This window comes from Rhizobium terricola, assembly GCF_012927355.1.
In the GTDB taxonomy this organism is placed as follows: Bacteria; Pseudomonadota; Alphaproteobacteria; order Rhizobiales; family Rhizobiaceae; genus Allorhizobium; species Allorhizobium terricola.
This window is the reverse complement of record NZ_JABBGK010000002.1, coordinates 1-52,550: the sequence shown is the minus strand read 5'-3', so window position 1 is coordinate 52,550 and position 52,550 is coordinate 1. Positions and strand designations below refer to the sequence as shown.

Here is a 52,550-nt window from a genome sequence, read left to right as displayed (position 1 = left end):
GTCGAGGCCTTCCGCAAGGGAGCGGCGGAGTTCGTCGAGGCGCTCGTCGAACCCGACGCGCTCTCCGCCATCCGGCTGACGCTGACGGTCGCGGCGATTTCGGTGCCGCTCAACCTGGTCTTCGGCGTGGCGGCCGCCTGGGCGATCGCCAAGTTCGAATTCCGCGGCAAGACCTTCCTCATTACCCTGATCGACCTGCCGTTCTCGATCTCGCCGGTCATTTCCGGCCTGGTCTACGTGCTGCTGTTCGGCGCGCAGGGGTTCCTCGGCCCGTGGCTGAAGAGCTACGGCATCGAGGTGATCTTCGCTGTACCCGGCATCGTGCTCGCGACCGTCTTCGTGACCTTCCCCTTCATTGCCCGCGAACTGATCCCGCTGATGCAGGAACAGGGCGCCGGCGACGAGGAGGCGGCGATCTCGCTCGGCGCGTCCGGCTGGCAGACCTTCTGGTATGTGACGCTGCCCAACATCAAATGGGGCCTCCTCTACGGCGTGCTGCTCTGCAACGCCCGCGCCATGGGCGAGTTCGGCGCCGTCTCCGTCGTCTCGGGCCACGTCCGCGGACTGACCGAGACCATGCCGCTGCATATCGAAGTGCTCTACAACGAATACAACTTCGTCGCCGCCTTTGCCGTGTCGACGCTTCTGGCTCTCCTTGCCCTCGTCACGCTGGCGCTCAAGACCATTCTCGAGCTGCACTACGGCGACGAAATCGCGGCAAGCCGCAAACACTGAAAGGTTCTCCCCATGGATGTCACCATTACCAATATCCGCAAGGAGTTCGGCCAGTTCCCGGCGCTGCACGACATTTCCCTGTCGATCCGCTCCGGCGAGCTCATTGCGCTGCTCGGGCCGTCCGGGTCCGGCAAGACGACGCTTCTCCGCCTGATCGCCGGCCTCGAACAGCCGACCGCCGGCCGCATCTTCTTCGGCAAGGAGGACGCCTCGGAAAAGAGCGTGCAGGAGCGCCATATCGGCTTCGTCTTCCAGCACTACGCGCTGTTCCGTCACATGACGGTCGCCGACAACATCGCCTTCGGCCTCAAGGTGCGCCCCAAGGCCACCCGTCCGCCGGCTGCGGAAATCAGGAAGCGCGTCTCGGATCTGCTCGACATGGTGCACCTGTCGGGCCTCGAGCGACGCTATCCGGCCCAGCTCTCGGGCGGCCAACGCCAGCGCGTGGCGCTCGCCCGCGCCATGGCGATCGAGCCGACCGTGCTGCTGCTCGATGAGCCATTCGGCGCGCTCGACGCCAAGGTCCGCAAGGAACTGCGCCGCTGGCTGAAGGAGTTCCACGACCGCACCGGCCACACCACCTTCTTCGTCACCCATGACCAGGAAGAGGCGCTCGAACTCGCCGACCGCGTCGTGGTCATGAGCCAGGGCAAGGTCGAGCAGGTCGGCTCGGCGGACGACGTCTACGACACGCCGAACTCGCCCTTCGTCTTCTCCTTCATCGGCGAATCCTCGCATGTCCCGGTCGCGGTCCGTGACAACACCGTGCTCTTCCAGGGCGAGCCGATCGGCATTGCCGACAAGGCGGAAGGCCCCGGCGAACTCTTCTTCCGCCCGCAGGACGTCGCCGTGACGACTGAGCGCAATTCGCTCTACGGCAAGGTCACCGCCTGCCGCCGTCTGGCCGGTACCCGCATCGCCGAGATCGACGTCGCCAACGAGGGGCACGAGCCCTACCACCTGGAAATCGAGGTTCCGCTCGATGCCCCGGTCGCCGTCGGTGCCGAAATCCGCTTCCGCCCGAGCCGCTGGAAACTGTTCTCCAACGGCTCCGCCTCGAACGGCGCGTAACGAAACGAAGGCCGGTCGCAAGACCGGCCTTTTTTCATGGGTCATGCCTCGACTGCCGCGTTTGCCGATCGGGACGACGCGAGCCCTGTCTTGCCGGTTGCATGCGTTACGCGGACGAGTTGCCGTGGTTGACGCTGTGGCGTTTCGGGCGCATCCTGCATCGCAATTGCAACGCAGGAGATGTCCGATGAAAACCGCAACGCTTCCCTCTCTCCGCGTCGACCCCGAACTGCGCGCGGCTGCCGAAAGCGTGCTGAAGGAGGGCGAAAGCCTCTCCGCCTTCGTCGAGAATTCGGTGAAGGCCCAGATCCACTACCGCAAGACCCAGGCCGAATTCATCGCCCGCGGCCTGGCGGCGCTGACGGAGTCGGAACGCACCGGTGTCTATTACACCTCGGAAGAGGTGTTGGGTGAACTCAAGGGAATGCTTGACGCCAAGCGTGCGAAAAGCGCCGCCGAATGATCTATGTGGTCAACTGGTCGGCACAGGCGCGCGAAGACGTGCGGCGGCTCTACGCCTATCTGCTCGATCGGGACGAAGAAGCGGCCGCACATGCGTATGAGGCGCTTGCGAAATCGATTACGTTCCTGGAACGCTTTCCCTTCAGTTGCAGGAAGGCATCTGGTGGAGATCCGTTCCTGCGCGAGCTCGTCGTTCCCTTTGGTTCAAGCGGTTACGTCGTTCTCTTTCGCGTCAATGATGGCGGCACGGTAACGATCGCCGCCATCCGCCACCAGCGCGAGGATGATTACCACTGAGCCTTACCGGTCGCTCGTCTCCCACCGCGGATTGATCCACGGTTCCTGGTTGGAGCGGGGCAGGGGCTGCTTGCCGAGGATGTGGTCGGAGGCCTTTTCGCCGGTCATGATCGACGGGCCGTTGAGGTTGCCGTAGGTGATGTCCGGGAAGATCGACGAATCCGCGACGCGCAGGCCCTCGACGCCGATCACGCGGCATTCCGGGTCGACCACAGCCATGGGATCGTCCTTCGAGCCCATCTTGCAGGTGCCGCACGGGTGATAGGCGCTTTCCAGATGCTCGCGCAGGAAGGCGTCGATCTCGTCATCCGTCTGCACGTGCTCGCCGGGCTGGATTTCCGAGCCGCGATAGGGGTCGAAGGCCTTCTGGCCGAAGATCTCCCGGGTGAGCCGCACGCAATGGCGGAACTTCACCCAGTCTTCCTCGGTGCTCATGTAGTTGAAGCGGATCACCGGATCGGCCATCGGATCGGAAGACCGGAGCGTCACGCTGCCGCGCGACTTGGAGTGGTTGTAGCCGACATGCACCTGGAAGCCGTGGCTGTCGGCCGCCGCCTTACCGTCATAGGAGATCGCCACCGGCAGGAAGTGATACTGGATGTCCGGCTGCTTGACGCCCGGCGCCGAACGCACGAAGGCGCAAGATTCAAACTGGTTGGAGGCGCCGAGCCCGGTGCCGGAAAACAGCCATTGCGCGCCGGCGACCCCCTGCCAGAACCAGGGAAGCCACGAATAGAGCGAGACCGGCTTGGTCGAGACCTGCTGGAAATAGAACTCCATGTGGTCCATCAGGTTGGCGCCGACGCCGGGACGGTCGAGCTTCACCTCGATGCCCATCTCCTTCAGATGTTCAGCCGGACCGATGCCGGACAGCATCAGCAGTTTGGGCGAGTTGAACGAGGAGGCGGCGACGATCACCTCGCGGTTCGCCTTGACCACCTCGATCTTTCCATTGCGCTCGATCTCCACTCCCGTCGCCCGGCCGTTCTCGATGACGATCCTGCGGGCGAAGCAGCGCACCAGTTCCACATTCGGCCGCTTCAGCGCGGGCTTCAGATAGGCATTGGCGGCGGACCAGCGGCGCGACTTCCAGATGGTCTGTTCCATCAGGCCGAAGCCTTCCTGCTTCTCGCCGTTATAGTCGTCCGTCGTCTCAAAACCGGCCTGCTTGCCGGCCTCGACGAAGGCCTTGAACAGCGGGTTCTTCACCGGCCCGCGCTGGACGTGCAGCGGCCCGTCGGTGCCGCGCCAGCCGTCCTGCCCGCCATGCGAGTTTTCCATGCGCTTGAAATAGGGCAGCACGTCCGCATAGCCCCAGCCCTTGGCGCCAGCCTCTTCCCAGCGGGTATAGTCTTCTGCCGAGCCGCGCACATAGACCATGCCGTTGATCGAGGAGGACCCGCCGATCACCTTGCCGCGTGGCGCGGTGATGCGCCGGTTGTTGAGGTTCGGCTCGGGCTCGGAGAGATAGCCCCAGTTATAGCGCTTCATGCTCATCGGCCAGGCGAGCGCCGCCGGCATCTGGATGAACGGACCAACGTCCGACCCGCCGTATTCGAGCACCATGACGGTGTGCTTGCCGTCTTCCGACAACCGATAGGCCATGGCCGAACCCGCCGAGCCGGAACCGATGATGATGTAATCTGCGTTTTGCATGGTGTTGGTCCGCTCAAGCTTTGTTAGGCATGGTTGAGGTTTGTTGCGTCGGATGACGCGTAAAGGTTGAAATTTCGGAATGTCGATACGACCTCTTTGGGGACATTCGTATCAAAGGGTGCTTGCATCGAATGGCCCGGGAAGGCTTTCAGGATAGGCTGCTGCGAAATTTGAGCGTGGTCGAAGGCGAACGGCTGGAGGCTGAAGTCGAGCGTGCGAAGATCAAGCCGCGCGCCGAAAGCACCTTGTGGAGTGACCTTCGACGTGTGCTCGCGTGGCAGGCGCAACACTTTCGCAGCCACCTTGTCTTTTGCGCCTGGATACTTGCTCCGGTGCTTGCCGCCCTGCCGGGAGGCGGAGTTTCCGGCGTATTGGTTTTGCTCTGGCTTCTCGTTTCCTGCCTCATGCTGATGTACGGCGCAGGCAGAGTTCTGTACCGTATCGGCAATGCGGCTCACGCCTTCCTCATATGGAAGAAGCCCACATAACAAGATCAGATCTGTCTGTTTCATAAGCCTAATCCCAGCCTTAGAATTCCTTGCGAAGACCCCTCCGCATAAACGGTTCAGGGCGAGATGCTTGTCGCTTGCAGATCTCCCCCCTTGAGGGGGAGATGCCCGGCAGGGCAGAGGGGGGTAACGAAAGGCACTGCGCGTGAGGGACACCCCCCTCTGTCGGCTACGCCGACATCTCCCCCTCAAGGGGGGAGATCAGCCGAAACCTCTCAATACGGCGCCTCGCACTTGCCCATGCCGACATAGACCGTCTTCAGCTCCGAATAATGCTCGAGCGCCGCCGCCGAGTTCTCGCGGCCGAAGCCGGACTGTTTCGAGCCGCCGAACGGGATCTCGACCGGGCAGAGATTGTAGGTGTTGATCCACAGCGTTCCGGCTTCGAGCTGGTCGACCACGCGGTGCGCGCGGGAAATGTCGGCGGTGAAGACGCCGCCGGCCAGGCCGAATTCGGTGGCGTTGGCGCGCGCGATCACGTCGGCCTCGTCATCGAAGTCGAGCACGCACATCACGGGCCCAAAAATCTCTTCCCGCGCGATCGTCATCTCGTCGGTGACGTCGGCGAACACCGTCGGCTGGACGAAATAGCCTTCGCCAGAGACATTGTTCGGAATGCCGCCACCGGTCAGCAGTGTGGCGCCTTCCGCCTTGCCCTTCTCGATATAGCCGAGAACCTTCTCGCGCTGCGCCCAGGAGACCATCGGTCCCATCTGCGTCGCCTCGTCCTGCGGATCGCCGATGAGGATCGCCTCGGTCCGCTCCTTGAGGCGGGCGAGGAATTTGGCCTTGACGGCGGTGTGCACGAAGACGCGCGTGCCGTTCGAGCAGACCTGGCCGGTCGAGTAGAAATTGGCGAGCATCGCGCCCGAAATCGCGCTTTCGATGTCGGCATCGTCGAACACGATCAGCGGCGACTTGCCGCCGAGCTCCATGGTGACGTGCTTGAGCAGGGACGCGGCGGCCCCCGCCACCTTGCGGCCGGTCGGCACGGAGCCGGTCAGCGACACCTTGGCGACGTCTGGATGCGATACCAGCAGCGGCCCGGTGTCGCGGTCGCCCTGAATGACGTTGTAGACGCCCTTGGGCGCCCCCGCCTCGATCAGGATCTCGGCGATCTTCAAGGCGCCGAGCGGCGTCACTTCCGACGGCTTGAACACGATCGCATTGCCGGCGGCAAGCGCCGGCGCGCCCTTCCAGCAGGCGATCTGCTGCGGGTAGTTCCAGGCGCCGATGCCGACCACCACGCCGAGCGGCACGCGCTTGGTATAGGCCCAGTCGCCCCCGAGCGGGATATGGCTGCCGTTGAGCGCGGTCGCGGCAATGCCGCCGAAGAATTCAAAACTGTCGGCGCCGGAGGTCGGATCGGCGACGATCGTCTCCTGGATCGGCTTGCCGGTGTCGAGCGTTTCCAGTTCGGAAAGCTCGCGGTTGCGCTCCCGCATGATCTCGGCGGCCTTCTTCAGCACGCGTCCACGCGCGGTCGGGCTCCAGGAGGCCCATTCCTTCTGCGCGCGCTTGGCCGACGCGATCGCCTTCTCGATGATCGCCGGCGTTGCGGCATGCAGCTTGGCGATCACCTCGCCGGTGGCCGGATAGATGCTCTCGATCAACGTGCCGGCGGTGTCCTCGACATATTCGCCATCGATGAAATGGGAGGCTTGCGGTTGGGCTTTCATCGTCATTCTCCGCGCGGATAGCGTTTGGATTCCTCGAGATTGTCGAGGTTCATGTGGTTGCGCATGTAGCGTTCGGACGCCTTTTGCAGCGGCTGGTGGTCCCAGGGGAAATAGGCGCCGTTTCTGAGTGCCTCGTAGACGATCCAGCGCCGCGCCTGGCTTTCGCGCACGGCTGCGTCGAACTCGGCCATGTTCCAGCGGGCGTCGCGCTTGGCACGGAAGCCGGCGAGAACTTCGGCATGGGCCGGATCGGTCGCGAGGTTGGTCAGTTCCTTCGGATCGGCCTCGAGATCAAAGAGCAGTTCCGGGTCGAGTTCGCAATGGACGTATTTCCAGCGGCCCTCGCGAATGCCGACCAGCGGCGCGTAGGAGGCTTCCGCTGCATATTCCATCAGCACCGGCTCGGTGCGCGGGGTGCCGTCGATCATGCCTTTGAGGCTGATCCCGTCGGTCCACGGCTTGATCTCCTCGATGTCGATGCCGGCCAGATCGCAAAGCGTCGGCGTGACGTCGAGGTTCGAGGTCGGGGTTGTGTGCAGACCCGGGGTCACGCCGGGGCCGGCCACCATCAGCGGCACACGGGCCGAGCCCTCGAAGAAGTTCATCTTGAACCACAGCCCGCGCTCGCCCAGCATGTCGCCGTGGTCGGAGCAGAAGAAGATCAGTGTGTCGTCCAGCTGGCGCGTACGCGTCAGCGTGTCGACGAGGTCGCCGACCTTGTCGTCGAGATAGCTGATATTGGCGAAATAGGCCTGGCGCGAGCGCCGGACATTCTCGTCGGTGATGTTAAAGCTGTCATAGTCGCAGGAATGCAGGATGCGCTTGGAATGCGGGTCCTGGTCGGCGAGCATGCCGACTTCCGGCATCAGGTGTTCGCAGTCGTTGTAGAGATCCCAGTACTTGCGGCGTGCGACATACGGGTCGTGCGGATGGGTGAACGACACCGTGACGCACCACGGGCGGCGGTCCTTGTCGTCGTTCTCGCGGGAAAGCTGGTAGATCTTCTGGTTCGCGAGGAAAGCGACCTCGTCGTCATATTCCATCTGATTGGTGATCTCGGCGACGCCGGCGCCCGTGACCGAACCCATGTTGTGATACCACCAGTCGATCCGCTCGCCGGGCTTGCGATAGTCCGGCGTCCAGCCGAAATCGGCCGGATAAATGTCGGTGGTCAGCCGGTCCTCGAAGCCGTGCAACTGGTCCGGGCCGACGAAATGCATCTTGCCGGAAAGCGCCGTGTAATAGCCGGCGCGACGCAGGTGATGGGCGAAGGTCGGGATCGACGAGACATATTCGGCGGCGTTGTCGTAGACGCGGGTGCGGCTCGGCAGCTGTCCCGCCATGAACGAGGCGCGGGCCGGGGCGCAGAGCGGCGAGGACGTGTAGTTGTTGGCGAACCGCGCCGAGCGGGCGGCGAGCGCCTTCATGTGCGGCGCATGCAGCCAGTCCGCCGGGCCGTCGGGAAAGAACGTCCCGTTCAGCTGGTCGACCATGATGATCAGGATGTTTGGTTTATGTGCCACTCGCGTCGTTCCCCGGTATTTTTTGCCTTGTGCCGTAGGGTGGCACCCCCCTCTGTCCTGCCGGACATCTCCCCCTCAAGGGGGGAGATCGGCAAGAGGCGCTGACCCTTGGATCCTGCCGACACACGTGTTTTCGTCACTTCAGCGTTTGCATCCATTTCATCCGGCGCAAAGCTTGCCCCTTCCGATCTCCCCCCTTGAGGGGGAGATGCCCGGTAGGGCAGAGGGGGGTATCCCGAACTCGTCGGCCTGATGTTTCATTCTCTCGCGTTCCCGGCTTTCGCTGCGGCCAGCTGCCCTTCGATATAGTCCTCGACCAGCGCCACGGAGGCGCTTGTGCTGATCGGGGCGGAGCGCAGGCTCTGGCGGATATAGAGCCCGTCGATCATCGCGGCCGCGCCCTCGGCGATGCGGCTTGCGTCATCGGCGCCGACCAGCGCCCGAAGCGCGGAAAGAAGATTGGAATCGAGCCGCCGGGCATAGATCACCAGCAGCCGGCGCGTCTCTTCCGATCGCTGCGCGTCGACGTAGAAGGCAAGCCATGCCGCCACCGTTTCCGGGGCGAACTGATCGGCGTCGAACGACACGCGAATGATCGCGGAAAGTCTTTGGCGCGGCGTCTTCGCAGCCCTCAGAGCCCCGACGGTGTCGACCTTCAGCTGGCGCAGCAGGGCCCGGATCGTTTCGGTCAGCAGGTGTTCCTTGGAGCCGAAATAGTGATGCGCCAGCGCTGCCGAAACGCCGGCCTCGCGGGCGATCTCGGACATCGTCACGGAGAGCGACCCGTGATGCCCAATGGCCCGCAGCGCAGCATCCACCAGCGCCTTCTTGCGCACGGGTTCCATTCCGACTTTTGGCATGTTCGCCCTTTCCTGACTGATGCCAATTTAGGTTTGGTTGATCCATCAATCAATAAAAATTCGCGGCGTGTACAGGACTGTCTGCGACGTGCCCGCTTATTGCGTGCCGCTGTGCAAACGTCACAAAACATTCATCCAACCGTCACGAGCGGGAAAGGTTTTCTTGACGATTTGCAACCACGCTTCGGTCGTAAAAAACAAATGAATTTGGAGAAAGTCATGATTTCGGGCGCCGCGGTGGAGACGGGCATCTTGCGCCGCTTTGCCAATGACCAGTTGCTGACCCTTGCCAAGCTTGTCGTCGAAAATGCGCTGCAGCCGATCGTCGAGGTCGGAACCGGCGCCGTGTTCGGCTATGAGAGCCTGATGCGTGGCCATGACCGGATCGGCTTCGACACGCCGCTCGACCTGCTCGACCAGGCCGCCGCCGCCGGCCAGCTCGTCGCGCTCGAACAGATGGTCACGAGCCGGGCGCTCGCCAAGTTCGCCACCCTGCCGAATTTCTCCGACACCACGCTTTTCCTCAATCTCGACGTCCGCCTGATCCCCCAGGGCGACGAACTGATCGACAGCATCCTCCAGCATCTGCGCCAGGCCAACATCCCGCCGTCCTCGATCTGCTTCGAACTGTCCGAGCGCTTCGACAACACCAGCGTGCCGGAATTCGCCGGGCTTGTTGCCCGATTGAGAAAGTCGGGTTTCAAGCTGGCGATCGACGATTTCGGCGTCGGCCACGGCGAGATGAAGTTGCTGTGCGACTATCCCGTCGACTACGTGAAGATCGACCGTCACTTCGTCGCCAACATGGACAGCAATCCGCGCAAGCGCCATCTGGTCAAGAACATCGTCAACTTCTGCCATGTGCTCGGCGTGCGCGTCATCGCCGAGGGCATCGAGACGGAGGCCGAATTCATCGCCTGCCGTGAATTCGGCGTCGATCTGGTCCAGGGCTGGTTCATCGCCCGGCCGACCACGCTGATGAACGAGCTGAAACCGTCCTTTCCCCATCTCCAGGAGATCGGCAAGGTCCGCCGCTCGACCCAGTCGCTCGACGAGATCCTCATCCGCCGCCAGATCGAGCATCTGCCGACCGTCTACGAGCACGAGAGCATCGACAGCGTCTTCGATCTCTTCCGCCGAAACCCGCGCCAGTCCTTCTTTCCGGTGCTCAACGCCAACGGCGAGCCACGCGGCATCATCAACGAGTTCCACCTCAAGGAATACATCTACCAGCCCTTCGGCCGCGATCTGCTGAAGAACAAGGTTTATGAGCGCTCCATCTCGCACTTCGTCGAGCGTGCGCCGATCGTCGGCCTCGACGCCGATGCCGAGCGGCTGATGACGATCTTCGCCAACATGGACGGTTCCGACTGCGTGATCCTCACGGAGAACATGCGTTATGCCGGCGTGGTCTCGGCCGCCTCGCTGATCCGCATCATCAACGAGAAGCAGCTGAAGACGGCGCAGGACCAGAACCCGCTGACCGGCCTGCCGGGCAATCGCGCCATCCGCGACTTCATGCAGGACAGCGGCCGCGACGGCGACGAGGATCGACATTTCTGCTACTGCGACTTCGACAACTTCAAGCCGTTCAACGATCACTACGGCTTTCAGATGGGCGACCATGCGATCAGCCTGTTTTCGGCGCTGCTCCGCCGCTACTTCTTCGCCGAAGGCGATTTCCTCGGCCATGTGGGCGGAGACGATTTCTTCATCGGCGTCAGGGACTGGACGCGCGAGGAACTGACCGAGATCCTCGATCGCCTGCTTTCGGACTTCCATGACGAAGTGGTGGAGCTCTATTCCGACGATGCGCGCGACGCAGGGCGCATTCGCGGTTTCGACCGCCTTGGCCGCGAGCGCGACTTTCCCCTGATGCGTTGTTCTATCGGCGTGCTGGAACTGCCGGAAGGCCTCGTGATCGACGATATTAACCGCGTCGGAGCCGAGATCGCCGAATTGAAGAAAGAGGCCAAGGAAAGCGAGGCCGGTCTCGTGATCCGGGCTTTCGGTCTGGTGGAGAGCTGAGGCCGCCTCCCTGCGGAGCCGATCTTTATCTCTCTTCTTTATGATGTGTCATTTTGATTGTGTTTGCGCTTGAGGGAGCACGCCAGGATTGGTAGATCTGGGGGAGAATACTTTTGATTGGATATATTCATGCTGAAATTGACATTGAAAGTCCTTTTACCCTTTCTCGCATGCGTTGTTCTTGCCGGCTGTCAGAGCAGTGCTCCGCAATCCGTCGCCGATTCCCAGGTTCCTCCGTCTCCCGCCCTGCGCCGGGCCGTCATCAAGGCCTTCGACGACGGTGTCTTCGGCGCGACCAACATTTTCGATCCGAAGATTTCCAGCGTCGTGCTGCTGGACCCTCAGACAAAGACCTACGCCTTCTGTCTGCGGATTCGGTCTGAGCGCGGCAACGATATTCCCAAGGTTCTGGGTGTCTCCTTCAAGGCCGATCGCATCGTCGGCGCCAGCACCAGCGATTTCCGTTGCCGCGACAAGAGGCTCCGCTACTACGATTTCCGTGAGCTCTACGCCCACGCATCGCGTAGCTGACAGGGCAAGCTCGAAGTCCCGGAACGGGGCTTCGAAGCTCCCCCTCGGGGTGTCTGGCGCGAGATGTCGGGGCCGGTGCAATTTGTCGCGCGCGTCAAACGGCCTCCTTTTCAGATCGCTTCGTCTGGCCTATGTCGTCGTATCCGTCGAGCGTGAGAGGAGTTCCGCGATGTCGCTTCCTGCCACCATGCGTTACGTCGATCTGCCGTCCTTCGGCGAAGCCGAAGTCATGCGCTTTGCGACAGGGCCGCTGCCGGTCCTAAAACCCGGCGAGATCCTGGTCCGGGTCGAGGCGGCGGGCGTCAACCGCCCGGATGTCGCCCAGCGCCAGGGCACCTATCCGCCGCCGAAGGATGCCAATCCGGTGCTCGGTCTCGAAGTGGCGGGCGAAGTGGTGGCGCTCGGCGCGGGCGTCGAGGAATTCGTTCTCGGCGACAGGGTCTGCGCGCTCGCCAATGGCGGCGGTTATGCCGAATATTGTGCCGTTCCCGCCGGCCAGGCCCTGCCGTTCCCGCAGGGCTATGACGCGGTGAAGGCTGCGGCCGTGCCGGAAACCTTCTTCACCGTCTGGGCCAATCTCTTCCAGATGGCGGGGCTGACCGAAGGGGAAACGGTGCTGATCCATGGCGGTACGTCCGGCATCGGAACGACGGCCATCCAGCTTGCCAAGGCCTTCGGCGCCGAGGTCTTCGCCACCGCCGGCTCGCCGGAAAAATGCAAGGCCTGTGTCGATCTCGGCGCGCGTCGCGCCATCGACTACAGGACAGAGGATTTCGCCGAGGTGGTGAAAGCCGAAACCGACCGCCGCGGGGTCGACATCGTGCTCGACATGATCGGCGCCGCCTATTTCCAGAAGAACCTTTCGGCGCTCGCCAAGGACGGCTGTCTGTCGATCATCGCCTTCCTCGGCGGTTCGGTCGCCGACAAGGTCGATCTGACGCCAATCATGGTGAAGCGCCTGACCGTCACCGGCTCCACCATGCGCCCGCGCACGGCCGACGAGAAGCGCGGCATCCGCGACGAGCTCGTTTCCGAGGTCTGGCCGCTGCTCGCCGCCGGCACCGTCGCCCCGGTCATCCACACCGTTCTGCCCTTCGACGACGTCGTCGAGGCCCACCGGCTGATGGAAAGCTCGAAGCATATCGGCAAGATCGTGCTGAAGCTGGGGTGAGGCGCAATGGTCGGCGAGGGTCCGATTTTTTCCTTTAGCCGGCGGTCGGCCTGCCGAAGGTCAGAGGCAGAGCGGCCAGCTCATGGCGGCTGGGCCGGGTCGGGTATCGGGCCAAAGCGGTCATTTCAGAAGCTTTGCCATTAGAGGGTTGGGCCGGTGAGCATCGACAATTTCCCAGCCGAGCTTGCTATAAAAACCCACTGCGTCTGGCGCTGCGTAGGTTTCTAACCTGACTACCTCTTGAGCCATTGCCAGTGTCTCGACGGCGGTCATCATGGCTCGTCCGATACCCTGCCGCTGCCGCTCCGCAACGATTGCAACCGTGCGAACCACCCCGTTTTTGTTCGCAGTCAGATCAAGACGGAGAGCTCCAACGAACTCAGCGCCATCAGTAAAAACCAGCGGAATATGTTCTGGCTTTCTGTCGTCAGGATGGTGATCGTCATATCCAGACAATCCGCGCAAATCGAACAGCACGTGCCGTCGAATCTGATGATACGCCTCCCAGTCAGGTTGGCTCGATACCCGTACCAGCTTCAGAACAGTGGCCTCTCGCTGTAGAATGAACGCAAAGTCTTGTTGCCGGGGCCATGGCCATTGTCGGCCCAAACTGTCATTGCCCGCCGCAAAAGTGGCTCAAGCAATCTGATTTTCGATCGCGGTTTTATCGATCACGGAAAACACATCGACTATTTTGCCGTCCTTCACCTCGTATAATACGTTTTCTGCGAAGGAGATGCGTCGCCCGTTTATCTCTAAACCAAGGAAGTGGCCTTTTGGTGAGCAATTGAACATCAACCTCGCCGCAATAAGGGGTGGGTCGCATACCAGACGATCTATGACGAAACGCAGGTCGGGGATGTCCTCGAAGTCCTTGATCAGCATCGAGCGGTAGCCTGACAGCCCAAGCGGTCGATCATTGTGTTTGACATCGTCGGCAACATACCGCCTCAGCTCATCCCAATCTTGTCGATTTAGGCAGCCTATGTACGCGCGATAAAACTCTTGCAGTGTCATGTGCAGATACCGTCGGATCAATCCCATTTACCGTCGTGTGAACCAAGACGAGCGGAATTCACGTTGTTCTGCGCTCGCGCCATGCGTCCCAAGGCTCACAATAGTAAGATCAGTTTCCTCGAGTTTTGCGGCAGCCGCAATGTCCGCAATTGGCGCCAACCCGCCATCGCCACCGCGTTTCAATCAGGCAGCAGCAACTCTCGTCGTCCGCCAAACTGCGCCCCATCATCCGCCAGCCGCAAAGCTGCGTCTCAGATCCCGGAGCCATCCAGCTCGGCCTCGTCCTCGCCCTCCCAGGCCGGCGGCCTCGCGGTCGCATCCGTGTCGACCCCCGGCAGTGGCATCCAGCATTTCAGCTCCGGTTCCGCATAGGAAATGATCGCCCCCGGCGTTGAATCCGAGGAGCGCCAGCCGTCGGTTCCGAAGCGGTCGCCATTCGACCAGTAGACGAGATCGACGGCGCCCGGCCCCTGTTCGGAGGCGCGGATGGTCACCAGGATACGGCTGCCGTCCCTCGGCGCGCTCTGCATGTTTCGCCAGCGGATCGGGTCTTCCATGATTGTCTCCTCCCATTGCCAAGGTAAGTGTCGCCGCGCAGGCCCGGACGGTCAACTGGTCTCGCGTGGGGTAAGGCCGTAAGCGAGCATTTGCGTGTCGCCCGCGGAAAGGTTAGCCTCATCGGTGGTTGAGGAGCCACAAAACGGGAGGATTGTTCATGAGGCGTTTCTGGCCGGAAGAGTTGAAGTCTGTCTTCGAGAACGCCGAGGAGGTGACGGTCGCGATTGCGGAGACCCCGCGTGACGGCGAAAGCCCTTCGGGTCGGCTCATAGAACGCCAGGCGCTTCGCATCCGCGTCACCGAACAGGACTACCAGCGCATCTGGCCGCTCGCCGAAAAGCGCTATCGCCTCGATGGCCGTTTTGCCGGCAAGGCGGTCACCTTGATCGTCAACAATCCCCATTACCACGCCTGGCACCCTGCGGACGGTGGAACAGTGGAGGAAAAGGCCGACAGCGGCGTGCCCTATACGATCAAATACATCACCGTCCATCTGCTGTTGGATGATGTGCGCGAGGAAGCGGTCGCCTGAGAAGGCGGAACCCGGCACAAAGCGCGCAGCCGCGAGTGAGCCCCTTCGACACTGTCGATGGGGCGCGCTTGCCTGTTGATGACGGACATTTCCCGATGGCGTTGGCGCGGTCGCCCCGGTCATCCACACCATTCTGCCCTTCGACGACGTCGTCGAGGTCCACCGGCTGGTGAAAAGCTCGATACACATCGGCAAGATCGTGCTGAAACTGGTCCAAGGACCTGCTTGCAGGCCCTGAGCGCGCGGGATTTTCCGGGAAGCGCGCCATGGCGGGGCGCGAAGCAGTGTGTTCAGGCTGGCGAATGGTAATCGATGCCGGCCATATTGCAACTCACTTATGGAGCCCGACGGTTACACAACGTGCCTTGCAGGAAGCCCGCGACGCACCTACCTTCTCCTTATCGTCAACGTATTGAAAGGAAGGTGATCCAATGTCGAGTGAGATTTCGGTCTGTGCAGCTGACATGGGAAAGGTGGCGGTCTTGACGGGGCAGCCCTCGGCCTGAACCCGCCTTCCTCCGGATCGCCCTTCGCGGTCCGGGTCTCGACACAGATCAGACCTCATGGAGGGGCCGCTTCGCGCGGCCCCTTTCCATTTTGGGGTGCCGGCTCGCGTCGCCGGCGTTCAGATGTTGCCGCGCCGTTCCGGCCAGCCGCCGGGCAGGCGATGGTCCAGATAGGCATAGACCTGGTTGAGCGCCGTCTCGCGGGAAATTCCGCCGCTGTCGAGCCCAAGCCGCAGCCATAGTCCGTCGATCAGCGTCGTCAGCGCAAGCGCCACTTCCTCGCACTCGTCCCGGGGCAGGAGGTCGGTCAGGGCCGACATCAGGTTCGAATGCATCCGGGCGTGGATGACCTTCTGGATCCGGGTAAACTGCGGCTCCCGCGGCACCTCTGCGCAGAGCGACAGCCAGGCATGGCATGTGGCCGGCTGATAGAAGCGCTCCTCGAAATTGCCCTCGACGATGGCCGAGAGCCGCTCACGCGGCGTCTTCGCCCGTCGCAGCCTTTCCGTCACCGCGTCGCGCAGCTGGCTGTTGGCCTCGCGCATCGCATGTTCGAACAGCTCCTGCTTGTTGCGGAAATAGTGCAGCACGATCCCCTTCGACGAGTTCGTGTGGGCTGCGACCTTTTCCAGCGTCGCCCCGGCAATGCCTTCCTTCTGCAGCACCTCGAAGGCCGCGAGCCTGAGTTCGCGGCGCCTGATGACGCTGATGCGGGTGAGTTTCATGTCCTGCCTCCGATCGGGCCACAGTTGACATGTTTTCCCGAAAGATCAATAGTTGTCCCATTGGTCAATTTTTTATCCAAGTGGTCAAATCAACAAGGGGAACGACATGTTCGATCGGATAAGGATGCCGGTGCTGGCGGTGGCGCTGATGGGCTATGGCGGGGCCGCGCTGGCGGCGGATGCGGAGAGCTGCAAGGCCGTCCGGCTCGCCGAGCCGGGCTGGAACGACCTCGCCTTCACCACCGGCGTCGGAATGACCCTGCTGAAGGGCCTCGGCTATGAGCCGAGCGCCAACCTGCTCGGCGTCGAGGTGATCTACAAGAGCCTCGAGAACAAGGACCTCGACATCTTCCTCGGCTACTGGGACCCGGCGATGCAGGTCTATTTCGGCAACTACAAGGAGAAGGGTTCGGTCGAGACGGTCCGCGTCAACCTGACCGGCGCCAAATACACCTTCGCCGTGCCCGACTATGTCTACGAGGCCGGTGTCCACGACTTCAAGGACCTGCAGAAATTCGCCGACCAGTTCGGTCGCAAGATGTACGGCATCGAGCCCGGCTCGAACCAGACCATGTTCGACGCCATCGCCGACAAGGATCTCGGCCTTTCCGGCTGGGAGGTCGTGGAATCGAGCGAGCAGGGCATGCTGGCGGAGGCCCAGCGCAAGGTGAAGGCCAAGGAGTTCATCGTCTTCCAGGGCTGGGCGCCGCATCCGATGAACACCGCTCTTCCGCTGCGCTACCTGACCGGCGGCGACAAGTTCTACGGTCCCGATTTCGGCGCCGCGACCGTCTCCACCCAGGTGCGCAAGGGCTATCTCTCGGAATGCCCGAACGTGGGCAAGCTTCTGTCCAACCTCGCTTTCGACATCGACTTCGAAAACAAGGGCATGGGCTACCTGATCGACGACGGCATGGACCCGGAAGCCGCAGCCGCCAAGGCGATCAAGGACGAGCCGCAGCGGCTCGAGGCATGGCTTGCGGGTGTCGAGACGCTGGACGGCAAGCCCGGCCTCGACGCGGTCAAGGCGGCACTCGGTCTATGATGCCCGTTGATCAGGCCGGCTGGTCGGGGCGCAAGCGCGTCCTCGACCTTCCGGACGGGCGGCGGCTCGCCTATGTCCGTCAATCCGGCCCGGGGCCGGCCCTTCTTCTGGTCCACGGTTTCACCGATACGAGCCGCAGCTATGCGCGGCTGATCCCGGGTCTCGCGACCTTCGACTGCGTGATCCCCGACATGCCGGGACACGGGGCGTCGACGCCGGCGCGAACCAAGGGGATCGACGGCTTTGCCGAGGATCTGCAGGCGCTCATCGATCATCTCGGCATCGATAAGGTGGCGATCCTTGGCCATTCCATGGGCGGCGCCGTCGGGATCGATCTCGCGGCCCGCCTCGGCGGAAGGGTCACGGCACTCGTCATCCTCGCAAGTTCGCTCACCCCGCGTCTGCCGGCCGACAACTCGGTCGCCCGGGCGATCCACGGGCTCTGCGACCCGATCGATCCGGCCGATCCCTTCTTCGACGAGTGGCACGGCTGCAGCCGTCCCGTGCCGGCGGATTTCCTCGACTATGCCCGGTGCGAGGCCGCCGCCATTCCCGCCGCGGTCTGGCGAGATGTGTTCGACGGTCTGTCTTCGGTCGACCTGACGGAGAAGGCCGCTTCGGTTCGCTGCCCGGTGCTGTGCGTCTCCGGCATGGAGGATCCCCTGTTCGGCCCGGCGCATCAGCGGGCGCTCGCTGCCAGCTTTGCCGATGTCACGACCGCGGCGCTGCCGGGGCAGGGGCACAATGTCCACTGGGAGGAACCGGAAGCGCTTGCCGATCTGGTCGGCGACTTTCTCGACGAGGTACTGGGTCAATAGACAAAGACCGGTCGGCAAAGACCGGATTGCCCCTCCGGCTCGTCCCCGAGCCCGCCGCTGTTGGCAAGCGCCGGGCGAAGGAGTATCAGGCGAGGCTCCGCATCCTCCAACAGAGAGAGCCGCCATGGAAAATCCCGTTACCGTCGAAGTCACCCGTGGCAAGCTGGTCGAAAGCCGTCATCGCGGCATGGCCGTGGTCGTCGACGGCGACGGCAAGGTCGTGTTTTCCGCTGGCGAGATCGAGGCCCCGACTTTTCCGCGCTCGGCCTGCAAGGCCATGCAGGCGCTGCCGCTCGTCGAAAGCGGTGCGGCCGACGCCTATGGTTTTGGAGCGAGGGAACTGGCGCTCGCCTGCTCGTCCCATTCCGGCGAGGACGAACATGCGGCCCTTGCCGCCTCGATGCTGAAGCGCGCGGGCCGTGACGAGAGCGTGCTCGAATGCGGCGCCCACTGGTCCTTCGAACAGCCGGCCCTCATCCACCAGGCCCGCACCCTCGACAAGCCGTCGGCGCTCCACAACAACTGCTCGGGCAAGCATTCGGGCTTCGTCTGCGCCTGCTGCCATTCCGGCTGGGAGCCGAAGGGCTATTCCACCTATGACCATCCGCTGCAGGCCGAGATCCGCGCCATCATGGAGGATCTGACCGGCGCGGCACTCACCCATGACAATTGCGGCACCGACGGCTGCTCGATCCCGACCTATGCCGTGCCGCTGGTCGGCCTTGCCCGCGGCTTCGCCCGGATGGCGACCGGCAAGGGCCTCGAGCCGGTCCGGGCCGCGGCCTCGAAGCGCCTGATTGAGGCCTGCATGGCCGAACCCTTCTACGTCGCCGGTACCAAGCGCTTCTGCACCCGGCTGATGGAAGTGGCGCCGGGCAGGATCTTCGCCAAGACCGGCGCCGAAGGCGTCTTCTGCGCCCTTCTGCCGCAACAGGGCCTGTCCTTTGCCGTCAAGTGCGAGGACGGCGCAAGCCGCGCCGCCGAATCGATGATCGCAGCACTCCTCGCCCGCCATTTCGACCCCGGCAGCCCCGAGCGCGAGGCCCTTCTCGCCATGGCCAACCATTCCATGCGCAACTGGAACGGCCTCCATGTCGGCGACGTGCGCGTGACGGACGTGTTGTTCAGCTGAGATTTTCCGTCGTCCGGGGGAGGGGCGGGGTTGAGTTTGAGCCGGTGCGGGTGTGATCTCCCCCCTTGAGGGGGAGATGTCACGAAGTGACAGAGGGGGGTGCTCACCCCTCACGCCACCACCCCCGCCTCGCGATAGGGCGAAAGCCGCTCCTCGTTGTGATCGCCAACGACCCTTCTAGCTCGAAATCTGCCGTTGCCGGCATCAGCCCTTTCGTGACCGCGTTTGCCTTGCCAAAACCCCTCTGCCCTGCCGCGCGGGCACGCGGACTGGCTAGGCGGGCGGCCAGTCGAGGCCGTTTGGTAGCGAGATCCAGATGACCGTCTGCGCCTCTTCGGAATGGCGTGACAGATGGCCCTTGCCATGTGTGTCTTCCACCAACACGAAGCTGCCCGCCTCAACGTGGCGCACTTCGCCGTCGCTCGTCTCGTAGTCGACCGAGCCATCCAGCCTGACGGTCAGCACAGGCTCGGGAACCGTATGCCAGGCAACCTCGCGCATGCCGGCCGGGATATGGGTAAAGCGGACACGGGATGCCGGATAACTGGCCGAAACGTCGAAGGGTACGGCGTCGGGGTGCACCGAAATCTTGGTGGTCGGCAATTCAACCTCGTCGAAATGCGACTCGCCATCCGGAGTGGCATAGATGCGCAGGCACTTCATTGTCTCTGACTCCTGCTGGTTCACCCTGTTGAAATGACGAATGCCTAGCATGAAGCAAGATGGGAGCGACACCGCTGGTTTTATGTGAGAATCCGATACGGCCCGAAATATGCGTCTGTCGACTTGTGGCCATTGTCCATGTCCGTTCCGCCGACCACCCCCTCTGCCCTGCCGGGCATCTCCCCCACAAGGGGGGATCGACTGCCGCGCCTGCCTGGTTTTCTGGGCAGCGTCTCGCAATACGGAATCTCGCCGGTCTTCACACCGCCACGAAGCCGCCATCGACATAGAGCTCCTCGCCACCCACGAAGCTGCTTTCCTCCGATGCGAGAAACAGAACAGCCTTGGCGATCTCTTCGGTCCGGGCGAGCCTGCCGAACGGAATGGTCTGCTGCATCCATTCCTCGGCGCCGGCATTGTCCCGGAGATAGGTCTGCATTGCCGGTGTCAGGACCATGCCGGGTGAAACGACGTTCACCCGGATGCCCCGGCTTTTCAGGTCTGTCGTCCATGTTCGTGCGAACGAGCGGATCGCCGCCTTCGTCGCGCTGTAGATGGACAGGTTGGCAAAGCCCTTGGCTCCCGCCCCCGATCCCGTCAGCACCACCGCACCACCGGCAGACATCAGGGGCAGGGCCTTCTGCACGGTGAACACCATGCCCTTCACGTTGATACTGAAGACGCGGTCGAAATGATCTTCTTCAATGGCGCCGATCGGGGCGGACTCGGATATGCCGGCATTGGCGAAGACCACGTCGACGCGGCCGTGATCCCGTTCTACCGCTGCAAAGAGCCGGTCGATGTCTGAAAGGTCGCTGACATCGCCTTGAACGCCGACGGCGCCGTTGCCGATCTCCTCGAGCGCCTCGTCCAGGCGCTCCTGCCGGCGTCCCGTGACATACACATGGGCACCTTCTGCGGCGAACGATTTGGCCGTGGTCAAGCCGATGCCGTCCGTTCCGCCGGTGATCACCACGACCTTGTCCTTAAATCGCTGCGTCATGTCATCGCTCGCTTTCGTGTTAAGTGGAGGATTGCTCCACTTATTATATGGAGATATCCTCCACTTACAAGACATGGCGAGGCAGATTGTTTGGCTGACGAAATTCCATTGCGCGCCGACGCGCAGCTCAACAGGGAGCGGATCCTTGCTGCAGCCGAGGACGTCTTCATGGAGCGAGGCGTCGGCGTCTCATTGGACGAGGTGGCACGGCGCGCCGGGGTAGGGATAGGCACGCTCTATCGTCGCTTCCCGAGTCGGGAAGACCTTCTGGCCGCGGCCTATAGCGCCCGCTTCCTGGCTCTGGCCGAGACGAGCCGTGCCAGAGTCGTTGATCTTGACCCGGCACGCGCCTTCAAGGCCTACATGGAAGAACTCGTCCGATATTCAAATGTCTATCGAGGATTCGCGGCGTCCCTCGGTGTGGTTCTGCGGATCGGAACGCCCGGATGTCTGGCAACCAGTGAGGAAGGGGCCCGGCTGTTGCAGGCGGCCCAGGAGGCGGGCGCAGTCCGACCGGATATCAGCTTCAACGACGTCGTCTGCGTGGCGACCGCCATATCGCTCGCCACCGAACAGGACAGCGCAGCCGAAGCGCGCATCAAGCATCTGGTCGGCGTATTCATGAATGGCATCGTTGAGCGCTGAACGCCCACGATGAGCGCCGTCGGCGAAACGGCACCCCCGTCGTGATCTCCGCCACCCCATTCCTGATCGCCGGACCACCCTCTCACGCCACCACCGTCACCCCCGCCTCGCGATAGGGCGAAAGCCGCTCCTCGTCGATCCCGGCCGGCACGATCAGCCCGGCGATCGCCTCGATCGGGGCGATGCGGCAGGGGGAGATCGCGTCGATCTTTTCTTCGGTGACGGGGACATAGGCTTCGGCGCTCGCCTGAAGGATATGCCGCTTGATCGCCGCCTCCTCGAAATCGCCGGTGGTCAGCCCGAGCCCGGGGTGAACGGCGGTCACGCCGAGGAAGAAGATGTCCGGGCGGATCGTGTCGATCGCGGCCATCGCCTGCGCGCCGACCGCCACCATCGAATGCTTGTAGAGCCGCCCGCCGATCAGGATCACCTCGACCTCCGGCCGGTGCTCGAATTCGCTCGCGATCGTCGGCGAATGGGTGGCGACGGTCAGCGCCATGCCGCGCGGCAGCTGACGGGCGATCTCCGCCGTGGTCGTGCCGCCGTCGAGGAAAACCATCTGTCCGGGCTTCACCAGTGCCGCCGCGCGCGCGCCCAGCGCCGCCTTCTCCGCGCTCGCCACGCTGCGCCGGGCGGTGAAGTCCGGAAGCTCCGGCGACACCGGTAGGGCGCCGCCATGCACGCGTTTGATCAGCCCGTTGGCCGCCATGTCGCGCATGTCGCGGCGGATCGTGTCCTCCGAGACGTCGAGTTCGCGCGCCAGCACGCCCGCCAGCGCCTGTCCCTCCCGCTTCAGGGTTTCGAGAATATGCGTCCTGCGTTGGCTGCCGAGCATTGCATGTTCCTGCACGTTTGTTCTGGATTGTTCACGATAATACGCGAATTGAGTCGACATTCCAGCAAAAACACGCAAAATCGTGCGGCCTGCAGGAAGCGGGCATGAGAAAAAATGGAGAAATGACGATGCTTATCCTGATTGCAGGGCCCTACCGTTCCGGCACCGGCGATGATCCGGCCAAGATGGCCGAGAACCTCAAACGGCTCGAGGCGCCGTCCCATGCCCTGTTCAAGGCCGGGCATGTGCCGATGATCGGCGAGTGGGTGGCGCTGCCGATCTGGCACGCGGCCGGCGGACAGACGGTCGGCGACGATCTCTACGAGGAGATCTTTCACCCGGTCGCCGGACGCCTGCTGCAATTGTGCGAGGGGGTCCTTCGCCTGCCCGGTGCCTCCAAGGGCGCCGACAACGACGTCCGCATCGCCACCGAACGCGGCATTCCGGTGTGGTACCGGCTGGAGGACGTGCCGGGCTGCGCGTAAGGCAATGTCTTCAGGCGCATTGCCTCTTGCCCCTCACACTCATTGAAGGGGCCAGCCTTGCCCCGCACCCTGACCGACCGGGAGCGGTGCTTGCCCCTCACCCTGACCCTCTCCCCGTGAACGGGGAGAGGGGACGGCCAAGGCGGTGCCTCTCGTTCCTTCACCCCATCATTATGGGGAGAAGGTGCCGGCCGGCGGATGAGGGGCGCGACACGGACAAAGGATGGCTTGCGGCCCCGGCTGTTCTGTCCGAAGAACTGCCCCCTCGTCGGGGGAATCTGGCACTTGGGCAAAGCCAGGATGCCGATTTCCCTTCTTCTCCCTCGGGGGGAGAAGAGGCGCCGGGGATGCGGAAACCGCTCCTCTCCCCATGAGGGAGAGGATACAAAATCACGGTCTTGGCAAAGCCAAGTCGTAGATTTTGTTGGTGAGGGGGACGCCCACGCGGTGCCGCTTGTTCCTTCTCCCCGTCAGGACGGGGAGAAGGTGCCGGCAGGCGGATGAGGGACGGGGAAGAACAGGCCGACGAGCGGGCCACCGCTGCCCCGCGCTTACTCCTGTTCGGCGAGCCGGGTTTCCCACATGGCCTTGAAGGCGGGGCGCGCCTGGCAGCGGTCGAGCCAGGCGGAAAGATGCGGGAAGGGGGCGAGCGCCGGCTGGTAGGGCTGGGCGTAGCGCACCACCTCGGCGAGGTTGATGTCGGCGACGGTGAAGCGGCCACCGACCGCGTAGTCGGCGCCGGCAAAATGCTGTTCCAGCACCCCGAACGGCCGCTTCAGCAGCCGCGCGATCGCTTCCGCCTCGGCCTGGCCCGCCTCGCTCGAAAGCCGTCCCTGCGCGTTGGACTGCGAGATTTTCAGGGCATTCGCCTCCATCTCTGTCGCCGCGAAGAAGGAAATCTGCGTCATCAGCGCGTCTTCGGCGAGGTCCTTCGGCGCCAGTGGCCCGCCCGCCTTCTTGGCGAGATAGAGGTTGATCGCCATGCTTTCATGAAGCTTCAGCCCGTCGTCGTCGATCGCCGGGATCGCCCCCATCGGATTGACGGCGAGGTATTCCGGCGAGCGCGTGTTGAGCCGCACGCCCGGCGCATAAGGGTCGTCGAGCTTGTAGGCCTGGATCACCGGGACGTGCTCGAAGGCGAGCCCCAGTTCGCCGGCCAGCCAGAAGGTGCGCGTCGCGCGTGATTTGTAGACGCCGTAGATCTTCAGCATGATGACTGCCTCCTCGTTTGATTTGGCCGAAGGCTAGTCGGGGCCGGCGATGATGAAAAGCCGCGCCGGCGTGATCCGGCCATGAATTTCCCTGATGGCCGGCGCCCACGAAACTTGACGAGAAGGCCACAAGAACTTAAACCCGGCGACATGGGTCTGCAGTTCACCCAGGCGTCACCGCCCCGATGAGGGGAGCTAAACCTGACTTCTTTGAGAAAACCGACAGCCACTTTTCTCGTGTCCGGTCGGAAGACGGTGACCACCGGCTTTTCTGGTTCGCCAGGGCACGATATCGAGGAAGTGACGATGTCGCGTATCATCAACAGCTATGAAGCGCCCGATCTCTCGGCGCTGGCCAGGTCCATCAAGCGGGAACTCGATTCGAAGGGCGAGAAGCCGGGCCATGTCGAGATCCTGAATATCCTGTCGCGCGCGGCGGGATTTCGAAACTACCAGCACCTGAAGGCCTCGCGCGCCGCCGAAACCCGGCTGACGACCCCGGTCGAACCGGAAGCGGCGGTGGATTTCCGCCGCGTCGAGGCCGCCGCGCGCTGTTTCGACGCGTCGGGCATATTGCTCCGCTGGCCGGGGCGCACCAATCTCCAGCAGCTCTGCCTGTGGAAGCTCTGGTCCGTCTTCCCGGCCGATGCCGAGATGAACGAGCCCGAGGTCAACGCCATCCTGAAGCGCCGCCATGCCTTCGGCGATCACGCGCTGATCCGCCGCGAAATGGTCAATCTCGGTCTCCTCTCGCGCACGGCCGATTGCCGCAGCTATCGCCGCGTCGAGCGCAGACCCCCGCCGGATGCGCTGGCGCTGATCCGCCGTGATGCGCCACCGGCGACCACGGACATGTCGGTCGAAGGCGCCGGGGGCTGATCCATGCGCAAACGCTCCATTGCCGTCTTGCCGGTCCAGGCGAGGCTTGATGCCGTGCGTCCGCGATCGGTCGACCTTCCGGCCGGCCGCCTCGAATATGCCGATGTCGGGGAGGGCGAGGTCTTGCTGGCCCTGCATGGTGCGCTCGGCGGCTGGGACCAGGCGCTGCTTTTGGCGATGGCCGGGCTGTCCGACTGGTCATCGCGGCGAATCCTCGCGCCGTCGCGTCCCGGCTATCTCGGCACCCCACTCGAAACCGCCGTAACCCCCGAAGCCCAGGCCGATCTCCTGGCCGCGCTGATCGACCGGCTCGGCATCGACACGGTCGACGTGATCGCCGTTTCGGGCGGCGGCCCGGCTGCGATCCAGTTCGCTGTCCGCCATCCCGGCAAATGCCGCGCCTTGATCCTCGTCTCCTGCTGCACCGGCACGCTTGCCGTTCCGCCGGAATATCGGGCCCGCTTCGACAGCATGGTGCGGATGGCCCGCCATGCACCGGTCCGCTGGCTGATGGCGGCGATCGGCCGCTTTGCGCCCGGGCCGGCGATCCGTCAGTCGATCGGCGACGACGCGCTTTGCCGGCGCACGCTTGCCGACCCGCAGGCCGGTCCGCTGATCCGCGCCCTGCAGCGCTCGACCATGAGCCGGCTCGACCGTCGCATGCCCGGATTGGTCAATGATACGGCCAACTGCGCGGCGATCGATCGCCTGCCGATCGACAGGGTGGCGGCACCCGTCCTGGTGATCCACGGAACCTCCGATCGCGTCGTGCCCTTCTCGCATGCGCGGGAGGTTCGCGATCGTCTCGAAAGGGCGGAACTGCTGGCACTGCCCGGCGGCGACCATGTCGCGCTCTTCACGCACCTAGTCGCGGTTCGGGAGGCAATAGGGCGCACACTGGAAGGATGCTGATCGGCAGGCCGGCCGCGTCAGCCGGCGATGCTGAGCGGCGCGTTGGCCGCAGAGCCGAGCGGGGTTCCGAGAGTGCGGCGCTCCTTGAGGAGCGTCGTCATGGACGCGCGGTCGATCGCCCGTGAATAGAGGAAACCCTGGCCGTAGGTGCATCCGAGCCAGTGCAGCGTCTCGGCCTGCTCGCCCGTCTCGACGCCTTCGGCCACCACGCGGATCCCGAGACCGCGGGCGATGTCGATCAGCCCCTTGATGATGACGGAGCCGGCCTTGTCGCTGATCATCCGCTGCACGAAGCATTTGTCGATCTTGATGATGTCGACCGGTACGGTCAGCAGATGGGTGAGCGAGGCGAAGCCGGTGCCGAAATCGTCGAGCGCGACGCTCATGCCGGCGGCCCGCAACTGCTGGATCTGATCGGCGACGATCTGGTCGCGTTGGTCGAGATAGACGCTTTCGGTGACTTCGAGCGTGACACTCTTCAACGGCACGCCCGCCTCGGCGAAGCAGGCGGCTACCCGGTCGGTGAGCCCGGCGCGATAGAAGTCGGCAGCGGCCAGGTTGATGCTGACCCGCCCGAAGTCGAGCCCGTCATCGACCCATCGCCGCATGTCCGCCGCGACGATGTTGAGCATCCGGCGGGTCAGTTCGAAGGCGATGTTGGCATCCTTGGTCGCTTCGTGGAAATGCGCGGCGGCCAGCATGTCGCCGCTGCGCGTCCTCATCCGGCAGAGCGCCTCGAGGCTCGCGACCTGTCCGGTCGCGAAATCGACGATCGGCTGGTAATAGGCCTCGATCCGTCCTTCCCGGAGGGCTTCCGTCACGTCCTGGATCGCCCGGAACCGCTTGACGATCGCCGTGCCGAGGCCGGGCACGAACTGGATGAAGCTGCCGCGTGCCCGTTCCTTGGCGTGGTAGAGCGCATAGTCGGCGTTCTGCCGCACCTGTTCGGGGTTGTCGTTCTTCCCGGCCACGGCGCCGCCGAGCGTCAGCGACGGATAGATGACCTGTTCGGCGCAGGTGCACGGCGCCTTGATCGCTTCGAGCACGCGGGCGGCGATCCCGGCAAGATCCTGGCTGTCCTCCCCGACCACGACGATCGCAAATTCGTCGCCGCCGAGCCGGAAGCTCACGCCCGGCTCCGCCGCGATGGCGATGCGCGATGCTACCGTGCGGATCAGGTCGTCGCCGGCCCTGTGCCCGAAGGTGTCGTTCACCAGCTTCAGATTGTCGACGTCGCCGAGGATGATGCCCCAGGGACAGTCGCTTTCGCCTTGCATGGCGACCATATCGTTGAACCGGCTGCGATTGGGCAGCTGGGTCAGCGCGTCGGTCTCGGCAAGCCGGCGCCGCTCGGCGACGCGCTGGTCGCGCTCGAGGGCGATCGCGCAGAGGTGCACGCAGGCCGCGACGATCTTCTGTTCGGTCTCGGTCGGCCCGCGCGGTGTGCGGAAATAAAAGGCGAATGTGCCGAGCACCTTGCCCGAGGCGAGAATCGGGGAGGACCAGCAGGCGGCAAGTCCGAGCGGCAGAGCGAGTTGCTTGTAGGGTGCCCAGTAGGGATGGGTGGCGATGTCGGTGACGGTCACCGGCTCTCCGGTAAAAGCCGCCGTGCCGCAGGACCCGACGCCGGGACCGATCGCGATGCCGTCGATCGCTGCTGAATATACAGAAGGCAGGGACGGGCCGGCGAGGTGACGGAGCCTGTTTTGTTGATCGAGCCCGAGAACAGAGCAGATTACGTCCGGATCCATCTCCTCGACGGTGCGGCACAACAGATCCACCGTTTCGTCGAGCGGAACGCCCGTGGCAATCATTTCGAGGATCTTGTTCTGCAGTCTTGTCAGCATGGCAGCACGCGCGGTTACATGAGCCACCATCTAAACACGCCGGTCTTAAGTAGTTGTTACGGTGATCCTAAAATAACTATGTATGATCATTTGGGGTGAAGCATTGGCGTTGATCGTCTTCTTGGCTCAGCCGTGCCGGTTTCCCGCGATCGTCAGGTGGTCGAACGCGTCCCCGCCGTCGATCAGTTCGCCGGTCGCCTTGTCGTTCCAGCGAAAGCCGACGATCGCCCCGTCCGTCGTCTCGCTGAAGAGGTTGCCGGAGATCAACGCCGCGCCGGCGCCGTCGACCACCGAAACGGCGATTCCGACAGGGGCGCGGCGGATGATGTTGGCGCTTGCCACCACGTTGCGCAGATAAGGCCCCCAGCCGAGCATCAGGCCCCATTTCGGCGCATTCTCCACGACGTTTCCGGTGACGACGGTGTCGGCCTCCACGGCGATGCCGAACCCGAAACCGGCGCCGTCATGGACGTAAGGGCCTTCGCGCTTCAGGTTGCGCACGATATTGCCGGAAACGGTCGAAAGGCGGCCGCCCTGGTCGAGATTGACGACGAGGATGCCGTTGGCGGCGCCATCCACCAGATTGTCGGCGATCAGCGCGCCCTCGAAGGAGAATTCGGCATAGATCGCCGTCTCCCCGGAGGAAAAACACTGGTTGCCGCTGATCGTCGCGTTGGAGGCGGAGTTGGCGCGGATCGCCGAAAAGGCGCAAGCCGAAACATGATTGCCCGACACCATGACGTTGTCGGCGCGGAAGAGGTTGATGCCGTTGCCGTTCTGCCCGGTGCCGCCGTCCTTGGCGCCGATCCGCGAAACGCGGTTGCCGGTCACCATCGCGCCGTCCTCGCCCTTGGTCCAGCGATGCACAAGAATGCCGCCATTGCCGCAGTCGGAAACATCGTTGTCCCGGATCGCCAGCGCTTTCGTCTCGATCGCCATCAGGCCGGCATTGGCCGCGCCCGTGATCCGGCAACCGCTGATCCGGCCGCCCGAACGCTCCAGCTGCAGGCCGTGCTTGCGGCTGCCGACGATCTCGCAGTCGGTGATGAGCACCTCGTCGACGCCGCGAAAGCCGATCAGCGCATCGGCATAGTCGCCGAGCCAGCGATTGGCTCCGTCGAGCGTGATGCCGCTGATCGAGATGTGCCGCGCCTCGCGCGCCGACACGAGGTGGCCGTCGCCGCCATAGGCGAGCCGCGTCGCGCCCGGCACGCCGGAAAGCCTCGTGCCGTCGGGCAGGTCGAGATTGGAGACTTCGTAGGTGCCGGCCGGCAGGAAGACCGGCTGTCCGCTGGCTGCCGCGGCATCGAGCAGCGCTTGCAGCTTGCGGCTCTGGTTGTCGGAGGCGCCCGGCACCACGCCCGCCGACTGGGCGTCGAGCGCGCCGCGCAGGTCCGCGGCAATCGGCTGCAGGCTTGCGTCGGCACCGTCCGCCGCTGCCCGGCCGATCGCCGAAAAGCTTGCCAGCCCGCCCAGAAAGACCCGCCGCTTCAGCATGTTTCGCCTGATCCTCGAACCTGTCCGCCATCTGCCCGCCTGGGGCCGAGCCGGACCTTGGCCGAAACCGTCGCCCGCGGCAAGCCAACCTGCGACAAAACAGCCATCCTGCGGCGGGGCGCGATCGTTTGCGCCAGATCAATGCCGTGGTTTCAGCAAGGTCTAATTTTTCCTCCGGTAAGTTAAACGATGGAGGGCTGGATGCTTCGTCTTTCTGCAGTGCTTTATATTCTGGTTGCAACCGTGCTTGGCGGCGGCGCTGTGACGGCCGTGTTGTCCATGCGCATGATGGAGGCTTGGCAGATTGCCGGTGCTTTCGCGGCGGGCTGTGTGGTGGCCTTGCCGATTGCCGCCGTTCTCGGCCGCAAGATGTACAATGCGATGAAATCGTCTTCGACGCCCGCCTGACGGTTCGCGTTGAACGCGCGCCGCGCCTGCCGGCGTCTCTTTTGAGGCGGACTGGCGCCGGCGGATCGTAGGCTGTGTGCGCGCACGATACCGGCCGGCCCTGCTCATGACGATGCAGGGTCGGCCGGATTGGTTCTTGGGGCCTGCAAATGGCCACCCGCCAGGGATGCTGCCGACCTCAGTCGGTACCGTCCGTGTCGAGTTTCTCTTTCTGCTGTTCGAACCCGGTGATGAACCGCTCGAAGAGTTCGGCGAAGCGGGCGATGTCCTCGGCCGGCCAGTCCGCAACGATCGCGTTGATCGTCTCTCGCTTGACCTCGTCCACCTTGTTCAGGAGCTCCTGGCCGACCGGCGTGATCACCACGATCGCCCGCCGCGCATCCTCCTGCGAGACTTCCCGCCTGAGAAGTCCCTGTTTGACCAGGTCGGCCACGATGCGGCTCGACCGTGACGGATCGACCCTCAGCTGTTCCGCGATTGCCCCGACGGTTGCCTCCTGCCGGTTCTGAAGCCGGCGCACCGCACTCACCACGTCGAGATGCGACAGCTCCATGCCCGCCCCGACGCGGGCGATCACCAGATTCCCGATGAACCGCCGCCCGATCATCATCCGCATGCGCGCCATCGAGCGCCCGATGCTGGAAACCGGTCCGGGAGGCTGCGTTTTGTCGCTCTTGAGCGTGTCTGAATAATCCTCGTTCATGGCCCTTGATAGCAGATGGCGGGCAGGGGTCAATGAAATTCATGCGAGCGTCATATATGTGCTATTGACAAATATATGCAAAAAGCACATTAATTGACGATCGCTAACCTGGACCCCCGCCATGGACATCACATCGCAATCCCGCAGCCACGCCAAGGAGACGGCCCCGGCTACCCCCGCCGTCGCTCCCGCTGCCCCCGCACCCTTCGTCTCTCTGGTCGCCGATCCGCGTCGTCGGGTCGCCGTCTTCCTCCTTCTCCTGACGGCGCTCTTCATGGCGACGCTCGACAACCAGATCGTCTCGACCGCCCTGCCGACCATCGTCGGCGAATTCGGCGAGCTCGAACGTTTCGGCTGGGTCGGATCGGCCTATCTGCTGGTCGCGAGCACGGTCATGCCGGTCTACGGCAAGCTCGGCGACCTGTTCGGCCGCAAATATGTGATCATGGCGGCCGTGGCGATCTTCACCGTCGGCTCGCTCGTCTGCGGTCTCGCGGTGTCGATGGACACGCTGATCGCCGCCCGCGTGCTGCAGGCGCTCGGCGGCGGCGGCATCATGGTGTCGATCTTCTCCATCAATGCCGATCTGTTCGAGGCGCGCGAACGCGCCCGCTACCAGAGCTATTCGAGCCTGGCGCTGATGGCCTCGGGCGCCGTCGGCCCCGTGCTCGGCGGCACGCTGAGTGACCTGTTCGGCTGGCGCTCCATCTTCCTCGTCAACCTGCCGATCGGCATCCTGGTGCTGGCTGGCCTGGCTATCCTGCTGCCGCACCGCAAGCCCCATCGCCGCCCGAAGATCGATTATCTCGGCGCGCTCCTGTTGGCGGGTGCCGTGGCAAGCGTCGTGCTGTGGGCCGACAGCGCCCAGATCTTCGGCTCTCTGGTCGCGATCGAAAGCCTGGCTGTCGTCGCGTTCGGCATCCTCTGCGCCTTCGGCTGGGTCCTGGTCGAGCGCCGCGTCGCCGAACCCGTCGTGCCGCTCAGCCTGTTTTCCAGCCGCACGATCAACCTGATGCTGATCGTGTCGATGGCATCCGGGGCGATCGGCATCGGCTCGGTCAACTATGTCGCCCTGTTCCTGCAATCGACCACCGGCCTGTCGCCGTCGATGGCCGGCCTGCTGTTCATCGCCATGACCGGCGGCATTGCCGCGGGCTCCCTCTGGGCCGGCCGGCGCATCTCGAAAAGCGGCCTCTACAAGCCCTATTCGGTCGCCTCGACCGCCGTCGGTGTCGTCAGCCTGGCGATCTTCAGCCAGCTTCATGCCGGAACGCCGGTCGTCTTCATCGCCGCCCTGATGCTGCTGCACGGGATCGGCATCGGCATCGGCCAGCAGGTGCCGGTGTTGGGCGTGCAAAATGCCGCCTCCCGCGACGACGTCGGGGCCGCGACCGGTACGGTGACGCTCGCCCGCATGTCGGGGGCCGCCATCGCCATCTCGATCTACGGCGCGATCCTCGGCACCGGCCTTGCCCACATGACGAACCAGGTCCCGGGTGTCGCCGATTTCAAGGAGCTGACACCGGCGGCGATGGCCGCTCTGCCCGAGGCAAGCCGCGCGATGGTCGCCAATGCCTATGCGGATGCCTTCTTCCCGCTCTTCCTCACCGCCTGCGGCATCGTCGCAATCGGTTTCGTCGCGGCCCTCTCTCTGAAGAACGTCCGCCTGCCGGTGGCGGGGAAGGCGAAGTCCTGACGATCTGGACACCATGGCGACAGCCTCGCGCCAGCCGCGTCTGCAAGGGTGCGGCAAATTTCCGGCATGAAGCGGTGAGTCATGGTGTCCAAGACCTTTTCGAAACAGTCCCTTAACGGCAGCGCCCTCTTGCGCCGGACGCTTGGCCTGCTGTCCGGCACGGCCCTGCTTTCGGTGTTGTCCGGCTGCCTTTTTGTCACCGATACGAGCCGCATGAACATCGACGTGTTCCAGGACGAGGTGGCCCCGGTCTATTACGATCCGGCCCGCGTCCAGCCGGCCGCCACCCAGCCGGTGCCGCAGAAGCGCGAGCTCTACACGACCCAGTTCCACCAGACCTACGGCCTGCCGGTCAGCAATCCGCTCCACCGGGTCATGTACGGCGTGATCCGCGACGACGGCCACACGCTTCCGGCCATCCCGCTCGATCGCGTCGACCGCAGCTACCTGCGCAGCGAGATCGACTACTCCACCACCGAGGCGCCCGGCACCATCGTCGTCGACACCAAGGCCCGCTTTCTTTATCTCGTCCAGCCCGGCGGCAAGGCGATCCGCTACGGCGTCGGCCTCGGCCGCGACGGCTTTGCCTGGTCCGGCCGCGGCGTGATCGAAATGAAGCGCAAGTGGCCGCACTGGACGCCGTCGAACGAGATGGTCGAGCGCCAGCCGGACCTGCGTCCGGTCTCGGCGGAAGAGGGCGGTCTGGAGGCCGGTCTCAACAATCCGCTCGGCGCCCGGGCCCTCTATATCTACCAGAACGGCAAGGACACGCTCTATCGCGTCCATGGCACCCCCGACTGGCAGTCCGTCGGCAAGGCGACTTCGTCCGGCTGCGTGCGCATGTTCAACCAGGACGTCATCGATCTTTATGATCGCGTCGGCGCCAAGGCCCAGATCGTGGTGATCTGAACGGGTGGCCTCAGCCGCTTGAGGATCAGCCCCGCCGTGGCCCGGAAGCCACGGTCGGACCGCTCCCTTGGCCCCTCGCGAAGAGTTGAACCGGTCCTTCGGTTGCCTTGGCCGCGCTTTCCTGTTGCATTGCGTCAAGTTCGGGAACAAAGCTGCTGCGTCGGCTTTTAGCTACGTCCCGGAGCTCGTCGTTCACAGGAAGTCTGATTGTCCATGCCCTCTTCGAATAGTTTCTCCCGCCGCACCTTTCTTTCCTTGTCGGGTGTCGGCGCGGCGAGCCTGCTTGCCAGCTGCGCCTCCACCGCTCGCCCCGTAAGCTCACCCGTCCTGCGCACCCAGCCGATCATCGAGGAAGGCCCCGCCGGTTCCGCCGAGCTCGATGCGATGTATGGCGAGATCTATGACGGCGGCTTCGTCATTCCGGCCGTGCCCTACCAGAAGATCGATCCGCGCTTCTATCGCCAGCGCGTCGTCGATCCGACCGGCCAGCCGCCCGGCACGATCGTCGTCGATACCCCGTCGCGCTTCCTCTATCTGGTCGAATCGGGCGGCACCGCCATGCGCTACGGCGTCGGCATCGGCCGCGAAGGCTTTGCCTGGCAGGGCACCGGCGTCATCCAGTGGCGCCAGAAATGGCCGAAATGGACCCCGCCGGACGAGATGATCGGCCGCCAGCCGGAGCTCGCCAAGTATTCGGCCACCAATGGCGGCATGCCGCCGGGCCTCAAGAACCCGCTCGGCGCGCGCGCACTCTACATCTTCCAGAACGGCGAAGACACGCTCTACCGCCTGCACGGTTCTCCGGAATGGAACTCGATCGGCAAGGCCGTCTCGTCGGGCTGCGTGCGCCTGATGAACCAGGACATCATCGATCTTTACGAGCGTGTGCCGAACAAGGCGCGCGTTCTGGTCTGGCAGTAAGGCCCGGGTTCCAGTGTTCCGATAGAAGGCGTCGCAGGGCACCGGTCGTGCCCGCGGCGCCTTTCTTCTTTGAGCCTATTCCTCGTGGCGGCTGCCGGGATCCCGGTTGTGCTCGTAGCGCCTGACCTCCGGAAACGGCGGCAGCCAGGCCTCGCGACGGACGGTCCACAATTCGTAGGTCGGCTTGAACTGGTCGGGAGCGTCGAGCGTGCCGAGATTGACCTCGACCTCGTCGCCGCTCACCCCGAACACCGGCGAGCCGCAATGCGGGCAGAAGAACCGGCCACGATAGTCACGCGCTTCACCCTGAACTGTGACGGCGTCCTTCGGGAAGATCGCCGAGGCATGGAACAGCGCGCCGTGATGCTTGCGGCAGTCGAGACAGTGGCAGATCCCGACGCGATAGGGTCGCCCCGAGGCGACGATCCGGACATTGCCGCACACGCAGCCGCCTTCGACCTGATCCATGCTGTCTTTCCTCCGCTTAGGGGCGCGGGGCGGCGCGCGATGCCGCAGCACCCTCGGACGTGATACCTGGGCCCTATTCCTCGTCGCCGAGATTGACCTTCAGCCGCTTGAGGCCGTCGCGCAGGCCTTCCAGTTCCGACATGGTGCAGCCTGTCTGCTCGCCGATCGCCTGCATGATGCCCATCGCATGACACTTCATGGCGAGGCCGGTCTCGGTCAGGCGGATGAACACCTGCCGCTCGTCCGCGGTATCGCGCCGGCGCTCCACGTAACCCGACTGTTCCAGTCGCTTGAGCAGCGGCGAAAGCGTGCCCGAATCGAGGCCCAGCTTCTCGCCGAGCGTCTTCACCTGTAGCCCGTCCTCTTCCCACAGCGCCATCATCACGAGGAATTGCGGATAAGTGAGACCCAGCGGCTCGAGCAGCGGCTTGTAGGCGCGGTTGAAGGCATGCGCCGCACCGTAGAGTGCGAAGCAGAGCAGGCGGTCGAGGGTCGGTTCCTTTTCTTTCAGTGTATCGTCCATTTGGCTGATCAAAGCCCCTTTTTTGTCCCCGCCGGAAGTGTCGCCAATTCCGGGCGGAGATGCAATGCGCAAAAAACAATTGCGCACAATTGAATTGTGCTCTATATAGGCTGCGTAGCAACCCGAAACAAGGAGCATCTCAATGGCAATTCTCTATACCGCCCAGGCCTCGGCGACCGGTGGCCGCGCCGGACGCGCCGTTTCTGACAACGGCGTCCTCGACGTCACGCTGACCGTCCCGAAGGAACTCGGCGGCGACGGCGCCACCGGCACCAATCCCGAGCAGATGTTTGCAGCCGGCTATTCCGCCTGCTTCCTGGGCGCGCTGAAGTTCGTCGCCGGCAAGGAAAAGGTGAAGATCCCGGAAGATACGAAGATCACCACCCGCGTCGGTATCGGCCCGCGCGAAGACGGCACCGGCTTCGGCATCGAAGTGGCGATCAGCGCCGAAATCCCCGGTGTGGAGCGCGAACTGGCCGAAAAGCTGGTCGCCGCAGCCCATATAGTCTGCCCCTATAGCCACGCCATGCGCACCTCGACCGAGGTCCCGGTCTCCGTCGCCTGAGGTCTCTCGGCGTCCGCCCCCTTTCCTGATCCACCGCCCGAAGGCCGGCCCAGTGCCGGCCTTTTGCGTGTCACGAGTCTTGCTGCTCATACCGATGCTGCGGGCCAGATGAGAATTGCCCCTCACCCTGACCGACCGGGGGTCGAGCCGCGTGTCTCGACCCGTCCTTCGGCTCCCGCAAGCGGGGAGAGGGGACGGCCACGGCGGTGCCGCTTGTCCCTTCTCCCCGTCATAACGGGCGTGAGGAATGGTCGGCTGAGCCGACGAAACGATCCGGTGAATCGTTTCGAATGACGAACGCCTGAGCTCAAGCGAAGGGCTGGCCGAGGTGCCGCCCTTCGACTGGCTCAGCAGGCGGATGAGGGGCGGGAACGAGTACTATCCATCGTCAGAAATCCGCGCCTCTTTATCTTCAGACAAGAATGCACTACATTCTTTCCAAGGAAAGGATTTTTCCATGCTGCAACATGCCCACGAATACGCAAGGCCCGCGCCGTCGGAAGCCGCGACCGTCACCAAGGCCGTGGTTGCCGCCGCCGACCGGCTGGGGCTGTCGGCACGCCAGCTCGCCGCCGTCATCGGCGTGTCCGAGGCGAGTGTCTCGCGCATGAAGCGCCTCGACTTCCGCGTCGAGCGCGGCACGAAACCCTTCGAGCTGGCGCTGCTCCTCATCCGGCTGTTCCGCTCGCTCGATGCGATTGCCGGCGGCGACGAGGGCGTGGCCCGTGGCTGGCTTCGCGCCGAAAACCTCGCGCTCGGCGGCGTTCCGCTGGAGAAGATCACCACCGTTTCCGGTCTCGTCGATGTCCTGGCCTATCTGGACGCCCGCCGCGCTCTCGTCTGAGGCGCGCCCCATTTCTGGCGCCTTCTGGCGGCTGGTCGAGGCGCAGCATCAGGTCTCGACCATGAAGCTTGTCGACAATGTCGAGGAGCAGGTTCTGCTCGAGGCGCTGCTGGAGGAGAGCAAGCCGGCGCTCCCGCCGGAATGCACCGGGCTCGACTACCTGCTCGCCACGCCCTTCCGCTATGGCGGCGTCTATCCGCATGGTTCGCGTTTCCGCCGCGCCGGCCGCACGCTCGGGGTCTTCTACGCAGCCGAAAGCGTCGACACGGCCCTGGCCGAGATGGCCTTTTATCGCCTGCTTTTTTATGCCGAATCGCCGGCCACGCCGCTGCCGTCCAATGCCGGCGACTACACCGCCTTTTCCGCGGCGATCGCCACGCCGCGCGCCATCGACCTGACCGAGCCGCCGCTCTCCCGCGACGTGGCCGCCTGGCGGGACCCGCGCGACTATCAGGCATGTCAGGCGCTGGCCGAAAACGCGCGGGCAGGGGAGATCGGGGCCATTCTCTACGCCTCGGTCCGTGATCCCAGGGGCGGCAAAAACATCGCCTTGCTCACGGCCAAGGGCTTTGCCGCCCGCGAACCGCTCGAGCGCCAGACCTGGCGCATCCGTCTCTCGCCGGCCGGTGTGCAGGCGCTCTGCGACTTCCCCCGCCGCGCAGTCGGATTCGCGATCGCGGATTTTGCCGACGATGACAGACTGAGGGCCCGGTTCGGGTGAGGACGCATTCGAGCATTCCTAACCCCAGGGTCGGTGTCGGGTTGCCCCTCACCCTGACCCGACCGGGGTCGAGCCGCGTGTCTCGACCCGTCCTTCGGACCCCCGTAAACGAGGAGAGGGGACTGCCGCGGCGGTGCCGCTTGTTCCTTCTCCCCGTTGAAACGGGGGTGAGGAATGGTCGGCGCAGCCGGCGAAACGATCCGGTGATCGTTTCGAATGACGAACGCCCTGAGCTCAAGCGAAGGGCCGGCAGAGGTGCCGGCAGGCGGATGAGGGGCGATCCCAGTCCTCGGGCGGCGCGTCTCTAGCGGGAAATCTCCACCAGATCCCGCCTGAGCCCCTCCGGGTCGCCCGACGTGAGCTCCGCCTCGACCGCCGCATGCGTGTCGCGCCAGATCGGCAGGGCGGCAGAAAGCACGGCCAGGCCGTCGGCGGTCAGTCTGAGGCGTTTTCCGCGCCGGTCCTTCGGATCCGGCTCGATCGACACCCAGCCGCGCCGCTCCAGTGGTTTCAGCGCGGCCGTCAGCGTCGTGCGGTCCATGGCGAGAAGCTGTGCGACCGGCCCCATCGGCGGCGGCTCCGGCCGGTTGAGCGACATCATCAGCGAGAATTGCCCGTTGGTCAGCCCCAGCGCCTTGAGTGCGGTGTCGAAGCGGCGCGCCAGGGCGCGTGCCGCCCGCTGGGCATGCAGGCAGAGGCACGTGTCGCGCACTTGAAGCGTGGTGGAAAAGGGAATCAGCGGCTGGTTTGACATGACGAAAATATGTTGATATCAACCTAAAAAGTCAAGCCGGAACGATCCTGAGGAGGAGAGAATGGAACATTCCGTCGTGTCCCGAGAAGACTGGCTGGAGGCGCGGGAGGCGCTGCTTCAGCAGGAAAAGGCATTCACCCGCGCCCGCGACCGGCTGAATGCCGCCCGTCTCGCCTTGCCCTGGGTCAAGGTGGAGAAGGACTATGTTTTCGATACGCCACAGGGTCCGCGCTCGCTTGCAGATCTCTTCGAGGGGCGCAGCCAGCTCCTCGTCTATCACTTCATGTTCGGTCCCGACTGGGAGGCCGGCTGCCCGGGCTGCTCCTTCTTCGCCGATCACATCGACGGAACGCTGGTCCATCTCAACAATCACGACGTCACGCTCGTCTGCGTGTCCCGCGCTCCGCTTGCCAAGATCGAAGCCTATCGCCGCCGCATGGGCTGGACTTTTCCGTGGTTCTCTTCCTTTGGCTCCGACTTCAATTTCGACTATCATGTCTCCTTCACGAAGGAAGAGCTCGCCGCCGGCCCGGTCTACTACAATTACCGCATGACGCCGCCGGAACAGGCCCATGACGAACTGCCGGGAATGTCGTGCTTCTATCGGGACGCCGACGGCACGATCTATCACAGCTATTCCAACTACGCCCGCGGCGGCGAGGAAATGCTGGGTACGATGATGATCCTCGATTGCGCGCCGCTGGGCCGCAACGAGAGCTCGACGATGGATTTCGTTCGCCGCCATGACGAATACGAGGAAAAGCCGAAGGCGGCGAGCTGCTGCCACTAAAGCAGTTCCAGCAGAAGTGCGACGCGGTTTTGCGTCCGGAACTGCGTGCAAACATGGAGAGAGCATCTGAGGCAACTCGGCTTTCGCCGAAAATGCTCTGACATCCGTTTCAAAGCCGGGGAGGGCTGATCATGGAACTTCCAAAACCGCGCGAGGAGCATCGCTTTCTCGAAAAACTGGTCGGCGACTGGATCGCCACCGCCGCAACGGGCATCGAAGACTATGACCCCGACGATCCGGCCAAGGTCTGGACGGAGACGGTCCGTTCGATCGGCGGGTTTTGGGTCGTGTGCGAAGGCCGCGGCGCGATGTCCGCCGGGGAACCGGCCACGATGATCATGACTCTCGGTTTCGATCCGCGCGTCGGCCACTATGTCGGCTCCTGGATCGGCTCGATGATGGACAAGTTCTGGGTCTACAAGGGTTGGGTCGAGCCGGACGGCAAGACGCTCACCCTCGAAGCCGAAGGTCCGTCCTTCGAAGATCCGTCCGCGACCGCGATTTATCACGATGTCATAACCTTCATCGATGATGACCATCGGACCTTTTCCGGCAGCGTCCGCCAGCCGGACGGCAGCTTCAAGACATTCATGACCAGCGAATTCGAGCGCCGCTCCTGATCGCTGCCCCTCACGACGCAAAAGGAAGGATCTTGCCATGCAGGGCACATTCATCTGGTACGAGCTGATGACGACCGACACGGCGGCTGCGGCCGGCTTCTATTCCACCGTCGTCGGTTGGGCGGCCAAGGACAGCGGCATGCCGGGCATGGCCTATACGGTGTTCAGCGTGCCTGGCTTCGACATGGGTGTGGCCGGCATGATGCTGCTGCCGGACGAGTTGAAGGCCGACGGCGTGCCGCCCAACTGGACGGGCTATGTGGCCGTCGACGACGTCGACGCCAAGGCGAAGGAATTTGCCGACAATGGCGGCGCGGTGCACCGCGATCCGCAGGATATCTCCGGCATTGGCCGCTTTGCGGTGGTCGCCGATCTGCATGGCGCCGTGCTTTGCCTGTTCAAGCCGATGGTCCCCGACGGCCCCATGCCGCCTGCACCGGCTCCGGGAACGCCGGGCACCTTCGGTTGGCGCGAACTGATGGCCGGCAACGGCGAGGAAGCCTTCGACTTTTACGCCAAACGCTTTGGCTGGACCAAGGACATGGCCGTCGACATGGGGGCCATGGGCACCTACCAGTGCTTCGCCGCCGGCGGCGAGATGATTGGCGGCATGATGACCAGGACGCCGGACGTGCCGATGGCCTTCTGGGGCTACTACATCAATGTCGATGCGATCGACGCGGCAGCGGCGCGGGTGCGCTCCGCCGGCGGTCAGGTCGTCGGCGACGTGATGGAAGTGCCGGGTCCCGCCTGGGTGATCCAATGCGTCGATCCGCAGGGCGCCTATTTCGCCCTCGTCGCGCCCAAGCGCTGAAGGACGGACAGGCGATCGAGAAGCACAACGGAGGCGTCAGCCTCCGTTGCGTGCCCTGAGCCGGATCAGGTGCGCGACCAGCGTGCAGGCAAGCGCCCAGCCCGCCCCGAGCGACCAGCCGGCCAAAACGTCGGTCGGATAGTGCACGCCGAGATAGATGCGGCTGAGCCCGACGATCACGGTGAGGAACACCGCCGCGCCGAGATAGAAGGCCTTCTGGCCCCGCGTCGCGGCGATCTCGGCAAGCAGCGCGCCGAGCGTCAGGTAGGCGACCGCCGAGACCGTCGCATGGCCGCTCGGAAAGCTGGTGGTGAAGACGCGGGCCACGCCCGTAAGGTCGGGGCGTGGCCTGTCGAAAAACGACTTGAGTGCGGTGCTGAGAAGCGTGCCGCCGACCACCGAAGCCGTGAGAAACCAGCCGGTCCGCATCCGCCCGATCAGGAAGAGATGGAAGACGACGACGGTGACGAGGATGGCGAGAACCGAAAAGCTGCCCAGTGCAGTGACGTCGCGTGCAGCCTCTTCCAGCCAGGGCGGACCGATCGGATCGACCGGATTGCCGGGTGTCCTCAGAGCCATGATGACGGCCCGGTCGAAATCGAGCGTCTCGCCCTCGCTCACCTCGTCGGCGATCATGCCGAAGCCGGTGAGCAACAGGGCAAGGACGGCCCCGCCGACATAGGCGGGTATCGATTCGCCGCGCAGGCTGAGGGCCGATAGCTTCATGACGTCCGTTCCGGTTGTTCGTTTTGCGGCCGCCTGACGGCCACCTGCATATCAACCCGTAACTATGGCCGTCTCCCGCCAGCTGCAAGCCTTGGGTCGAATGAACCCGGATCAGGCCTTCGCGGTGAAGGCGTAGCCGTTGCCATAGATCACCTTGACCGGCAGCTCGTGTCCCGTTTCCTTCAAGACCTTGCGCCGCAGCCGGCTGACCACGGCGTCGAGATGCCGGTTGTCCCAATGTGGAACCGGGCGCGCGATGCTGCGGATCAGTTCCTCGCGGCTGCGCGGCTGCCCCGGCTGCTCCATCACCAGGGACAGGAAGGTATATTCGGTTGCCGTCAGTTTCACGCTCTGGTCGCCTGGCGACAGGAGGCGCCATTGTTCGGCATCGATCCGCCAAAGATCCGCGGTATGGGTTTCGATCCGGGAGACGCCGCCGAGACGCCGCAGCAGGCTCTGTGCCGCCGCCTCGATCTCGCGCAGGCTTGCACGCTTGACGAGATAGATGTCGGCGCCGGCCTCGAACCCCTTGATCCGGTCGTCGGCCTCGCCGAGGGCGGTCAGCATGATGATGCCGCAGTCGAGCGTCGCACGGATCTCCCGGGCCAGCTCGAAGCCGTCGCCGTCCGGCAGGCCGACGTCCAGGATGATGATCCGCGGCGGCTTGGCCGAGAGTTGGGCCCGCAGTTCCTGGGCCGTCGCCGCGCCGCGTGCATCATGCCCGCGCATGGACAGGAATTCCACGAGATCGAGCCGCAGCGACGGCTCGTCCTCGACGACGAGGATCTCGGCCATCACACGCTCTCCATGGCGGCAGCCGGCATGTCCGCGATGAACGGCAGGCGAAGCGAGGCGACGGTGCCGCCGCCGTGCCGGGGGCCGAGCATCAGCGAGCCGCCGTTGCAGTCGAGCAGCTTGCGCGCGCTGTAGAGCCCGATCCCGGCGCCGACGGTGTCATAGGTGTTCGAGCCGCGGTAGAAACGCTGGCCGATCTGCGAGAATTCCTGCAGCGGGATGCCGATGCCCTGGTCCAGCACCGCAATCAGCACCATGTCGTTGTCGAGCGAAGCCTCGACCGCGACGGAAGCCGTCTCCGGGGAATATTTCAGCGCGTTGTCGACGAGGTTCACGAGCACGGTGGTCAGCATCGTGCCGTCCGCGCGAAGCGGCGGCAGGCCGTCGGCAAGCGTTATCCTGATCCGCCCGGCGGAGGCCGTTCCCTCGAAATGCCGCCGCAGGCGCTCGGCAAGCGTCGAGACCGTCATGATCTCGAACTGCGGCTCGATCTTCTGGTCGCGTTCGGTGATCAGGAAGCGGTCGATCAGGTTGAACAGGCCGCGCGTCGCCTCGTGAATTTTCGCCAGCCGCTGCGTCACGGCCTCGGATGGCCTGTCGACCAACTCGCGCACCATCTCCGCCGCGCGGTCGATGACGGCAAGTGGCGTTCGCAACTCGTGGGTGACCATGCGGACGAACTGGTACTGCTCTTCGCGGAGCGCCCGTTCCGCCTCCAGCTGTCGCGCAAGCTGATGCTGCAGCTTGCGTCGCTCCGCCACCTCGGCATTGAGCTCGCTGACGGACTTTTGCAGTGAGTTCGAGAACTTCATCACGACCGTCAGCAGCATGATGAGGTTCAGCATGCTGAAGAACAGGCTCCACTCGAGGAAGATCCATGCCTGGAGCCGGTCGGCCAGAACCTGCGAGGGAAGCGCGCTGCGCGTCAGCTGGGCGAGCGACCGCATCAGGGCGACGATCCCGTGGATAGCCATGATGACGACGACGGCGGCCCGGATCAGCATCGACAGATCGGTGTGGCGTATGACCGTATGGCAGGAAAAGAAGATGAGGATGAAGGCGATCACCGTGGTCAGGTGAATGCGGATCGCCGTGTCCTCCGCCGTCGTACCGTAACCGAGCGTGAGCCCGATCACCGTGGCGATCGTGCAGGTGACGATGAGCTTCACATTCACCGGCCTGTCCATCAGTCGCAGATAGCCGACCCCCAGCCACAACAGGCTGGAGATGATGAGTGCATTGTCGATGGTCAGGTAGAGCGCGGTGGGTGCTGGCGGGCGCATCACCAGGCGGGCGAAGCCGACGGCGCTGAGGAGAGAGCCGGCTGCGACCCAGACGGGCCCTTTCAGCTGCGGCCGCAAGATTGCCAGCATGGCCCAGATCAGCCCGTTCAAGGCGTTGCTGCTGATGACGCCGGCAAGCGCAGTGGCCGGATCGAGTGCGTAAAGCATGGGGAGTTTTTTATTTCGAAAAGTGAAGTAGGTGGCAGGAATGCAAAGTGGAGTTCGGAAGTATTGTCGAGGAGATGCCACAGGATGGGGTGGTTGTTCAATGCCTGTCAGAATTCGTCAGAATTGATCTGAATTGGTTCGTGGCGAGTCTCGCCGAGTTCCTCCAATAACCAGTTGAAGGCGCGGACGGGCGCCGGAAGGACATGGTTAAGAGGAACACAATGAAACCCTTTTCACGGAGCTTCGCGAAGAAGCACGTCTGTTTCAGCAGGACCGGGGCGCTTTTTGCCTCGACGGCTCTGACGGTCTTTGTCGCGCTCCCCGCGCAGGCTGCCGACGTCGACGGCGTCGTCACCCATACGGCGGACTTCAACTACGCGGATACGCTTCAGGTAGGCAACGCTGCTGCCGGTACGATGATCGTCGAGAACGGTGCGGATGTTCGCAACACCGACGCCTTTGTCGGGGCATCTGCGGGCGCGACCTCGCCATATGGGGAAGTCATCGTTCGTGGTCCCGGCTCGGCCTGGTATAACTCCGCCGGCGTCGTCATCGGCCATCTGAGCGACGGCAGCCTGCAGGTGCTCGATCAGGGCCTTGCTGAGGTGAACGGGATTCTGACAATCGGCGGCGCCTCTGGCACGGGAACGGTCATTGTCGACGGCGCCTCGGTGCTCGACATTTGGAACGGCGATCTGCGCATCGGCGACACGTCGGCCGGATCTCTCACCCTCACCAACGATTCCACGGCGAACGTTGACGGTGGCGCAGGCGACATCATTCTCGGCAGCTCTTACGCTGCCGGCGAAATCACGATCGGCACCGGCGGCGGTTCGCTCCTGGCCAACGTGGTACGCTTCGGGAACACGGCCTCCACGCTGACTTTCGATCACGGCCTTGCCTCCTACAATTTCGACACGGACCTGTCGGGCGACGGCCAGCTCATCGTCGACAGCGGCACGACCGTTCTCGGCGGCGATGCCGCAGCCTTCTCCGGCGAGACCTATGTCAACGGCGGCTCGCTGCTTCTCGACGGCGTCACCCTGGGCTCGATGGCCAGCCTCTCCGGCGGCGTGTTCGGCGGTACCGGCACGCTTTCCGGCGTGCTCTACGCCAACAGCGGCTCGACCCTTTCGCCGGGCAGCGATGCCGGCATCGGCCAGCTGAATGTCGGCGGCAGCGTCACCCTCTATTCGGGGTCGAACTATACGGTGCATGTCGACAATGCCGGCAATGCCGACAAGGTTGTCTCGGGCGGCTCCATCGACATCAGAAGCGGCGTCACCCTTGATGTCTATGCCCAGAACGGCACCGACGACGGCTCGACCTACAACGCGTCGACCACCTACACCATCCTTGAGGGCGGCTCTCTGACCGGCAGCTTCGACACGGTCAACGAGAACTTCGCCTATCTCGATGCCGACGTGACCTATGATGCGACCAAGGCCTATCTGAGACTGGCCCGCTGCATCGCCTGCGGCACCTTCGCCTCGCTCGCCACCACGCCGAACCAGACAGGCGTCGCCAATGCGGTCGAAAGCCAGGGCAACGGGACGCTCTATAACGCCGTGCTGGCATTGCCGACCGGCGAGCCGGGTTCCGCCTTCGAGAAGCTTTCGGGCGAAGTGCATTCCAGCACCCGAACCGGCGTGCTCGACCGCAGCCGCCTGACGCGGGACGGTCTGTCTGACCGCCTGCGCTCCACCTTCGGCGGTGTCGGCACCGGTTCGGCGGCCTCGGCCTATGCCGAAGAGGAAAAGCAGGAAGCCATGCCGATCCTGGCCAGGAAGGGCGATCGCCCGGTCAATGTCTGGATGAGCGGTTACGGCGCCTGGAACCGGTACGACGGCAACGGCAACGGCCACGGCACGGATGTCGGCGGCGGTGGAGTGCTCTTCGGTGCCGATGCCGGGCTGGAAAACGGCTGGCGCCTCGGCTTTGCCGGCGGCTATGGCTCCGATCACTACGACCAGAACGGCCTGTCCTCCTCGGCAGACGTCGACACCTACCAGATCGCCGCCTATGGCGGTCGCCAGATCGGCCCGCTCGGCCTGCGATTCGGTGCGGCCTATGGCCTGTCTGAAATCGATGCCTCGCGTACGGTCGACTTCACCGGCTTCAGCGACGAACTGACCGCCGACTACGATGCCCGCACCGCCCAGGCCTTCGCCGAAGCCGCATGGCGCATCGACCGGGACCTGCTCCATATCGAGCCCTTCGCCAATCTCGCTTATGTGAATGTCGATACCGACGGCTTCACCGAAAAGGGCGGTGCCGCGGCTCTCTCCGTCGACGGCGAGAATCAGGGCCAGTGGCAGCAGACGCTCGGCGTCCGCCTCGACCGCGACTTCGCCGTCAACGGCATGCTCGGCAAGGTGAAGGGTTCGCTCGGCTGGCGTCACGTCTACGGCGATACCGTCTCGCAGACAGCCATGGCGTTGGGCACGGGTGACGGTTTCACCACCGCATCGGCAGGCTCGGCCCGCAATACCGCGATGCTTGGCGCCGGTGTGGAACTGGCCGTCTCGGAAAAGGCGAGCTTCTCGCTCGATTACTCCGGCCAGTTCGGCGAGGGCACCAGCGAACAATATCTGTCGGGCACGTTTGGCGTGAAGTTCTGATTGCGGGCCTGATGCTTTGACGAGCCTGATGCTTTGAAAAGCATGCTGCCCTGAAATGCTTGTCGCCCCCGGCAAGCCTGGCGGTCGTCGGCCCCAAGCCGGCGGTCGTCTTCATGATTCTTGATCGGTGAGGGGGAGGATGGCGGTCGTGTTGACGCCGCTCCGTGGAGCGTCAGCCCCGCTTGGCCGACACCTTGGTCTTCCGTCCGGATTTTGCCACCGTCGCGCCCTGAGGTTCGGCATTGGCCTCGCGTTCGAGGCGCAGCGCGCGGAGCGCTTCGGTCTTCTTGTCGCGAGCCACTGCTTCCGCCTCGATGATCGAGCGGGCAATGCTGTCGGTCGTCGCTGCCTTGGCGCGCGGATCGACTTTCTCCGGCTTGAAGAACCTGTCCTTGGTTGCAGTCATTTTCTTACCTCGTCCCGAGGGAGGGGAGGCGGCGAGCGCCCCGGAAGGGGAGCGCAGGCCGCAATCGGTGGCCTCAGCGCGTCCGCGGCGCGGCCTTCTTCGGCATCGGCAGCAGGCCTTCGCGCTGCAGCTTCTTGCGGGCGAGCTTGCGCTGGCGACGAACGGCTTCGGCCTTCTCGCGCACGCGCTTTTCGGACGGCTTTTCGAAGGCGCTACGGGCCTTCATCTCGCGAAACAGACCTTCGCGCTGCATCTTCTTCTTCAGGACGCGGAGGGCCTGGTCGACATTGTTGTCACGAACGAGAACCTGCAAGGGTAATCCTTTCTCGGGCGGGCGGGCCGCCGCTTGATGGCTTGGGGTTGAAAGATTAGCGCCCGATCCGAAGCGAGGAGGCTTTGAACCAGGGTTCGGCCTTGGCCGTCGACTGGTTTTGCATCTCCGTATCCGCCGCCGGCGGCGCTGCGCCGTCGATGTCGGACAAAGTGATGCGCCGCTCGAAATTCTCCGAATCGAAGCGTATGCGGTATTCCGGCTGGCCGTGTTCGGCCGGCAGGATGGTAACGATGCGACAGGCCTGCCTGTTCCGGCCGCTGCCGGCAATGCCGTCCTTGAGAAGGACCCGATCGCCCACGCGGGGCAACGCAATACTCATGATGTCTTCTCTTTTCGTCAAATCTCCCGAACCGGGAGAGAGCGCAAAGTAAAAAGGCCGGGCGTTACCCCGACCTCTCCCTGTCACTCGAGCGTCGACTGCCAGTACATCCGTGGTCAGTCGCTGCGAATGACAATTACGCAGCCCGCAGATTATCCGCGGAATTCTTGCCCGACTTTTTGTCGCGCACGATGTCGTAAGAGACCTTCTGGCCTTCGACGAGTTCGCGCATGCCCGACCGTTCGACGGCGGAGATGTGGACGAATACGTCGGTCGAGCCTTCGTCAGGCTGAATGAAGCCGAAGCCCTTGGTGCTGTTGAACCACTTTACGGTGCCGGTGTTCATAACGATTTCCTTTCAATCGTTTGGTTGGCCGGGGAGATATTCGTCCGGCTCTGATCGATGTTGAGAGGAAATCTGACGGAGGCGCCTCGGCGCGTAGACAAAGGTCACAAGCAATCTTCGATGAGATTAAATATAGTCTCTTTGCGCCGTTTTGCAATGAAAGAATGAAAATTCCCGTTGGTTTCGATTTATGCGAGTGTTTGGCCCGGCCTCGCGCCGCCCGGCCGAGGCAGGAAAAACGCCATTTGCCGGGCGCTGGCCTCCTCAGTCAAGCCGCCGATCTTCCGGACCGGGCGCCGGTAAATCGTCGAGCGTGAAGGGCTTATCCCACAAGCCCTTGCGCGATCTCGAACCGGTGCGCTGTCTCGCCCGTCTTGTTGGCCGGCTTTTCGAAATGGTGGACAAAGATCCTGACTGCCTCGTGCAGGCTGGTGGTCGCGGCAAAGGCATGCCGGTTGGCGCGCTGATAGGGCTTGGCGATCTCCGCCAGCATGATTTCGATGTTGCGATCGGGGTCCTTCAGTTCCGCTTCGTCGTGGCCAAAGCCGACGCCGCCGTTCTGGTTCAGCTGGAACAACCCGAAACTGCGCTCGCCGGCGGTGTTCGAAGCGTTCGGGTTGAGACCGGATTCGGCGATCGCATTGGCGACCGCGGCGATCTGCTGGACGGTGCCAAAACCCTGAGCCGCAAATTTCTCCATGATTAGCTTTGCCATCGCCTTTTTCTCGGCAGTAGCCAGATAGGATGACTGGCGCCGGATCAGAGCCAGGCCCACAGGCCCGGTGCCGCCGAATTCGGCCAGGACCTTGATCAACTCGTCGACCGCCTTCCTGACCAGCGGACGGACCGCCTCCAGCGCCTCCGCCAGTTTCGCCGTGATAGCATCGAGGACCTCCTGTATCGTCGCGCCGGCCAGCAATGACGCGTCCCGTCCGTTGAGGTTCTCCGGGTCGATGCCCTCGGCTTGCGCCTTGTCGCGGGCGATCTGGAGGATCTCCGCGGTCGGACTGTCGGGCGCGGTGAGCGCCCGTGTCGCGGCACTGGCGCCGACGATCTGCGCAAGGAAGAGCTCGGTCATATTCGGCTGCCGGCGCAGCGCGGTGGCGAGAGAGACCTGCATGTCCACCGCCATGATCGCCGCAAGCGTGCACTGGGCGCGCCAGTCGCCGATCTCCTCCGGCCGATAGTGGATGCCGAAACCCGGATCGGCGCCGTGTCGCTCCCACTCCCCGGGCGAGAAGCAGAAGGGGCCGGGGCCGGCCGTTCCCGCCGGTGGCGTGCCGCTGATGTTGCTGCGCAGTTGCGCGACGGTCATCAGATAGAAGGCGTTCGATCCGAACATCGCCGACTGCTCGGTGCATTGGCGGGCCACGAGATCCTTGTCGAGTGACGGAAGCGTGTCTGAGTCCGCGTCGATTGCGTCGGCGCTGACCCAGCCCTCCGGCTTGCCCTCGATCAGCAGCCGGACCTTCGCCCAGGGTGGGGTGCTGCCGTCGAGCACGTCTATCCTTGTCCCCCGTGTCGCCTCGACCTGAAGGACGTTGCCTGCCGGAGCCGCCCGGAGCGTGCGTGTCTGGAGCATGACTGCCATTGCCTTGTTCTCCTGCGTTCGGTCTTCAGGGTTGAGGTGATGGTTGCTGTTCCTGTTTCAGTGAAAGGGCGCCCGCCTTGGTGGCGTCCGGGACGTTGCGTTCCTGGCAGGTCCCGCCGTTCTTCTCGATCAAGGTTTCGAGCAACCGCGCGTCGGCCTCCGTGACGCCCGTCGTGTCGATGTTCGGCCGGTCTTCGCCTCGTCCTGCCAGGAACTGGCGGATGGCGGTCCGCGTCGTCCGCTCGATCTTGCCGTTTTCCGCGACGCAGACGAGCCTCTGGATCCGCACCCAGGTGGTGGGCAGCACCAGCTTTTCGTAAGCGATCGCCCGGTCCCGCGGCACGACCGGCGGCAGGGGCTCGATCGGGTTCTTTGGTTCGCGCAAGGCGCCGCTGTTGTCGCTGCTGACCTCGATCGTCACCGCAGTGCTGTTGGGTTCCGTCCGCGCGGCGGCTGTCGCCGCCCCGACATGTTCGACCAGCTGGCCCTCGATGGTCGCCGGCAGGCAGAGGTCGAGATAACCGCGCACGAAACTGTAGGCGACGGTCGGCGAACGCTGGATTTCTCCCCGCTGCTTGGCCGCACCGTCGCGATAGGCTGCCATCGTCTTGGCAATGAACTTCTTCGTCGTGGCGGGCGGCAGCGAGTAGAGATAGGTCCCCGCGACGATGTCGGTGAGGCTCGATCCGAGCCCGAAAGCCTGCGCCACCACCGCCATCGACAACTTGGAGGCGCCGGTGACGGCGAGCAGCGCGTTCGTGGTCTGTCCGGTGACGGAAATCAGCGACTGTGCCGCGTCGCGCTGTCGGTTGAGCTTGAACAGTTCGTCGAAATACAGCGCGCAGCTGTCGTCGACATAGTTGAAGCCGGCGACCGTCACGTCATACCAGTCGACACTCGCCCCGCCATAACCCGCATCCCGCGTCAGGGCATCCATGATCCGGGCGCGGTTGCTGCTCGACCGCTCCACGGCGCCGGCATCGAGGACCGGCGCAATTCCCCTGACCGTCGTCGGCGCCGCGCAGGAGAGAAGTCCTGCCGCGAGAAAAAGGGCAATACCGCAGAGCGCCCTGCGAAGCGCCGCAGGGGCCGGAAGTCTCGTCATGATGTCCCCCTGGGGCGAACGGGCCTCGGCGCCGATCGCGGCCGCGCACCTCATGCGCACGGCAATCTGTCAGGGATGATACCGCGTTTCAAAAACACGTAAAGAGTTAATTGTCTAAAATAGCACAATCTATAGGTGCGATTGATTGGGGTCTTCAAACCTGCATCGCTGCGCGGAATGGCATCCGCCGCCAGGGCCGCTGGTCAGGTTGGCCGTTTCCCCGCTGAAACCGATGGCGTAGGATCGGCGCAAAGGGCAGTCGCCATGGTGTTGGGTGGCCCCGAGGGGGAGTGTATGTTTGCGACGATTGCGAGAGTTTTCATCTACGGCCTGATAGGCCTTGTCGGGCTGCCCGTCGTCACGATGCTGCTGGCCTTGACGCTCGGCTATCTGCTCGACCCGCGCTGCGGAACACCGGGCGATTCCGGCGGCTGTGAGATGGGGGCCGCGACCGTTGCCATCGCTTCGGCGTTGCCCGGGCTTGCGATCGGTGTCGCGCTGGCCGTCTTCCAAAGCCTGAGACGGCGGCAGCGCCACGACTAGGCAGTGCCTCTCAGCCTCTGTCGCCCACCCGGCGCGAGGGCGAGGGGTGGCGCAGCGCGTCCACGATGAGAGAGAAGGCCGGCGAGGGGTGGCGGCGGCTCGGATAATACAGATGATATCCGGTAAACGGCGGCGTCCAGTCGTCGAGCAGCTGGATGAGCCGACCCTCTGCGATATGCTCTCGCACCATGTCCTCGAACAGGAAGGCGAGGCCGTGGCCTTCCAAGGCCGCGGTCAGCACATGGCGGACATCGTTGAACACCAGTTGCCCGTCGACCCGGACGCGGATCTCCTGTCCGTCCTTTTCGAACTCCCAGGCATAGAAGCCGCCATAGGTCGGCAGGCGCGTATTGATGCAGTCGTGTTGGGTGAGCTCGCGTGGTGACGATGGCCGCGGCCGGTTTGCCATATAGCCGGGCGAACCGACCACCACGAGCCGGGCGTCGGGGGCGATCCGCACCGCCACCATGTCCTTTTCCACCTGTTCGCCGAACCGGACGCCGGCGTCGAAGCGCTCCGCCACGATGTCGATCAGTGCGAGGTCGGAGAAAAGCTCGACCTTGATGTCGGGATGGCTTTTCAGAACGGGGGCCAGTGCCGGCCACAGCACGGTGTCGATCGCGTGCTGGGTCGCGGTGATCCTGAAGCTACCGGCCGGCTTTACGCGATACTGGCCGAGCGCCTCCAGTTCCTGGTCGATGCTGCCGAAGGCCGGGCCGAGGGCTGCCAGCAGCCGTTCGCCGGCCTCCGTCGGCGCGAGGCTGCGGGTGGTGCGGGTGAGCAGCCGCACGCCGAGCCGTTCCTCGAGCCGCCGCACGATCAGGCTGAGCGAGGATTGCGAGGTGCCGAGCCGCGCGGCGGCGCGCGTGAAGCTGCGCTCCTCCGCCACGCTCTGGAAGGCCATCAGGTCGGCAAGGTCTTCGCGGCGCATTCATTGATCCTGGATATAAGTGCAATCGTTTTATGCAGTCTAATCGAATTAAATCGCGTCGGCTATAGTCTGTGGCAGGGCGCGTTCGCGCGTCCGTCGTCGCAAGTGTCACGGGAGCGGATCATGGACATCAAGAGACTGGGATCGCGGCCGTCCGGCAAGGGGCCGGCGGATTGGTTCACCGGCACGGTCCGCATCGACCCGCTGTTCCAGGCGGACGAGCCAGCGCGTGCCAACGGTGCTGCGGTGACCTTCGAACCCGGTGCCCGCACCGCCTGGCACACCCATCCGCTCGGCCAGACCCTGATCGTCACGCAAGGCCTCGGCCTCGTCCAGCGTGAGGGCGGTCCGGTCGAGGAGATCCGGCCCGGCGACGTCGTCTGGTTCGCACCCGGCGAAAAGCACTGGCACGGCGCATCTGCGACCGTGGCCATGACTCATATCGCGATCCACGAGGCCCTCGACGGCAAGACCGTCGACTGGCTGGAGCCGGTGAGCGACGACCAGTATTCCGGCCGCTGACCTCCCCGCGGCCGATCCCGCCGCGGATCCTCCCCGGGGCTTCCACACCATCAACCGAATTGGAGAATGCCTATGCTGACCAGGGCCTTCGGCGCCTATGCCGCCGACAAACCGCTTGAATCGATGGAAATCACCCGCCGCGAGGTGGGGGCGAACGACGTTCAGATCGCCATCGCCTATTGCGGCGTTTGCCATTCCGACCTCCACACCGTCCGCGCCGAATGGGCGGGCACGCTTTATCCTTGCGTTCCTGGCCACGAAATCGTCGGCCATGTCACCGCCGTCGGCCCGGCCGTCACCGGCTTCAAGGTCGGCGAGACGGTAGGTGTCGGCTGCATGGTCGACAGCTGCCAGGGCTGCTATGCCTGCGACGACGGGCTGGAACAGTATTGCGAGCACGGCCCCTCGCTCACCTACAACAGCAGGACGCCGGACGTGCCCGGCCACACGCTCGGCGGCTATTCGCAGTCGATCACCGTGCGCGACAAGTTCGTCGTGAAGGTCCGTCACCCGGCCAACCAGCTCGCCGCCGTGGCGCCGCTGCTCTGCGCCGGCATCACGCTGTGGTCGCCTCTGCGCCACTGGAACGCCGGTCCCGGCAAGAAGGTCGGCATCGTCGGCATCGGTGGCCTCGGCCATATGGGCGTCAAGCTCGCCCGCGCCCTCGGAGCCCATGTGGTGGCCTTCACCACCTCGGAGGGAAAGCGCCAGGCGGCCCTCGACCTCGGCGCCCATGAGGTCGTCGTCTCCCGCAACGCCGACGAGATGAAGGCCCACGCCAACTCGTTCGACCTGATCGTCGACACGGTCGCCGCCAGCCATGATCTCGACAGCTATGTGAACCTTTTGAAGCGCGACGGAACGCTGACGCTCGTCGGTGCGCCGGAGCATCCGCACCCGTCGCCGGCCGTCTTCCCGCTGATCATGAAGCGTCGTTCGATCGCCGGCTCGACCATCGGCGGCATTGCTGAAACCCAGGAAATGCTGGATTTCTGCGCCGAGCACAACATCGTCGCCGACATCGAGATGATCGCCGCCTCAGACATCGAGGCCGCCTATGCCCGGATGCTGAAGAGCGACGTGAAATACCGCTTCGTCATCGACAGCGCGACTCTCTAGGGAAAGTTCCCGCCATTGCCCCTCACCCTGACCCTCTCCCCGCTTGCGGGGAGAGCGACTGTCTTGGCAGTCAAGCGTTTTGCCATGGTTTTTCGTCCCGGATGATGGCGTTGAGGATTGTCAGCAGTTTGCGCATGGTAGCGACGACTGCGACGATCCTGGGCTTGCCCGCC

At 64.1% G+C, this 52,550-nt stretch carries 58 protein-coding genes and 2 pseudogenes (1 of these 60 running past the window's edge); 30 read left to right on the top strand and 30 right to left on the bottom strand.

All coding sequences use genetic code 11. The features are described from left to right. From cysW to HHL25_RS09930, 4 genes are all read left to right on the top strand, one after another. Positions 1-735 carry the 3' portion of a sulfate ABC transporter permease subunit CysW gene (gene cysW / locus HHL25_RS09945; protein WP_169589836.1) on the top strand. 135 nt of this gene lie to the left of the window's left edge, so only the last 735 of its 870 coding nucleotides appear in the window; its start codon lies beyond the left edge, outside the window; its stop codon occupies positions 733-735. 12 nt (positions 736-747) lie between these two features. After that, the gene (locus HHL25_RS09940) at positions 748-1,806 is read left to right on the top strand and encodes a sulfate/molybdate ABC transporter ATP-binding protein (protein ID WP_169589834.1); all 1,059 of its coding nucleotides are present in this window, start codon (positions 748-750) and stop codon (positions 1,804-1,806) included. 187 nt (positions 1,807-1,993) lie between these two features. Continuing rightward, the gene (locus HHL25_RS09935) at positions 1,994-2,269 is read left to right on the top strand and encodes a YlcI/YnfO family protein (RefSeq protein ID WP_169589832.1); all 276 of its coding nucleotides are present in this window, start codon (positions 1,994-1,996) and stop codon (positions 2,267-2,269) included. Next, entirely contained in the window at positions 2,266-2,565 is a 300-nt protein-coding gene (locus HHL25_RS09930) for a type II toxin-antitoxin system RelE/ParE family toxin (RefSeq protein WP_169589829.1), read from the top strand. The genes HHL25_RS09935 and HHL25_RS09930 overlap by 4 nt, the downstream gene beginning before the upstream one ends. 3 nt (positions 2,566-2,568) lie before the next feature. Here the strand turns inward: HHL25_RS09930 and betA are convergent, their stop codons facing one another. The 5 genes from betA to betI (HHL25_RS09905) all read right to left on the bottom strand — a co-directional run bounded on the left by betA (position 2,569) and on the right by betI (HHL25_RS09905) (position 8,792). After that, on the bottom strand, positions 2,569-4,221 hold the full coding sequence (gene betA, locus HHL25_RS09925; protein ID WP_169589826.1) for a choline dehydrogenase: 1,653 nt from the start codon (positions 4,219-4,221) through the stop codon (positions 2,569-2,571). A gap of 23 nt (positions 4,222-4,244) precedes the next feature. Further along, positions 4,245-4,733: a hypothetical protein gene (locus HHL25_RS09920; protein WP_169589824.1), complete on the bottom strand. Its 489-nt coding sequence runs from the start codon at positions 4,731-4,733 to the stop codon at positions 4,245-4,247. A gap of 212 nt (positions 4,734-4,945) precedes the next feature. After that, entirely contained in the window at positions 4,946-6,409 is a 1,464-nt protein-coding gene (gene betB, locus HHL25_RS09915) for a betaine-aldehyde dehydrogenase (protein ID WP_169589822.1), read from the bottom strand. Positions 6,410-6,411: 2 nt separating this feature from the next. Further along, positions 6,412-7,932, bottom strand: coding sequence for a choline-sulfatase (betC, locus tag HHL25_RS09910; RefSeq protein WP_169589820.1), 1,521 nt, complete (start codon positions 7,930-7,932; stop codon positions 6,412-6,414). Between the two features lie 257 nt (positions 7,933-8,189). Next, entirely contained in the window at positions 8,190-8,792 is a 603-nt protein-coding gene (gene betI / locus HHL25_RS09905) for a transcriptional regulator BetI (RefSeq protein WP_169589818.1), read from the bottom strand. 219 nt (positions 8,793-9,011) lie between these two features. Here betI (HHL25_RS09905) and HHL25_RS09900 point away from each other — a divergent pair, with 219 nt between their 5' ends. The 3 genes from HHL25_RS09900 (at position 9,012) to HHL25_RS09890 (ending at position 12,522) form a co-directional block, all read left to right on the top strand. Continuing rightward, complete coding sequence (locus tag HHL25_RS09900; RefSeq protein ID WP_169589816.1) at positions 9,012-10,820, top strand: bifunctional diguanylate cyclase/phosphodiesterase; 1,809 nt, start codon at positions 9,012-9,014, stop codon at positions 10,818-10,820. A gap of 129 nt (positions 10,821-10,949) precedes the next feature. Next, a complete protein-coding gene (locus HHL25_RS09895) occupies positions 10,950-11,351 on the top strand; it encodes a hypothetical protein (protein ID WP_169589814.1) in 402 nt (133 codons plus the stop codon). Between the two features lie 169 nt (positions 11,352-11,520). Continuing rightward, positions 11,521-12,522, top strand: a complete 1,002-nt coding sequence (locus HHL25_RS09890) for an NAD(P)H-quinone oxidoreductase (protein ID WP_169589811.1) — start codon at positions 11,521-11,523, stop codon at positions 12,520-12,522. Between the two features lie 120 nt (positions 12,523-12,642). Here HHL25_RS09890 and HHL25_RS09885 read toward each other — a convergent pair whose 3' ends face one another. The 3 genes from HHL25_RS09885 to HHL25_RS09875 form a co-directional block, all read right to left on the bottom strand. After that, positions 12,643-13,056 carry a GNAT family N-acetyltransferase gene (locus HHL25_RS09885; RefSeq protein WP_390624512.1) on the bottom strand — a complete coding sequence of 138 codons (414 nt, stop codon included), beginning with the start codon at positions 13,054-13,056 and terminating at the stop codon, positions 12,643-12,645. 102 nt (positions 13,057-13,158) lie between these two features. Then, on the bottom strand, positions 13,159-13,539 hold the full coding sequence (locus HHL25_RS09880) for an ester cyclase (protein WP_169589809.1): 381 nt from the start codon (positions 13,537-13,539) through the stop codon (positions 13,159-13,161). A gap of 251 nt (positions 13,540-13,790) precedes the next feature. Next, a complete protein-coding gene (locus HHL25_RS09875; protein ID WP_169589806.1) occupies positions 13,791-14,096 on the bottom strand; it encodes a hypothetical protein in 306 nt (101 codons plus the stop codon). A 158-nt stretch (positions 14,097-14,254) separates the two neighbouring features. Between HHL25_RS09875 and HHL25_RS09870 the strand changes: the two genes are divergently transcribed. Together HHL25_RS09870 and HHL25_RS23745 are read left to right on the top strand one after the other, a co-directional pair. Beyond that, complete coding sequence (locus tag HHL25_RS09870) at positions 14,255-14,629, top strand: hypothetical protein (protein ID WP_169589804.1); 375 nt, start codon at positions 14,255-14,257, stop codon at positions 14,627-14,629. Between the two features lie 115 nt (positions 14,630-14,744). Continuing rightward, a pseudogene (locus HHL25_RS23745) lies at positions 14,745-14,867 on the top strand (hypothetical protein); the annotation flags it as partial. A 387-nt stretch (positions 14,868-15,254) separates the two neighbouring features. Here HHL25_RS23745 and betI (HHL25_RS09865) read toward each other — a convergent pair. Then, positions 15,255-15,860: a choline-binding transcriptional repressor BetI gene (gene betI, locus HHL25_RS09865; RefSeq protein WP_169589801.1), complete on the bottom strand. Its 606-nt coding sequence runs from the start codon at positions 15,858-15,860 to the stop codon at positions 15,255-15,257. Positions 15,861-15,966: 106 nt separating this feature from the next. On the opposite strand from betI (HHL25_RS09865), the gene choX reads away from it, so the two are divergent. From choX to HHL25_RS09850, 3 genes are all read left to right on the top strand, one after another. Further along, a complete protein-coding gene (gene choX, locus HHL25_RS09860; RefSeq protein WP_246701770.1) occupies positions 15,967-16,905 on the top strand; it encodes a choline ABC transporter substrate-binding protein in 939 nt (312 codons plus the stop codon). Next, a complete protein-coding gene (locus tag HHL25_RS09855; RefSeq protein WP_169589799.1) occupies positions 16,902-17,723 on the top strand; it encodes an alpha/beta fold hydrolase in 822 nt (273 codons plus the stop codon). Before choX ends, HHL25_RS09855 begins: the two co-directional genes overlap by 4 nt. Before the next feature lie 124 nt (positions 17,724-17,847). After that, positions 17,848-18,855, top strand: a complete 1,008-nt coding sequence (locus HHL25_RS09850) for an asparaginase (protein WP_169589796.1) — start codon at positions 17,848-17,850, stop codon at positions 18,853-18,855. Positions 18,856-19,128: 273 nt separating this feature from the next. On the opposite strand, the gene HHL25_RS09845 is transcribed toward HHL25_RS09850, so the two are convergent. Then, positions 19,129-19,518, bottom strand: coding sequence for a hypothetical protein (locus tag HHL25_RS09845; protein WP_169589794.1), 390 nt, complete (start codon positions 19,516-19,518; stop codon positions 19,129-19,131). Between the two features lie 259 nt (positions 19,519-19,777). Then, the gene (locus HHL25_RS09840; RefSeq protein WP_169589792.1) at positions 19,778-20,521 is read right to left on the bottom strand and encodes an SDR family NAD(P)-dependent oxidoreductase; all 744 of its coding nucleotides are present in this window, start codon (positions 20,519-20,521) and stop codon (positions 19,778-19,780) included. Positions 20,522-20,629: 108 nt separating this feature from the next. Here HHL25_RS09840 and HHL25_RS09835 point away from each other — a divergent pair, with 108 nt between their 5' ends. Beyond that, positions 20,630-21,166 (top strand): TetR/AcrR family transcriptional regulator, encoded by a 537-nt coding sequence (locus HHL25_RS09835; RefSeq protein WP_246701769.1) that lies wholly within the window; start codon positions 20,630-20,632, stop codon positions 21,164-21,166. 82 nt (positions 21,167-21,248) lie between these two features. Here HHL25_RS09835 and HHL25_RS09830 read toward each other — a convergent pair whose 3' ends face one another. Continuing rightward, positions 21,249-22,001, bottom strand: a complete 753-nt coding sequence (locus HHL25_RS09830) for a DeoR/GlpR family DNA-binding transcription regulator (protein ID WP_169589787.1) — start codon at positions 21,999-22,001, stop codon at positions 21,249-21,251. Positions 22,002-22,129: 128 nt separating this feature from the next. On the opposite strand from HHL25_RS09830, the gene HHL25_RS09825 reads away from it, so the two are divergent. Beyond that, a complete protein-coding gene (locus HHL25_RS09825; protein ID WP_169592727.1) occupies positions 22,130-22,486 on the top strand; it encodes a DUF4406 domain-containing protein in 357 nt (118 codons plus the stop codon). A gap of 551 nt (positions 22,487-23,037) precedes the next feature. Here HHL25_RS09825 and HHL25_RS09820 read toward each other — a convergent pair. Then, on the bottom strand, positions 23,038-23,697 hold the full coding sequence (locus HHL25_RS09820; RefSeq protein ID WP_169589784.1) for a glutathione S-transferase family protein: 660 nt from the start codon (positions 23,695-23,697) through the stop codon (positions 23,038-23,040). Positions 23,698-24,003: 306 nt separating this feature from the next. Between HHL25_RS09820 and HHL25_RS09815 the strand changes: the two genes are divergently transcribed. Further along, complete coding sequence (locus HHL25_RS09815) at positions 24,004-24,576, top strand: DUF2087 domain-containing protein (protein ID WP_169589782.1); 573 nt, start codon at positions 24,004-24,006, stop codon at positions 24,574-24,576. A 3-nt stretch (positions 24,577-24,579) separates the two neighbouring features. Next, positions 24,580-25,488: an alpha/beta fold hydrolase gene (locus tag HHL25_RS09810; protein ID WP_169589780.1), complete on the top strand. Its 909-nt coding sequence runs from the start codon at positions 24,580-24,582 to the stop codon at positions 25,486-25,488. A 17-nt stretch (positions 25,489-25,505) separates the two neighbouring features. Here the strand turns inward: HHL25_RS09810 and HHL25_RS09805 are convergent, their stop codons facing one another. Then, complete coding sequence (locus HHL25_RS09805; RefSeq protein ID WP_169592725.1) at positions 25,506-27,335, bottom strand: bifunctional diguanylate cyclase/phosphodiesterase; 1,830 nt, start codon at positions 27,333-27,335, stop codon at positions 25,506-25,508. A gap of 126 nt (positions 27,336-27,461) precedes the next feature. Then, entirely contained in the window at positions 27,462-28,832 is a 1,371-nt protein-coding gene (locus tag HHL25_RS09800; protein ID WP_169589777.1) for a TIGR03808 family TAT-translocated repetitive protein, read from the bottom strand. Positions 28,833-29,021: 189 nt separating this feature from the next. On the opposite strand from HHL25_RS09800, the gene HHL25_RS09795 reads away from it, so the two are divergent. Continuing rightward, entirely contained in the window at positions 29,022-29,240 is a 219-nt protein-coding gene (locus HHL25_RS09795; RefSeq protein ID WP_246701768.1) for a hypothetical protein, read from the top strand. A gap of 178 nt (positions 29,241-29,418) precedes the next feature. Here the strand turns inward: HHL25_RS09795 and HHL25_RS09790 are convergent, their stop codons facing one another. Then, positions 29,419-29,943, bottom strand: coding sequence for a MarR family winged helix-turn-helix transcriptional regulator (locus HHL25_RS09790; protein ID WP_169589775.1), 525 nt, complete (start codon positions 29,941-29,943; stop codon positions 29,419-29,421). A gap of 121 nt (positions 29,944-30,064) precedes the next feature. On the opposite strand from HHL25_RS09790, the gene HHL25_RS09785 reads away from it, so the two are divergent. The 3 genes from HHL25_RS09785 (at position 30,065) to HHL25_RS09775 (ending at position 33,469) form a co-directional block, all read left to right on the top strand. Further along, entirely contained in the window at positions 30,065-31,639 is a 1,575-nt protein-coding gene (locus tag HHL25_RS09785; protein WP_169589772.1) for an MDR family MFS transporter, read from the top strand. Positions 31,640-31,720: 81 nt separating this feature from the next. Then, positions 31,721-32,548: a L,D-transpeptidase gene (locus tag HHL25_RS09780; RefSeq protein WP_169589769.1), complete on the top strand. Its 828-nt coding sequence runs from the start codon at positions 31,721-31,723 to the stop codon at positions 32,546-32,548. 213 nt (positions 32,549-32,761) lie between these two features. After that, entirely contained in the window at positions 32,762-33,469 is a 708-nt protein-coding gene (locus HHL25_RS09775; protein WP_169589767.1) for a L,D-transpeptidase, read from the top strand. Between the two features lie 75 nt (positions 33,470-33,544). Here the strand turns inward: HHL25_RS09775 and HHL25_RS09770 are convergent, their stop codons facing one another. After that, the gene (locus HHL25_RS09770; RefSeq protein ID WP_169589765.1) at positions 33,545-33,937 is read right to left on the bottom strand and encodes a GFA family protein; all 393 of its coding nucleotides are present in this window, start codon (positions 33,935-33,937) and stop codon (positions 33,545-33,547) included. Positions 33,938-34,010: 73 nt separating this feature from the next. Further along, on the bottom strand, positions 34,011-34,460 hold the full coding sequence (locus tag HHL25_RS09765; RefSeq protein WP_169589763.1) for a MarR family winged helix-turn-helix transcriptional regulator: 450 nt from the start codon (positions 34,458-34,460) through the stop codon (positions 34,011-34,013). Between the two features lie 142 nt (positions 34,461-34,602). Here HHL25_RS09765 and HHL25_RS09760 point away from each other — a divergent pair, with 142 nt between their 5' ends. From HHL25_RS09760 to HHL25_RS09750, 3 genes are all read left to right on the top strand, one after another. After that, positions 34,603-35,025, top strand: coding sequence for an organic hydroperoxide resistance protein (locus tag HHL25_RS09760; RefSeq protein WP_169589761.1), 423 nt, complete (start codon positions 34,603-34,605; stop codon positions 35,023-35,025). 457 nt (positions 35,026-35,482) lie between these two features. Continuing rightward, positions 35,483-35,869 carry an MbcA/ParS/Xre antitoxin family protein gene (locus HHL25_RS09755; RefSeq protein WP_169589759.1) on the top strand — a complete coding sequence of 129 codons (387 nt, stop codon included), beginning with the start codon at positions 35,483-35,485 and terminating at the stop codon, positions 35,867-35,869. After that, a complete protein-coding gene (locus HHL25_RS09750) occupies positions 35,829-36,590 on the top strand; it encodes an RES family NAD+ phosphorylase (protein ID WP_169589757.1) in 762 nt (253 codons plus the stop codon). Before HHL25_RS09755 ends, HHL25_RS09750 begins: the two co-directional genes overlap by 41 nt. A gap of 304 nt (positions 36,591-36,894) precedes the next feature. Here the strand turns inward: HHL25_RS09750 and HHL25_RS09745 are convergent, their stop codons facing one another. After that, positions 36,895-37,344 carry a MarR family winged helix-turn-helix transcriptional regulator gene (locus HHL25_RS09745; protein ID WP_169589754.1) on the bottom strand — a complete coding sequence of 150 codons (450 nt, stop codon included), beginning with the start codon at positions 37,342-37,344 and terminating at the stop codon, positions 36,895-36,897. Between the two features lie 61 nt (positions 37,345-37,405). Here HHL25_RS09745 and HHL25_RS09740 point away from each other — a divergent pair, with 61 nt between their 5' ends. The 3 genes from HHL25_RS09740 (at position 37,406) to HHL25_RS09730 (ending at position 39,568) form a co-directional block, all read left to right on the top strand. Further along, positions 37,406-38,134 carry a DUF899 domain-containing protein gene (locus tag HHL25_RS09740; RefSeq protein ID WP_169589752.1) on the top strand — a complete coding sequence of 243 codons (729 nt, stop codon included), beginning with the start codon at positions 37,406-37,408 and terminating at the stop codon, positions 38,132-38,134. Positions 38,135-38,265: 131 nt separating this feature from the next. After that, positions 38,266-38,754, top strand: a complete 489-nt coding sequence (locus tag HHL25_RS09735) for a DUF1579 domain-containing protein (RefSeq protein ID WP_169589749.1) — start codon at positions 38,266-38,268, stop codon at positions 38,752-38,754. A 37-nt stretch (positions 38,755-38,791) separates the two neighbouring features. Continuing rightward, on the top strand, positions 38,792-39,568 hold the full coding sequence (locus HHL25_RS09730; protein WP_169589747.1) for a VOC family protein: 777 nt from the start codon (positions 38,792-38,794) through the stop codon (positions 39,566-39,568). A 36-nt stretch (positions 39,569-39,604) separates the two neighbouring features. Here HHL25_RS09730 and HHL25_RS09725 read toward each other — a convergent pair whose 3' ends face one another. The 3 genes from HHL25_RS09725 to HHL25_RS09715 all read right to left on the bottom strand — a co-directional run bounded on the left by HHL25_RS09725 (position 39,605) and on the right by HHL25_RS09715 (position 42,540). Further along, positions 39,605-40,294 (bottom strand): phosphatase PAP2 family protein, encoded by a 690-nt coding sequence (locus HHL25_RS09725; RefSeq protein ID WP_169589745.1) that lies wholly within the window; start codon positions 40,292-40,294, stop codon positions 39,605-39,607. A gap of 111 nt (positions 40,295-40,405) precedes the next feature. Next, positions 40,406-41,089: a response regulator transcription factor gene (locus HHL25_RS09720; RefSeq protein ID WP_169589743.1), complete on the bottom strand. Its 684-nt coding sequence runs from the start codon at positions 41,087-41,089 to the stop codon at positions 40,406-40,408. Further along, positions 41,089-42,540 carry a sensor histidine kinase gene (locus tag HHL25_RS09715; RefSeq protein ID WP_169589740.1) on the bottom strand — a complete coding sequence of 484 codons (1,452 nt, stop codon included), beginning with the start codon at positions 42,538-42,540 and terminating at the stop codon, positions 41,089-41,091. The genes HHL25_RS09720 and HHL25_RS09715 overlap by 1 nt, the downstream gene beginning before the upstream one ends. Positions 42,541-42,761: 221 nt before the next feature. Here HHL25_RS09715 and HHL25_RS09710 point away from each other — a divergent pair, with 221 nt between their 5' ends. Further along, a complete protein-coding gene (locus tag HHL25_RS09710; RefSeq protein ID WP_169589738.1) occupies positions 42,762-45,161 on the top strand; it encodes an autotransporter outer membrane beta-barrel domain-containing protein in 2,400 nt (799 codons plus the stop codon). Between the two features lie 172 nt (positions 45,162-45,333). On the opposite strand, the gene HHL25_RS09705 is transcribed toward HHL25_RS09710, so the two are convergent. The 6 genes from HHL25_RS09705 to HHL25_RS09680 form a co-directional block, all read right to left on the bottom strand. Continuing rightward, positions 45,334-45,567 carry a hypothetical protein gene (locus HHL25_RS09705; RefSeq protein WP_169589736.1) on the bottom strand — a complete coding sequence of 78 codons (234 nt, stop codon included), beginning with the start codon at positions 45,565-45,567 and terminating at the stop codon, positions 45,334-45,336. Between the two features lie 73 nt (positions 45,568-45,640). Continuing rightward, the gene (gene rpsU, locus HHL25_RS09700) at positions 45,641-45,880 is read right to left on the bottom strand and encodes a 30S ribosomal protein S21 (RefSeq protein WP_169589734.1); all 240 of its coding nucleotides are present in this window, start codon (positions 45,878-45,880) and stop codon (positions 45,641-45,643) included. Between the two features lie 55 nt (positions 45,881-45,935). Next, entirely contained in the window at positions 45,936-46,220 is a 285-nt protein-coding gene (locus HHL25_RS09695) for a cold-shock protein (protein ID WP_169589731.1), read from the bottom strand. 136 nt (positions 46,221-46,356) lie between these two features. Next, entirely contained in the window at positions 46,357-46,566 is a 210-nt protein-coding gene (locus HHL25_RS09690) for a cold-shock protein (RefSeq protein ID WP_028737030.1), read from the bottom strand. A 322-nt stretch (positions 46,567-46,888) separates the two neighbouring features. Next, complete coding sequence (locus tag HHL25_RS09685) at positions 46,889-48,157, bottom strand: phage tail tip lysozyme (RefSeq protein WP_169589729.1); 1,269 nt, start codon at positions 48,155-48,157, stop codon at positions 46,889-46,891. Positions 48,158-48,182: 25 nt separating this feature from the next. Continuing rightward, positions 48,183-49,262, bottom strand: coding sequence for a hypothetical protein (locus HHL25_RS09680; RefSeq protein ID WP_169589727.1), 1,080 nt, complete (start codon positions 49,260-49,262; stop codon positions 48,183-48,185). 294 nt (positions 49,263-49,556) lie between these two features. On the opposite strand from HHL25_RS09680, the gene HHL25_RS09675 reads away from it, so the two are divergent. Continuing rightward, entirely contained in the window at positions 49,557-49,805 is a 249-nt protein-coding gene (locus tag HHL25_RS09675) for a hypothetical protein (protein ID WP_169589725.1), read from the top strand. Between the two features lie 10 nt (positions 49,806-49,815). On the opposite strand, the gene HHL25_RS09670 is transcribed toward HHL25_RS09675, so the two are convergent. Further along, a complete protein-coding gene (locus HHL25_RS09670; protein ID WP_169589723.1) occupies positions 49,816-50,736 on the bottom strand; it encodes a LysR family transcriptional regulator in 921 nt (306 codons plus the stop codon). A gap of 123 nt (positions 50,737-50,859) precedes the next feature. Between HHL25_RS09670 and HHL25_RS09665 the strand changes: the two genes are divergently transcribed. Both HHL25_RS09665 and HHL25_RS09660 read left to right on the top strand, forming a co-directional pair. Further along, the gene (locus HHL25_RS09665; RefSeq protein WP_169589721.1) at positions 50,860-51,258 is read left to right on the top strand and encodes a (R)-mandelonitrile lyase; all 399 of its coding nucleotides are present in this window, start codon (positions 50,860-50,862) and stop codon (positions 51,256-51,258) included. Positions 51,259-51,330: 72 nt separating this feature from the next. After that, positions 51,331-52,377, top strand: a complete 1,047-nt coding sequence (locus HHL25_RS09660) for an NAD(P)-dependent alcohol dehydrogenase (RefSeq protein ID WP_169589719.1) — start codon at positions 51,331-51,333, stop codon at positions 52,375-52,377. 70 nt (positions 52,378-52,447) lie between these two features. On the opposite strand, the pseudogene HHL25_RS09655 reads toward HHL25_RS09660, so the two are convergent. Continuing rightward, positions 52,448-52,550, bottom strand: a pseudogene (locus HHL25_RS09655) (IS110 family transposase); the annotation flags it as partial.

What these genes read in the sequence shown, in the direction of transcription:
- HHL25_RS09695 (WP_169589731.1), bottom strand. Translation starts at nt 46,220, where the DNA reads ATGAGTATTGCGTTGCCCCGCGTGGGCGATCGGGTCCTTCTCAAGGAC.
- HHL25_RS09745 (WP_169589754.1), bottom strand. Translation starts at nt 37,344, where the DNA reads ATGTCAAACCAGCCGCTGATTCCCTTTTCCACCACGCTTCAAGTGCGC.
- HHL25_RS09730 (WP_169589747.1), top strand. Translation starts at nt 38,792, where the DNA reads ATGCAGGGCACATTCATCTGGTACGAGCTGATGACGACCGACACGGCG.
- HHL25_RS09820 (WP_169589784.1), bottom strand. Translation starts at nt 23,697, where the DNA reads ATGCTGAAGATCTACGGCGTCTACAAATCACGCGCGACGCGCACCTTC.
- HHL25_RS09675 (WP_169589725.1), top strand. Translation starts at nt 49,557, where the DNA reads ATGTTTGCGACGATTGCGAGAGTTTTCATCTACGGCCTGATAGGCCTT.
- betB (WP_169589822.1), bottom strand. Translation starts at nt 6,409, where the DNA reads ATGAAAGCCCAACCGCAAGCCTCCCATTTCATCGATGGCGAATATGTC.
- HHL25_RS09685 (WP_169589729.1), bottom strand. Translation starts at nt 48,157, where the DNA reads ATGGCAGTCATGCTCCAGACACGCACGCTCCGGGCGGCTCCGGCAGGC.
- HHL25_RS09825 (WP_169592727.1), top strand. Translation starts at nt 22,130, where the DNA reads ATGCTTATCCTGATTGCAGGGCCCTACCGTTCCGGCACCGGCGATGAT.
- HHL25_RS09690 (WP_028737030.1), bottom strand. Translation starts at nt 46,566, where the DNA reads ATGAACACCGGCACCGTAAAGTGGTTCAACAGCACCAAGGGCTTCGGC.
- HHL25_RS09710 (WP_169589738.1), top strand. Translation starts at nt 42,762, where the DNA reads ATGAAACCCTTTTCACGGAGCTTCGCGAAGAAGCACGTCTGTTTCAGC.
- HHL25_RS09900 (WP_169589816.1), top strand. Translation starts at nt 9,012, where the DNA reads ATGATTTCGGGCGCCGCGGTGGAGACGGGCATCTTGCGCCGCTTTGCC.
- HHL25_RS09875 (WP_169589806.1), bottom strand. Translation starts at nt 14,096, where the DNA reads ATGGAAGACCCGATCCGCTGGCGAAACATGCAGAGCGCGCCGAGGGAC.
- HHL25_RS09785 (WP_169589772.1), top strand. Translation starts at nt 30,065, where the DNA reads ATGGACATCACATCGCAATCCCGCAGCCACGCCAAGGAGACGGCCCCG.
- betA (WP_169589826.1), bottom strand. Translation starts at nt 4,221, where the DNA reads ATGCAAAACGCAGATTACATCATCATCGGTTCCGGCTCGGCGGGTTCG.
- HHL25_RS09760 (WP_169589761.1), top strand. Translation starts at nt 34,603, where the DNA reads ATGGCAATTCTCTATACCGCCCAGGCCTCGGCGACCGGTGGCCGCGCC.
- HHL25_RS09850 (WP_169589796.1), top strand. Translation starts at nt 17,848, where the DNA reads ATGGAAAATCCCGTTACCGTCGAAGTCACCCGTGGCAAGCTGGTCGAA.
- betI (WP_169589801.1), bottom strand. Translation starts at nt 15,860, where the DNA reads ATGAAACTCACCCGCATCAGCGTCATCAGGCGCCGCGAACTCAGGCTC.
- HHL25_RS09880 (WP_169589809.1), bottom strand. Translation starts at nt 13,539, where the DNA reads ATGACACTGCAAGAGTTTTATCGCGCGTACATAGGCTGCCTAAATCGA.
- HHL25_RS09660 (WP_169589719.1), top strand. Translation starts at nt 51,331, where the DNA reads ATGCTGACCAGGGCCTTCGGCGCCTATGCCGCCGACAAACCGCTTGAA.
- HHL25_RS09740 (WP_169589752.1), top strand. Translation starts at nt 37,406, where the DNA reads ATGGAACATTCCGTCGTGTCCCGAGAAGACTGGCTGGAGGCGCGGGAG.
- HHL25_RS09890 (WP_169589811.1), top strand. Translation starts at nt 11,521, where the DNA reads ATGTCGCTTCCTGCCACCATGCGTTACGTCGATCTGCCGTCCTTCGGC.
- HHL25_RS09800 (WP_169589777.1), bottom strand. Translation starts at nt 28,832, where the DNA reads ATGCTGAAGCGGCGGGTCTTTCTGGGCGGGCTGGCAAGCTTTTCGGCG.
- HHL25_RS09750 (WP_169589757.1), top strand. Translation starts at nt 35,829, where the DNA reads ATGTCCTGGCCTATCTGGACGCCCGCCGCGCTCTCGTCTGAGGCGCGC.
- HHL25_RS09780 (WP_169589769.1), top strand. Translation starts at nt 31,721, where the DNA reads ATGGTGTCCAAGACCTTTTCGAAACAGTCCCTTAACGGCAGCGCCCTC.
- HHL25_RS09720 (WP_169589743.1), bottom strand. Translation starts at nt 41,089, where the DNA reads ATGGCCGAGATCCTCGTCGTCGAGGACGAGCCGTCGCTGCGGCTCGAT.
- HHL25_RS09725 (WP_169589745.1), bottom strand. Translation starts at nt 40,294, where the DNA reads ATGAAGCTATCGGCCCTCAGCCTGCGCGGCGAATCGATACCCGCCTAT.
- HHL25_RS09895 (WP_169589814.1), top strand. Translation starts at nt 10,950, where the DNA reads ATGCTGAAATTGACATTGAAAGTCCTTTTACCCTTTCTCGCATGCGTT.
- HHL25_RS09755 (WP_169589759.1), top strand. Translation starts at nt 35,483, where the DNA reads ATGCTGCAACATGCCCACGAATACGCAAGGCCCGCGCCGTCGGAAGCC.
- HHL25_RS09830 (WP_169589787.1), bottom strand. Translation starts at nt 22,001, where the DNA reads ATGCTCGGCAGCCAACGCAGGACGCATATTCTCGAAACCCTGAAGCGG.
- HHL25_RS09935 (WP_169589832.1), top strand. Translation starts at nt 1,994, where the DNA reads ATGAAAACCGCAACGCTTCCCTCTCTCCGCGTCGACCCCGAACTGCGC.
- HHL25_RS09795 (WP_246701768.1), top strand. Translation starts at nt 29,022, where the DNA reads ATGGAGGGCTGGATGCTTCGTCTTTCTGCAGTGCTTTATATTCTGGTT.
- HHL25_RS09790 (WP_169589775.1), bottom strand. Translation starts at nt 29,943, where the DNA reads ATGAACGAGGATTATTCAGACACGCTCAAGAGCGACAAAACGCAGCCT.
- HHL25_RS09680 (WP_169589727.1), bottom strand. Translation starts at nt 49,262, where the DNA reads ATGACGAGACTTCCGGCCCCTGCGGCGCTTCGCAGGGCGCTCTGCGGT.
- HHL25_RS09765 (WP_169589763.1), bottom strand. Translation starts at nt 34,460, where the DNA reads ATGGACGATACACTGAAAGAAAAGGAACCGACCCTCGACCGCCTGCTC.
- HHL25_RS09815 (WP_169589782.1), top strand. Translation starts at nt 24,004, where the DNA reads ATGTCGCGTATCATCAACAGCTATGAAGCGCCCGATCTCTCGGCGCTG.
- HHL25_RS09920 (WP_169589824.1), bottom strand. Translation starts at nt 4,733, where the DNA reads ATGAAACAGACAGATCTGATCTTGTTATGTGGGCTTCTTCCATATGAG.
- HHL25_RS09930 (WP_169589829.1), top strand. Translation starts at nt 2,266, where the DNA reads ATGATCTATGTGGTCAACTGGTCGGCACAGGCGCGCGAAGACGTGCGG.
- HHL25_RS09665 (WP_169589721.1), top strand. Translation starts at nt 50,860, where the DNA reads ATGGACATCAAGAGACTGGGATCGCGGCCGTCCGGCAAGGGGCCGGCG.
- HHL25_RS09775 (WP_169589767.1), top strand. Translation starts at nt 32,762, where the DNA reads ATGCCCTCTTCGAATAGTTTCTCCCGCCGCACCTTTCTTTCCTTGTCG.
- HHL25_RS09940 (WP_169589834.1), top strand. Translation starts at nt 748, where the DNA reads ATGGATGTCACCATTACCAATATCCGCAAGGAGTTCGGCCAGTTCCCG.
- betI (WP_169589818.1), bottom strand. Translation starts at nt 8,792, where the DNA reads ATGCCAAAAGTCGGAATGGAACCCGTGCGCAAGAAGGCGCTGGTGGAT.
- HHL25_RS09855 (WP_169589799.1), top strand. Translation starts at nt 16,902, where the DNA reads ATGATGCCCGTTGATCAGGCCGGCTGGTCGGGGCGCAAGCGCGTCCTC.
- HHL25_RS09845 (WP_169589794.1), bottom strand. Translation starts at nt 19,518, where the DNA reads ATGAAGTGCCTGCGCATCTATGCCACTCCGGATGGCGAGTCGCATTTC.
- choX (WP_246701770.1), top strand. Translation starts at nt 15,967, where the DNA reads ATGTTCGATCGGATAAGGATGCCGGTGCTGGCGGTGGCGCTGATGGGC.
- HHL25_RS09805 (WP_169592725.1), bottom strand. Translation starts at nt 27,335, where the DNA reads ATGCTGACAAGACTGCAGAACAAGATCCTCGAAATGATTGCCACGGGC.
- HHL25_RS09770 (WP_169589765.1), bottom strand. Translation starts at nt 33,937, where the DNA reads ATGGATCAGGTCGAAGGCGGCTGCGTGTGCGGCAATGTCCGGATCGTC.
- HHL25_RS09705 (WP_169589736.1), bottom strand. Translation starts at nt 45,567, where the DNA reads ATGACTGCAACCAAGGACAGGTTCTTCAAGCCGGAGAAAGTCGATCCG.
- HHL25_RS09715 (WP_169589740.1), bottom strand. Translation starts at nt 42,540, where the DNA reads ATGCTTTACGCACTCGATCCGGCCACTGCGCTTGCCGGCGTCATCAGC.
- HHL25_RS09840 (WP_169589792.1), bottom strand. Translation starts at nt 20,521, where the DNA reads ATGACGCAGCGATTTAAGGACAAGGTCGTGGTGATCACCGGCGGAACG.
- HHL25_RS09810 (WP_169589780.1), top strand. Translation starts at nt 24,580, where the DNA reads ATGCGCAAACGCTCCATTGCCGTCTTGCCGGTCCAGGCGAGGCTTGAT.
- HHL25_RS09735 (WP_169589749.1), top strand. Translation starts at nt 38,266, where the DNA reads ATGGAACTTCCAAAACCGCGCGAGGAGCATCGCTTTCTCGAAAAACTG.
- HHL25_RS09670 (WP_169589723.1), bottom strand. Translation starts at nt 50,736, where the DNA reads ATGCGCCGCGAAGACCTTGCCGACCTGATGGCCTTCCAGAGCGTGGCG.
- HHL25_RS09870 (WP_169589804.1), top strand. Translation starts at nt 14,255, where the DNA reads ATGAGGCGTTTCTGGCCGGAAGAGTTGAAGTCTGTCTTCGAGAACGCC.